At 73.0% G+C, this 55,059-nt stretch carries 57 protein-coding genes (1 of these 57 running past the window's edge); 26 read left to right on the forward strand and 31 right to left on the reverse strand.

What is annotated here, in order from left to right:
- Together lysS and Dvina_RS33710 are read right to left on the reverse strand one after the other, a co-directional pair.
- On the reverse strand, positions 1-685 hold the 5' portion of the coding sequence (gene lysS / locus Dvina_RS33705; protein WP_223093321.1) for a lysine--tRNA ligase. 971 nt of this gene lie to the left of the window's left edge; only the first 685 of its 1,656 coding nucleotides appear in the window; its start codon is at positions 683-685; the stop codon falls past the left edge of the window.
- A gap of 33 nt (positions 686-718) precedes the next feature.
- On the reverse strand, positions 719-1,096 hold the full coding sequence (locus Dvina_RS33710) for a response regulator transcription factor (RefSeq protein WP_223093322.1): 378 nt from the start codon (positions 1,094-1,096) through the stop codon (positions 719-721).
- A gap of 93 nt (positions 1,097-1,189) precedes the next feature.
- Here Dvina_RS33710 and Dvina_RS33715 point away from each other — a divergent pair, with 93 nt between their 5' ends.
- Positions 1,190-3,298: a sensor histidine kinase gene (locus Dvina_RS33715; RefSeq protein ID WP_223093323.1), complete on the forward strand. Its 2,109-nt coding sequence runs from the start codon at positions 1,190-1,192 to the stop codon at positions 3,296-3,298.
- Between the two features lie 89 nt (positions 3,299-3,387).
- Entirely contained in the window at positions 3,388-4,731 is a 1,344-nt protein-coding gene (locus Dvina_RS55360) for a chitosanase (protein WP_281428132.1), read from the forward strand.
- A gap of 72 nt (positions 4,732-4,803) precedes the next feature.
- Here the strand turns inward: Dvina_RS55360 and Dvina_RS33725 are convergent, their stop codons facing one another.
- From Dvina_RS33725 to Dvina_RS33735, 3 genes are all read right to left on the reverse strand, one after another.
- Complete coding sequence (locus Dvina_RS33725; RefSeq protein ID WP_223093324.1) at positions 4,804-5,148, reverse strand: hypothetical protein; 345 nt, start codon at positions 5,146-5,148, stop codon at positions 4,804-4,806.
- A gap of 117 nt (positions 5,149-5,265) precedes the next feature.
- A complete protein-coding gene (locus Dvina_RS33730) occupies positions 5,266-5,826 on the reverse strand; it encodes a DUF4760 domain-containing protein (RefSeq protein ID WP_223093325.1) in 561 nt (186 codons plus the stop codon).
- Positions 5,827-6,182: 356 nt separating this feature from the next.
- Positions 6,183-7,343 carry a hypothetical protein gene (locus Dvina_RS33735; protein ID WP_223093326.1) on the reverse strand — a complete coding sequence of 387 codons (1,161 nt, stop codon included), beginning with the start codon at positions 7,341-7,343 and terminating at the stop codon, positions 6,183-6,185.
- 129 nt (positions 7,344-7,472) lie between these two features.
- On the opposite strand from Dvina_RS33735, the gene Dvina_RS33740 reads away from it, so the two are divergent.
- Both Dvina_RS33740 and Dvina_RS33745 read left to right on the forward strand, forming a co-directional pair.
- Entirely contained in the window at positions 7,473-8,504 is a 1,032-nt protein-coding gene (locus Dvina_RS33740) for a hypothetical protein (protein WP_223093327.1), read from the forward strand.
- A gap of 144 nt (positions 8,505-8,648) precedes the next feature.
- Positions 8,649-10,115, forward strand: a complete 1,467-nt coding sequence (locus Dvina_RS33745; protein ID WP_246655491.1) for a protein adenylyltransferase SelO — start codon at positions 8,649-8,651, stop codon at positions 10,113-10,115.
- 23 nt (positions 10,116-10,138) lie between these two features.
- Here Dvina_RS33745 and Dvina_RS33750 read toward each other — a convergent pair whose 3' ends face one another.
- Both Dvina_RS33750 and Dvina_RS33755 read right to left on the reverse strand, forming a co-directional pair.
- Entirely contained in the window at positions 10,139-10,774 is a 636-nt protein-coding gene (locus Dvina_RS33750; RefSeq protein ID WP_223093329.1) for a DUF998 domain-containing protein, read from the reverse strand.
- A 209-nt stretch (positions 10,775-10,983) separates the two neighbouring features.
- Positions 10,984-11,526 (reverse strand): DUF6882 domain-containing protein, encoded by a 543-nt coding sequence (locus tag Dvina_RS33755; protein ID WP_223093330.1) that lies wholly within the window; start codon positions 11,524-11,526, stop codon positions 10,984-10,986.
- Between the two features lie 197 nt (positions 11,527-11,723).
- Between Dvina_RS33755 and Dvina_RS33760 the strand changes: the two genes are divergently transcribed.
- A complete protein-coding gene (locus Dvina_RS33760) occupies positions 11,724-12,347 on the forward strand; it encodes a hypothetical protein (protein WP_223093331.1) in 624 nt (207 codons plus the stop codon).
- Between the two features lie 59 nt (positions 12,348-12,406).
- On the opposite strand, the gene Dvina_RS33765 is transcribed toward Dvina_RS33760, so the two are convergent.
- From Dvina_RS33765 to Dvina_RS33775, 3 genes are all read right to left on the reverse strand, one after another.
- Complete coding sequence (locus tag Dvina_RS33765; RefSeq protein WP_223093332.1) at positions 12,407-13,339, reverse strand: TolB family protein; 933 nt, start codon at positions 13,337-13,339, stop codon at positions 12,407-12,409.
- A gap of 165 nt (positions 13,340-13,504) precedes the next feature.
- Positions 13,505-14,068 carry a dihydrofolate reductase family protein gene (locus Dvina_RS33770; RefSeq protein ID WP_223093333.1) on the reverse strand — a complete coding sequence of 188 codons (564 nt, stop codon included), beginning with the start codon at positions 14,066-14,068 and terminating at the stop codon, positions 13,505-13,507.
- Between the two features lie 134 nt (positions 14,069-14,202).
- Positions 14,203-15,078 (reverse strand): ornithine cyclodeaminase family protein, encoded by an 876-nt coding sequence (locus Dvina_RS33775; protein ID WP_223093334.1) that lies wholly within the window; start codon positions 15,076-15,078, stop codon positions 14,203-14,205.
- 48 nt (positions 15,079-15,126) lie between these two features.
- Between Dvina_RS33775 and Dvina_RS33780 the strand changes: the two genes are divergently transcribed.
- Entirely contained in the window at positions 15,127-16,029 is a 903-nt protein-coding gene (locus Dvina_RS33780) for a UbiA prenyltransferase family protein (protein WP_223093335.1), read from the forward strand.
- Positions 16,030-16,081: 52 nt separating this feature from the next.
- On the opposite strand, the gene Dvina_RS33785 is transcribed toward Dvina_RS33780, so the two are convergent.
- The 3 genes from Dvina_RS33785 to Dvina_RS33795 form a co-directional block, all read right to left on the reverse strand.
- Entirely contained in the window at positions 16,082-17,296 is a 1,215-nt protein-coding gene (locus Dvina_RS33785) for a glycoside hydrolase family 16 protein (protein ID WP_223093336.1), read from the reverse strand.
- 141 nt (positions 17,297-17,437) lie between these two features.
- Positions 17,438-18,286: a DMT family transporter gene (locus Dvina_RS33790; protein WP_223093337.1), complete on the reverse strand. Its 849-nt coding sequence runs from the start codon at positions 18,284-18,286 to the stop codon at positions 17,438-17,440.
- Complete coding sequence (locus Dvina_RS33795) at positions 18,271-18,963, reverse strand: TetR family transcriptional regulator (RefSeq protein WP_223093338.1); 693 nt, start codon at positions 18,961-18,963, stop codon at positions 18,271-18,273. Before Dvina_RS33795 ends, Dvina_RS33790 begins: the two co-directional genes overlap by 16 nt.
- A 57-nt stretch (positions 18,964-19,020) precedes the next feature.
- Between Dvina_RS33795 and Dvina_RS33800 the strand changes: the two genes are divergently transcribed.
- Entirely contained in the window at positions 19,021-19,872 is an 852-nt protein-coding gene (locus Dvina_RS33800) for an NAD(P)H-binding protein (RefSeq protein WP_246655492.1), read from the forward strand.
- On the opposite strand, the gene Dvina_RS33805 is transcribed toward Dvina_RS33800, so the two are convergent.
- Positions 19,817-21,004 (reverse strand): trans-sulfuration enzyme family protein, encoded by a 1,188-nt coding sequence (locus Dvina_RS33805; RefSeq protein ID WP_223093339.1) that lies wholly within the window; start codon positions 21,002-21,004, stop codon positions 19,817-19,819. The genes Dvina_RS33800 and Dvina_RS33805 overlap by 56 nt on opposite strands.
- Before the next feature lie 71 nt (positions 21,005-21,075).
- Between Dvina_RS33805 and Dvina_RS33810 the strand changes: the two genes are divergently transcribed.
- Entirely contained in the window at positions 21,076-21,684 is a 609-nt protein-coding gene (locus Dvina_RS33810) for a C40 family peptidase (RefSeq protein ID WP_223093340.1), read from the forward strand.
- A gap of 243 nt (positions 21,685-21,927) precedes the next feature.
- Here Dvina_RS33810 and Dvina_RS33815 read toward each other — a convergent pair whose 3' ends face one another.
- Positions 21,928-23,043 carry an ROK family transcriptional regulator gene (locus Dvina_RS33815; protein ID WP_223093341.1) on the reverse strand — a complete coding sequence of 372 codons (1,116 nt, stop codon included), beginning with the start codon at positions 23,041-23,043 and terminating at the stop codon, positions 21,928-21,930.
- 43 nt (positions 23,044-23,086) lie between these two features.
- Between Dvina_RS33815 and Dvina_RS33820 the strand changes: the two genes are divergently transcribed.
- Complete coding sequence (locus Dvina_RS33820; RefSeq protein ID WP_223093342.1) at positions 23,087-23,704, forward strand: HAD family hydrolase; 618 nt, start codon at positions 23,087-23,089, stop codon at positions 23,702-23,704.
- 78 nt (positions 23,705-23,782) lie between these two features.
- Here Dvina_RS33820 and Dvina_RS33825 read toward each other — a convergent pair whose 3' ends face one another.
- On the reverse strand, positions 23,783-24,673 hold the full coding sequence (locus tag Dvina_RS33825; protein ID WP_246655493.1) for a carbon-nitrogen hydrolase family protein: 891 nt from the start codon (positions 24,671-24,673) through the stop codon (positions 23,783-23,785).
- Positions 24,674-25,074: 401 nt separating this feature from the next.
- Between Dvina_RS33825 and Dvina_RS33830 the strand changes: the two genes are divergently transcribed.
- Positions 25,075-25,437, forward strand: coding sequence for a hypothetical protein (locus Dvina_RS33830; protein WP_223093344.1), 363 nt, complete (start codon positions 25,075-25,077; stop codon positions 25,435-25,437).
- 36 nt (positions 25,438-25,473) lie between these two features.
- On the opposite strand, the gene Dvina_RS33835 is transcribed toward Dvina_RS33830, so the two are convergent.
- Positions 25,474-25,689 carry a DNA-directed RNA polymerase subunit alpha C-terminal domain-containing protein gene (locus tag Dvina_RS33835; protein ID WP_223093345.1) on the reverse strand — a complete coding sequence of 72 codons (216 nt, stop codon included), beginning with the start codon at positions 25,687-25,689 and terminating at the stop codon, positions 25,474-25,476.
- Positions 25,690-25,975: 286 nt separating this feature from the next.
- Between Dvina_RS33835 and Dvina_RS33840 the strand changes: the two genes are divergently transcribed.
- The gene (locus Dvina_RS33840; RefSeq protein WP_223093346.1) at positions 25,976-26,884 is read left to right on the forward strand and encodes a class I SAM-dependent methyltransferase; all 909 of its coding nucleotides are present in this window, start codon (positions 25,976-25,978) and stop codon (positions 26,882-26,884) included.
- A gap of 121 nt (positions 26,885-27,005) precedes the next feature.
- Here the strand turns inward: Dvina_RS33840 and Dvina_RS33845 are convergent, their stop codons facing one another.
- Complete coding sequence (locus tag Dvina_RS33845) at positions 27,006-27,590, reverse strand: hypothetical protein (RefSeq protein ID WP_223093347.1); 585 nt, start codon at positions 27,588-27,590, stop codon at positions 27,006-27,008.
- Between the two features lie 99 nt (positions 27,591-27,689).
- A complete protein-coding gene (locus tag Dvina_RS33850; protein ID WP_246655494.1) occupies positions 27,690-28,022 on the reverse strand; it encodes a winged helix-turn-helix transcriptional regulator in 333 nt (110 codons plus the stop codon).
- Between the two features lie 75 nt (positions 28,023-28,097).
- On the opposite strand from Dvina_RS33850, the gene Dvina_RS33855 reads away from it, so the two are divergent.
- Positions 28,098-28,568, forward strand: a complete 471-nt coding sequence (locus Dvina_RS33855; RefSeq protein WP_223093348.1) for a group II truncated hemoglobin — start codon at positions 28,098-28,100, stop codon at positions 28,566-28,568.
- An 11-nt stretch (positions 28,569-28,579) separates the two neighbouring features.
- On the forward strand, positions 28,580-29,002 hold the full coding sequence (locus Dvina_RS33860; RefSeq protein WP_223093349.1) for an HIT family protein: 423 nt from the start codon (positions 28,580-28,582) through the stop codon (positions 29,000-29,002).
- On the opposite strand, the gene Dvina_RS33865 is transcribed toward Dvina_RS33860, so the two are convergent.
- On the reverse strand, positions 28,999-29,733 hold the full coding sequence (locus Dvina_RS33865; protein WP_223093350.1) for a hypothetical protein: 735 nt from the start codon (positions 29,731-29,733) through the stop codon (positions 28,999-29,001). The two genes, Dvina_RS33860 and Dvina_RS33865, sit on opposite strands and share 4 nt — an antisense overlap.
- A 110-nt stretch (positions 29,734-29,843) precedes the next feature.
- Here Dvina_RS33865 and Dvina_RS33870 point away from each other — a divergent pair, with 110 nt between their 5' ends.
- From Dvina_RS33870 to Dvina_RS33880, 3 genes are all read left to right on the forward strand, one after another.
- Positions 29,844-31,292 (forward strand): sensor histidine kinase, encoded by a 1,449-nt coding sequence (locus Dvina_RS33870; protein WP_223093351.1) that lies wholly within the window; start codon positions 29,844-29,846, stop codon positions 31,290-31,292.
- Complete coding sequence (locus tag Dvina_RS33875) at positions 31,289-31,942, forward strand: response regulator (RefSeq protein WP_223093352.1); 654 nt, start codon at positions 31,289-31,291, stop codon at positions 31,940-31,942. Before Dvina_RS33870 ends, Dvina_RS33875 begins: the two co-directional genes overlap by 4 nt.
- A gap of 302 nt (positions 31,943-32,244) precedes the next feature.
- Positions 32,245-32,526 (forward strand): hypothetical protein, encoded by a 282-nt coding sequence (locus Dvina_RS33880; protein WP_223093353.1) that lies wholly within the window; start codon positions 32,245-32,247, stop codon positions 32,524-32,526.
- Here the strand turns inward: Dvina_RS33880 and Dvina_RS33885 are convergent.
- Positions 32,488-33,450, reverse strand: a complete 963-nt coding sequence (locus Dvina_RS33885) for a helix-turn-helix transcriptional regulator (protein WP_223105859.1) — start codon at positions 33,448-33,450, stop codon at positions 32,488-32,490. The two genes, Dvina_RS33880 and Dvina_RS33885, sit on opposite strands and share 39 nt — an antisense overlap.
- A 45-nt stretch (positions 33,451-33,495) precedes the next feature.
- Here Dvina_RS33885 and Dvina_RS33890 point away from each other — a divergent pair, with 45 nt between their 5' ends.
- The 4 genes from Dvina_RS33890 (at position 33,496) to Dvina_RS33905 (ending at position 36,524) form a co-directional block, all read left to right on the forward strand.
- Positions 33,496-34,026, forward strand: coding sequence for a mycothiol transferase (locus Dvina_RS33890; protein ID WP_223093354.1), 531 nt, complete (start codon positions 33,496-33,498; stop codon positions 34,024-34,026).
- 86 nt (positions 34,027-34,112) lie between these two features.
- Positions 34,113-34,436 (forward strand): hypothetical protein, encoded by a 324-nt coding sequence (locus Dvina_RS33895; RefSeq protein WP_223093355.1) that lies wholly within the window; start codon positions 34,113-34,115, stop codon positions 34,434-34,436.
- A 117-nt stretch (positions 34,437-34,553) separates the two neighbouring features.
- Positions 34,554-35,462, forward strand: a complete 909-nt coding sequence (locus Dvina_RS33900) for a GNAT family N-acetyltransferase (RefSeq protein WP_223093356.1) — start codon at positions 34,554-34,556, stop codon at positions 35,460-35,462.
- A 69-nt stretch (positions 35,463-35,531) separates the two neighbouring features.
- A complete protein-coding gene (locus Dvina_RS33905; RefSeq protein WP_223093357.1) occupies positions 35,532-36,524 on the forward strand; it encodes a S66 peptidase family protein in 993 nt (330 codons plus the stop codon).
- Between the two features lie 9 nt (positions 36,525-36,533).
- On the opposite strand, the gene Dvina_RS33910 is transcribed toward Dvina_RS33905, so the two are convergent.
- Positions 36,534-37,010 (reverse strand): hypothetical protein, encoded by a 477-nt coding sequence (locus tag Dvina_RS33910; RefSeq protein ID WP_223093358.1) that lies wholly within the window; start codon positions 37,008-37,010, stop codon positions 36,534-36,536.
- Between the two features lie 170 nt (positions 37,011-37,180).
- Between Dvina_RS33910 and Dvina_RS33915 the strand changes: the two genes are divergently transcribed.
- Positions 37,181-37,927, forward strand: coding sequence for a hypothetical protein (locus Dvina_RS33915; RefSeq protein ID WP_223093359.1), 747 nt, complete (start codon positions 37,181-37,183; stop codon positions 37,925-37,927).
- Here the strand turns inward: Dvina_RS33915 and Dvina_RS33920 are convergent.
- The gene (locus Dvina_RS33920; protein WP_223093360.1) at positions 37,924-38,214 is read right to left on the reverse strand and encodes a peptidoglycan-binding protein; all 291 of its coding nucleotides are present in this window, start codon (positions 38,212-38,214) and stop codon (positions 37,924-37,926) included. The genes Dvina_RS33915 and Dvina_RS33920 overlap by 4 nt on opposite strands.
- A gap of 65 nt (positions 38,215-38,279) precedes the next feature.
- Entirely contained in the window at positions 38,280-40,910 is a 2,631-nt protein-coding gene (locus tag Dvina_RS33925; RefSeq protein ID WP_223093361.1) for a DEAD/DEAH box helicase, read from the reverse strand.
- Positions 40,911-41,024: 114 nt separating this feature from the next.
- Here Dvina_RS33925 and Dvina_RS33930 point away from each other — a divergent pair, with 114 nt between their 5' ends.
- A complete protein-coding gene (locus Dvina_RS33930) occupies positions 41,025-41,384 on the forward strand; it encodes a hypothetical protein (RefSeq protein ID WP_343217039.1) in 360 nt (119 codons plus the stop codon).
- 14 nt (positions 41,385-41,398) lie between these two features.
- On the opposite strand, the gene Dvina_RS33935 is transcribed toward Dvina_RS33930, so the two are convergent.
- A complete protein-coding gene (locus tag Dvina_RS33935; RefSeq protein ID WP_223093362.1) occupies positions 41,399-42,577 on the reverse strand; it encodes an ROK family transcriptional regulator in 1,179 nt (392 codons plus the stop codon).
- Between the two features lie 97 nt (positions 42,578-42,674).
- Between Dvina_RS33935 and Dvina_RS33940 the strand changes: the two genes are divergently transcribed.
- Complete coding sequence (locus tag Dvina_RS33940) at positions 42,675-43,448, forward strand: class I SAM-dependent methyltransferase (RefSeq protein ID WP_223093363.1); 774 nt, start codon at positions 42,675-42,677, stop codon at positions 43,446-43,448.
- Here the strand turns inward: Dvina_RS33940 and yidD are convergent.
- The 5 genes from yidD to sthA all read right to left on the reverse strand — a co-directional run bounded on the left by yidD (position 43,445) and on the right by sthA (position 51,495).
- A complete protein-coding gene (yidD, locus tag Dvina_RS55790; protein WP_380030897.1) occupies positions 43,445-43,870 on the reverse strand; it encodes a membrane protein insertion efficiency factor YidD in 426 nt (141 codons plus the stop codon). The genes Dvina_RS33940 and yidD overlap by 4 nt on opposite strands.
- Positions 43,871-43,923: 53 nt before the next feature.
- The gene (locus Dvina_RS33950; RefSeq protein WP_246655495.1) at positions 43,924-45,177 is read right to left on the reverse strand and encodes an aminotransferase class I/II-fold pyridoxal phosphate-dependent enzyme; all 1,254 of its coding nucleotides are present in this window, start codon (positions 45,175-45,177) and stop codon (positions 43,924-43,926) included.
- Positions 45,178-45,193: 16 nt separating this feature from the next.
- Positions 45,194-48,190 carry a putative bifunctional diguanylate cyclase/phosphodiesterase gene (locus tag Dvina_RS33955; protein ID WP_223093365.1) on the reverse strand — a complete coding sequence of 999 codons (2,997 nt, stop codon included), beginning with the start codon at positions 48,188-48,190 and terminating at the stop codon, positions 45,194-45,196.
- A gap of 319 nt (positions 48,191-48,509) precedes the next feature.
- The gene (locus tag Dvina_RS33960; RefSeq protein ID WP_223093366.1) at positions 48,510-50,015 is read right to left on the reverse strand and encodes an NTF2-like N-terminal transpeptidase domain-containing protein; all 1,506 of its coding nucleotides are present in this window, start codon (positions 50,013-50,015) and stop codon (positions 48,510-48,512) included.
- Between the two features lie 76 nt (positions 50,016-50,091).
- Positions 50,092-51,495, reverse strand: a complete 1,404-nt coding sequence (sthA, locus tag Dvina_RS33965; RefSeq protein ID WP_223093367.1) for a Si-specific NAD(P)(+) transhydrogenase — start codon at positions 51,493-51,495, stop codon at positions 50,092-50,094.
- A gap of 60 nt (positions 51,496-51,555) precedes the next feature.
- Between sthA and Dvina_RS33970 the strand changes: the two genes are divergently transcribed.
- Positions 51,556-52,098, forward strand: coding sequence for a type II toxin-antitoxin system PemK/MazF family toxin (locus tag Dvina_RS33970; RefSeq protein WP_246655496.1), 543 nt, complete (start codon positions 51,556-51,558; stop codon positions 52,096-52,098).
- Between the two features lie 214 nt (positions 52,099-52,312).
- A complete protein-coding gene (locus tag Dvina_RS33975; RefSeq protein WP_223093369.1) occupies positions 52,313-53,710 on the forward strand; it encodes a cutinase family protein in 1,398 nt (465 codons plus the stop codon).
- A gap of 4 nt (positions 53,711-53,714) precedes the next feature.
- On the opposite strand, the gene Dvina_RS33980 is transcribed toward Dvina_RS33975, so the two are convergent.
- Positions 53,715-54,341, reverse strand: a complete 627-nt coding sequence (locus Dvina_RS33980) for a hypothetical protein (protein WP_223093370.1) — start codon at positions 54,339-54,341, stop codon at positions 53,715-53,717.
- Positions 54,342-54,660: 319 nt separating this feature from the next.
- Between Dvina_RS33980 and Dvina_RS33985 the strand changes: the two genes are divergently transcribed.
- On the forward strand, positions 54,661-55,011 hold the full coding sequence (locus tag Dvina_RS33985) for an STAS domain-containing protein (RefSeq protein ID WP_223093371.1): 351 nt from the start codon (positions 54,661-54,663) through the stop codon (positions 55,009-55,011).
- Positions 55,012-55,059 lie beyond the last annotated feature (48 nt).

Below are 55,059 nucleotides of genomic sequence, written 5' to 3' on the forward strand. Positions count from 1 at the left end.
GCAGGACGGTGGCGCCGTGTCCGTAGGAGCAGGTGTAGGTCAGCTCGGTGGTCTCGTCGTCATAGGCGGTGACGGTCGTGGTGTCGCGGTTGCACACCGAGCAGTACGGCCGGTACGGGTAATAGCCGGTCGCGCCCTCGCCGTCCTCGTCGTTCTCCTCCGGGGCGATCTTGGTGCGGTACTTGCCGAGGACGCCGTCGATGTGGTTCCGCTCGCGCATGGCCAGGAGGACCTGCTCGACGTACGCGCCGGAGGTGTACATCTCGGTCTGGCTGATCCCGCGGTACTGCACCCCGAGCTCCTCGAGGGAGGCCGCCATGGCCGCCTTGAAGTGCTCGCCCCAGCTGCCGTAGGGGCTGCCGGGCGGCGGCGGGACGCTCGTCAGCGGGCGGCCGATGTGCTCGGCCCAGGAGTCGTCGACGCCCTCGATGCCGGCCGGGACCTTGCGGAACCGGTCGAAGTCGTCCCACGACAGGATGTGCACGACGTCGTGGCCCCGCCGGCGGATCTCGTCGGCGACCAGGTGCGGGGTCATGACCTCGCGGAGGTTGCCGAGGTGGATGGGGCCGGAGGGGCTCAGGCCGGACGCGCAGACGATGGGCTTGCCCTCTTCGCGGTCCTTCGCGGCCTCGATGACCTCGTCGGCGAAGCGGGCTACCCAGTCCTCAGCAATACTGTGCGTCACCCGCCCATTCTCGCCGACCCGCTCCAGCGATTTTCAGTCGGCCCCCGACTGTTCCAGGAGCGTGGCGATGCGCGCCATGAGCTCGCTCGGCTCGAACGGCTTCACCAGGTAGTCGTCGGCGCCCGCATCGAAGCCGGTGCTCACGTCGAGCCACTGGCCGTGCGAGGTGAGCATCAGCACCGGCATCTGCTCCGTGTCCGCGGCCCCGCGCAGCGCCCGGCACACCTCGATGCCGTTGATCCCGGGCATGCTCACGTCGAGGATGGCCAGGTCCGGGTGCTCGCGGTGGGCGGCGTCCAGGGCGCTGCCGCCGTCGGCGCAGGCGAGGACCTGGTATCCGGACGTGTCGAGCAGGAACGTCAGCAGATCGCGGATGGCCAGGTCGTCCTCGGCCACCAGCACCGTCGACATCGCACGCTCCCCCGGGTGGCCGATCTCCGCAACCCGAGTATATGGAGAAATCGGTTCAAATACTGTTGAGCGGTGCATTCGGGGCGGCGGTACGTGCCGATCGCGCTGGCCGCGGTCGTGCTGCTGCTCGGCCTGCTCGCGACCGCGGGCGTCAGCGCCGTACTGACCCAGAAGGAGCGCCGCTCGGCCGCCCAGGCGATGGACCGGCAGGTCGACCTGGCCCGGGCCGCGGTGAGCGGGGAGGTCCAGCGCTACCTCGACACGATCGACAACCTGGCCGCCGCCCTGGGCTCGCACGACCAGCTCACCCGGGCGGCGTTCGAGCGGGCCACGGCCCACGTGCCGGGCGAGAACCTGGCCGGTGCCACCGCCGTGGTCTACGTGGTGCCGCAGCAGGGCCACTACCTCGCCGTCTACGGCCGCCGGCTGGACGGACGGGACCCGGCCGTGGCCCAGCCGGACCTCTCGGCCGTACCGGAGATCGCCGACGTGCTGCGCCAGTCCGCGAGCCTCGGCGGGGCGGCGGTGTCCACGGCCGCCGTCGACCCGGACGGCAGCCGCACCCTCAACCTGGCCACCCCGGTGCTGAGCCCGGACGGGTCGCTGCGCGGGCTCGTGCTGCTGGGGCTGCGGGGGCCGGAGTTCTTCGGCGGGGCCATCGGTACTGTCGTGCACCCCCGGGTCACCGCGACGCTCTCCGCGACCCAGGAGGGCGGCGGGCTCCTGCCGCTCGCGACGGTGCACCCGACGGCCCCGGGCACCGACGCGCTCGTGCGCACCGCCGATGTCGGCATCGCCCAGCGGCGGTGGCGCCTCGACCTGGCCGCCGACCCGCGGGAGCTGCCCGGCGCGTACACCGACCGCCCGCTGGTCTCCGGGGCGGCCGGGGTGCTGCTGAGCGTCCTCGTCGCGATCCTCGTCCACGTCCTCGGCTCGCGCCGGGCCAAGGCCATGGAGCTGGTCGAGGAGGCGACCCGGGACCTGCGGCAGGCCGGGGCCGCGGCGCACGACCTGGCGGCCCGCCAGCGGGCGATCCTGCACAGCGTCAGCGAGGGCGTCACGGTCGTCGGCGCGGACGGCCGGATCCTGCTGCAGAACCCGGCCGCGCGCGAGCTGCTCGGCACGGCCGACGACGCCGTGAGCCTGGCCGAGTGGCCCGCGCACTACGGCGCCTACCTGCCCGACCGGGTCACGCCGTTCCCGGCGGCCGACCTGCCGATGCTGCGGGCGATCCGCGGTGAGCCGGTGGACGGGGTCGAGCTGGTCATCCGCAACCCGGCCCACCCCGACGGCATCCTGGTCAGCGTCAGCGCCCGCCCCCTGCACCGCCCCGGCGCCGGCCCGGTGGGTGCCGTCGCGGTCCTGCACGACATCACGGCCCTGCGCCGGTACGAGACCGAGCTCGCCCAGTTCGCGGCGGTCGTCGCACACGACCTGAAGAGCCCGCTCACCGCCGTGCACGGGTTCGCGGCGGTCGCGGCCGACGCGGTGTCGGCGACGCCGCCGCGGGTGGAGACGGCCGGGGCGGCGCTGCAGCGGGTCCGGCAGGGCGCGGTGCGGATGCGCGAGATCATCGACGTCCTCCTCGCGTACACGACGGCCCGCGACGCCCCGCTCGACGTGGCCGACGTCGACCTGCAGGCCCTCGTCGCGGCGGTGGTGGCCGAGCGGACCGCGCCGCGCCCGGTCGCGTTCCTCTCGCCCGCGGTCCTGGACGTGACCCCACCGGCGCCGTCGGTATGGGTGGGGCCGCTGCCGCCCGTGCGGGCCGACCCGGGGCTGCTGCGCCTGGTCGTGGACAACCTCGTCGGCAACGCCATCAAGTACACCCCGGCCGGCGTGGCGGCCCAGGTGGAGATCTCGGCCGGCCCGGCCACCGGCGGCGTGCGGCTCGTGGTGGCCGACCGCGGCATCGGCATCCCCGACGACGAGAAAGGCCGCGTGTTCGAGTCGTTCCACCGGGGCCGGCCGCTCGACTACGGCGGCACCGGCCTCGGCCTGGCCATCTGCCGGCGGATCGTGGAGCGCCACGGCGGCACCATCGCCGTGCAGGACAACCCCGGCGGGGGTACCCGCTTCTGCGTGACGCTGCCCGCGGCGCCGGACGGCTGGCAGCGCCTCCAGCGCCCGTCCACGCCGGCGGTGAGCGCCCCGGCGGCGGTGCCCGCGGCGGTGTCCGCGCTCAACCATAAAGTGAAATGAACTCTCCTTTAAGAAGATTGACATCGAGGTTCTCCGATCGAAAGATCTGGCAGGCAAGTTGCCTGTTAGATCTCGTCTGGAGGCCCTTCGTGAACCACCCCCTCAGGCTGGCCGGCCTGGGCGCCGCGGCGCTGCTGACCGTCGGCACCGTGACGACGGTCATCGTCATGCAGGGCGCCGACGCGGCCACCGAGACCCTGCTGTCCCAGGGCAGGCCCGCGACCTCCTCGTCGGTGGAGCTGCCGACACTCGGCCCGGCCCTCGCGTTCGACGGCGACACCGGCACCCGCTGGGCCAGCCTGGAAGGCTCCGACCCGCAGTGGATAAGCGTCGACCTGGGCGCGACGCGCACCGTCACGCACGTGAACCTGCGCTGGGAGGCGGCGTACGCCAAGGCGTACCGGATCGAGACCTCGGCCGACGGCGTGAGCTGGAGCCCCGTCTACAGCACCGCCTCCGGCGACGGCGGCACCGACGACCTGACCGGGCTGCACGGCACCGGGCGATACGTCCGGCTGTTCGGCACGGCCCGGGGCACGCAGTACGGCTACTCGCTGTACGAGTTCAAGGTGTACGGCAGCGGCGTCACCGAGGGCACGCCCTCCGCGTCCGGGTCGGCCTCTCGCAGTACCACACCCAGTGCTTCTGCTTCGGCAACGCCCTCCCGCAGCGCCTCCGCGAGCGGGTCGACCACGAAGAGCCCGACAGCGGCTCCCGCCGGCAAGGACCTGTTCGACCCGCGCAAGAAGGACATCGCCATGCAGCTGGTGTCCTCGGCCGAGAACTCGTCGCTGGACTGGAAGGCGCAGTACAAGTACATCGAGGACATCGGCGACGGCCGCGGCTACACGGCCGGAATCATCGGCTTCTGCTCCGGCACCGGCGACATGCTGGAGCTGGTGGAGCTCTACACCCAGCGCGTGCCCGGCAACGTCCTGGCGAAGTACCTCCCGGCGCTGCGCAGCGTCGACGGCTCCGACTCGCACGCGGGCCTGGACCCGAACTTCCCGAAGGACTGGCGCACGGCCGCCGCCGACACCGCGTTCCAGCAGGCCCAGAACGACGAGCGCGACCGGGTGTACTTCAACCCCTCCGTCAACCAGGCCAAGTCCGACGGCCTGCGCGCACTTGGCCAGTTCATCTACTACGACGCCATCGTCATGCACGGCCCGGGCAACAGCGCGGTGAGCTTCGGCGGCATCCGCAAGGCCGCGATGGCCAAGGCGAAGACCCCCGCCCAGGGCGGCGACGAGGCCACGTACCTCAACGCCTTCCTGGACGCCCGGGTAGCCGCCATGAAGACCGAAGAGGCCCACAGCGACACGAGCCGCGTCGACACCGCCCAGCGGGTCTTCCTGAACAACCGCAACTTCGACCTCAACCCGCCACTGTCCTGGAAGGTCTACGGCGAGCCGTTCTCCATCGCCAGCTAGACCCTCTCCCCTGTGTCGGCGGGCACCGCTGCTCCACGGTGCCCCCCGGCCGCCCCGGCGGCACCGGAAGGTTCAAACGGTCCCCTGCCCCGTTCGAGTCGCTGGAGTTCGGCGTAGAGGTGCCGTACCCCAAGGTTGCTCGGCATCAGCGAGATCGCCTGACCCGAGGCGGTCGTGAAGGTTCTTGTCGAGTACCGTGTCGTCCCCGATCACCGCCGCCTCCGGCCGCCGCTCCAAGAGCAGTCCCGCGCTGTGCCGGGCATCGGCAACCGTGCCCTGGCTGAGCTTCGCGGTCTCGGCGAGTATCCGGTCGTACTGCGCACGCCTGTTGTTCGAGGCATTTACCACGAGGCCGACGACCGCGACCGCGGTGCCGAGGACCGCCGAGCTTGCACCGATCGCCGCCGCGAAGTCCATGGCCCGAGTATGACGACGGGCGGCAAAGCCCCCTCCGCACCGAATGCGTCAAGCGTGCCGTCGCCAGCACGCCGACATCGGCCCGGCTGTCACGCTGAGCGATTCCGCGCTCGAGCCCTACCCGACTGAAGGCGTCGCAGCGGAAGACCGATTGAGGTGATCACTTCGAAGCAATTTGAGTCTATTCACAAGGTCCTCGAAGTGCTCATAGACACTGGGGCTCTTCAGTTCGCCGCGGATCCGGCCGATGTAACCAGCGAATCCCTCCCCCGCCGCAATGAGCCGATCGCCAGACAACATGTACACCGTGTCCAGGTCATACACTTCCGCCTTGACACCTACAGCCATGTCCTCGAGATGATTGAGATAGGCACGTACGAGAGCCATCTTCTCGCGGTCTCCCCAGGCCTCCTCCAGGAATTCAGCCACCTGTCGGCGATCGCGGTCATTCCAGGGAAGCTTCGCCTTCATGGCCTCCCGGTATCGCTCGGTGTTGGCGGACATCTCGATCGTGGCTTGCCTGCGCAGCCTCAGCCGCTCTTTTTCCTGACCTTCGGCAGACTCGTTCAAGGCGCGCCGAGCGAGACGCACCTGTGAACCGACGAAGAACAGCGCGCCAATATTGATCATCAATGTCACCACGTTGATGATCGTCGCCATGACTTCGGAAGCCTTCACGATATGTCCTCCGACACCTCGGGCGGGCTCCTCGATGGTTACGTACGGTGTCAAGTCGATGGGACGGCCACGGCAACGGCCGGTCCCCGCTCAAGTCGAATTACAACGTCGGGATCCTCCCGGCGAGGAAATAGCCGTACGTCGCAGATCTGGTGCGCGGGCACCTCGACAACCGGGCTGATATCGACGTATCTCGGAGGGTCACCTCGGTCGATGCGGCGATGTTCCTGCCGATGCAGGCGGGCGCCTGATCGCTCATGGAATTCCGGTGCACGAGCGGTGCATACTCGCCGGCCCGGGCCTGGCCGGCATCGTTCGAAGCGTCGCCGATGCGGTGGTGGCGAGGCTGGACGTTGTCAGTGGTTGAGCGTCGCCGCCTCGGCGCGGGCGGCTTCGGCGTCGGTCTGCAGGCCGATGGCGGTGGCGTAGTCGGCGAAGCGGCGCAGGTGCCGGCGGAGGGCTGCGGTGCCGTGCGTGGGGTCGGCCGCGGCCCAGCGGCGGGCGGCGGCCAACGCGGTGCGCTGCGCCTGGAGGGCGTCGCTGCGGCGACCGCCGGACTGCCAGCGGGCCTTGGCGAGGGCGCCCCAGGCCCGGGTCAGGCGGCGGGGGTCGTCGACGCCGGCCAGGCGGCGGATGCCGGCCTCGGCGCCGGCGGCTCGGGCCTTCGCGATGACACGGCCGACGATGAGGGCATCGGGGAGGTAGTCCGCCGGGAGGAGGCGGCCCAGGGCCGCCAACGCGGCGACGCCGTTGAACAGTGCGCGGCGGACGGCGACGCGACGGCGCAGGACGCGCCGCTGGCGGGCGAGGCGCGCGGCGGGCGGGCGGCGGCCGGTTTCGATGCCGTGGCGGTCGAGCACCTCGAGCACTGCGATGTACATGATCCGCCACTGCGGGTCGGCGGCGGCCGCGATGCGCAGGTGGGTCAGGTCGCCGGGCGGTCTGCGGCGCAGCGAGTCGGTGCGGCCGGTGTCGCCGAGGGCCGCGTACAGCAGGGTGGTGGCCTTCAGCTGCCAGGTGTTCCATGGCCCGTCGGCGGCCTCGATCAGCAGCTCGACGGCCTCCTCGTCGCGGCCCGCGTCGCGCAGGCGCAGGGCCTTGGCGACGGCGGGTCCGGCCGGGCGGCGAGGGAGGGCCCGGCCGAGTTCGAGGCATCTGTCGATAAGTGCCGCCGCCTGCTCGTCCCGGCCCGCGACCGGCAGGTGGACCGCGGCGTCGGCGAGGTCGTCGAGTTGATCGAGGCCCGCGCTGCCGCGGGAGAGGGCCTCGGTGGCGTACCGGCCGCAGGCGTCGGCGTCGCGGGCGGCGTCCTCGCGACGACCGCGGACGTGCAGGCAGGCGGCCCGGACGGCGAGCGCGCGGGCCAGGGCGGCGGGATGCCGATCGGCGGTCGGGGTGAGCAGCTCGACGGCGTCCTTGGCGGCGTCGATCGCCCACGCGTGCTCCCCCGCGGCGGACATGCGCAGGGCCTCGCCGAGCCGCCGCCGGGCCCGATACTCCACGTATGCGCGTGCCACCGATGACCACCCCCGGTGCGCTCATCGTAGGCGGCGCGAGCAACGGCGTTCGGGTACCGGCCTGCCGAGGCCGGTCGGTCCCGGCAGGGCGACCTCGCGGCCCGTGCGGTGCCGGGAGTAGGGTCGGGCATGCCATTCAGGTCGATTCATAGCCCCGAGTTCGCGGTCGACACCCAGGCCGACGTCGCGGCCCTCGTCGATATGCTCGGCCCGGCCGCCACCAACCAGCGGCTGCGCGACGCTCTGTGCGACGTGTTCGCCTATGTCGCGGGCGTACACCTCGACTGGTTCCTCCCGCATCAGGAGCGCGTGGTCCTGGAGCTGCTCGACGGGTTCGGGGTCACGTTCGACACGCGGTGCACGCTGCTGCACGGGGCGCCGGACACCTGCGTGGAGCATCTGGCTCGGCGGGTGCGGGACCGGTGGTCGGAGGACCACCTGGAGTCCCTGGCCGCGATCGGGACGGCGCCGGCGCTCGCCGCGGTCGCCGACCTCGTGCGTGGGCACGACGGCAAGCACGACCTGGAGGACGCCGGATTCTGGGTGCCGCCGGACGGCCCGGCGCAGCAACGGTTCTCCTCGCACCTGCTGGCCGTCGAGCGGCGGCCGGTCGCCGACCTGGCGGAGCTGCTCGCGGCGGACCACCCGGTCGGCCTCCCGCTGGACCGGGTCCTCCGCGAGCCTGCGGGCACCGCTGTCGAGTGGCATTTCCTGTCCCTGCGCGCCGCCGCACTGCCCGGCGTCCCCGAGTGGCCGGCCGAGCGCATACACCTGCTCGGGGCCGGCGGGTGGGAGGTCGCGGGCTCCGTCGGCGAGGACGGCCGCTGGTACGACGTCATCAGCGAGCACCGTGCACCCGCCGAAGAGCCCTGGAACGGCAACGACGACCCGGACAGCTGGGGCGCCGTCGTGCTGCGGCCTTACGACGACACGCTGGTGTACTGCAACAGTCACATCCACTCGACGCCTGACGTCTTCGGCACGGTGGGCGGCCCGCCGATCGGCGTGTACTCGAACCCGTCATGCCGATCCTGCGGCCGGCTGATGTTCCACGTCGCGACCCTGACCAACCAGATCCGCGAGTACGCCGACGGCTTCTGCAGCCTCTACATCTGCGAGGACTGTCACGTGACGGCCTGCACGGCCCCGAACTGGAACTGACGTCCTGCGGGTCCCGGCCCGCGTCGGCGCCCGGCACGGTCCGCGCGCCGACCTGCGCAACGCGGTGGTCGGGGCCGGACCGCGACTCGACCGGAAGAAACCGGTCCTTTGTTGCGCGGCGGCAAGCGTGCCTACGCTGCAGGGGTGAGTATCGCATCGCAGATCGTGCCGGACCGGGACATCCGCCTCGACAACCGCTTCGCCAGTGAGCTTCCCGAGCTCGGGGTGGCGTGGAAGGCGCAGGAGCCCGTCGAGGCCCGGCTGCTCGTGCTCGACGAGGACGTCGCCGCCGAGGTCGGGCTCGACCCGGCCTGGCTGCGCACCGGCGACGGGGTGCGGCTGCTGCTCGGTGTGGACGTGCCCGCCGGTGCCACCCCGGTCGCCCAGGCGTACTCCGGCCACCAGTTCGGCCGCTATTCGCCGCGGCTCGGCGACGGCCGCGCGCTGCTGCTCGGCGAGCTCACCGGCACTGACGGCCGGCTCCTCGACCTGCACCTGAAAGGGTCCGGGCGCACGCCGTTCGCACGCGGCGGTGACGGGCTCGCAGCCGTCGGGCCGATGCTGCGCGAGTACGTCGTCAGCCGCGCCATGGCGGCCCTGGGCATCCCCACGACCAGGGCCCTCGCCGTGGTCGCGACCGGCCGGGCCGTGCGGCGCGAGACGCTCCTGCCCGGTGCGGTACTCGCCCGTGTGGCCGCCAGCCACCTGCGGGTCGGCAGCTTCCAGTACGCCCGCTCGATCGACGACACCGAACTGCTGCGACGGCTCGCCGACCATGCCATCGCCCGGCACCACCCCACCGCGGCCGGGGAGTCCGAGCCGTATGCGGCGCTGCTGCGCGGCGTCGTCGAGGCGCAGGCGTCACTCATCGCCAAATGGATGCTCGTCGGATTCGTGCACGGCGTCATGAACACCGACAACATGACCATCTCCGGCGAGACGATCGACTACGGTCCGTGCGCGTTCCTCGACGTCTACGACCCGGCGACCGTCTACAGCTCGATCGACGAGGGCGGGCGGTACGCGTTCGGCAACCAGCCGATCGTCGCACAGTGGAACCTGGCCCGGCTCGCCGAGGCGATGCTGCCGCTGCTGCACGAGGACGAACAGCAGGCGGTGACCGTCGCGCAGGACCTCCTCGACGGGTTCCGGGTGGCGTTCGCGGCGGCCTGGTCGGCCGGTCTGCGCGCGAAGCTCGGCCGGGCCGGCGACGAGCAGGCCGACCCTCTCGGCGACGAGCTGCTCACACTCCTGCAAACCGGGCGGGTCGACCTCACCTCGGGTTTCCGCGCCCTGGCCGACGCGGCCCGGGGCGACACGGCACCGGCTCGCCGGCTGTTCAGTGGCGCCGACGGATTCGAGGCGTGGCTGACCCGGTGGCTCGCCCTCGCCCCGGACGCCGACGCGATGGACCGGATCAACCCGCTGTACATCCCCCGCAACCACCTCGTCGAGGAGGCCCTGGCCGCGGCGACCGGCGGCGACCTGGAGCCGCTGCACGAGCTCGTGGCCGCGGTGAGCGCACCCTACGAGCCGCGGCCCGGCCGGGAACGCTACGCGGCCCCGGCCCCGGAGGACTTCGGCACCTACCGCACGTTCTGCGGCACCTGAGCCCAGCCGCTCCCGCCCGGGCATCAGACAGTGCCGGCATCCTGCGCGTCGGCCCGGCCGAGCAGCACCGCGAGACCGGCGGCGGCCATCCACACCGGCACGGCGAAGGCGGCAACCCGCTCGGTGCCGCCCATGCCCAGCCCGAGGTACGTGCCGGACAGGTGCAGCCCCGCCCCGGCCAGCCCAAGCACGCCGGTCAATACTGTGAACCGGCGCATTGGAGCGGGCCAGCCACTGCGTCCGGCCAGGAGCAAGCCGACGTTGCCGGCGAAGAAGATCAGCACCGCGCCGAGCAGATGCCACTCCAGGCGCACGTCGGCCGGCACGAACCCGACAAGCACCCAGGCCCCGGATGCTGCGAGCAGCAGCGTCGGCGCGGGACGGGCCCGCCAATACCGCCGCAGCAGCAGCACCCCGGCCGTGAGCAGCAGCCCGGACACCACGAGGGCGGCGTTCATCCAGGCATGCCGGGGCGAGCACACGTACCGCCGGTCGTCACCCCAGGGCCCGCAGCTCACGTTGCCGAGGTCGCTGATGTTGTGGTGGACCCAGCTGTACGGCTGGACCCACGCCGCCTGCACCACCAGGTGCGCGGCGAGGAACACGACCGCGGCGAGTACCCAGCACACCGCCCCGAACCGAGCCGCTCCCGATCTCATGGCGGTCAGCCTGGCATCGGGGGCCGGCCGCCCACATCTACCGAACGGCAGATCCGGCCACGCATCGCCCGACGGCGTTCGATCACGTCGGACCCGTCCTCATGTGCCGCATCAGATGCACTGATCTGCTGCGAGTCGTGCGCAGCGGCCGGACAGAGCCTCTCGGCGATTACGACTGGTCCATGGTGGGCGGTCAGACTGAGCTGACGCTATTCGATCGCGACCTTGAAGGACGAGACCTTCCCGTCGTTGGTGGCGAGCGTGACGTCGCCAAAGGTGATGATCGGGATCGAGGCGGTTCCTGCGCCGCGATAGAAGCCGGTCGCGCGGGTGATCCTGACGGCCAGAGCGGACAGGCTTGCGGCCACGTCGTCATCGGCCTCGACCTTCGGGCGGGCGAGACCGGCTTGGCCGTGCTCCTCCGCCCAGTCCCGAACAGTGCGCGAATCCTGGCTCATCGCCGGAAGGACCGACTCGTTGGCCCACGCCCAGAGCCAGGATGTCGCTGACGGGTTGTAGCTGCCGATGAGCTGGGCCGCAGCTGTCGCTGTCTTGTCCGGGAACGTCCACGTAATGATGCCGGTGCGCTGGTCGAGCCCCCAGTGGTCCGCCGTGCCCAGTCCCCACGACATGTGCGCCTCAGCAAGCCGGCCGATCATCTCCTCGCCTTGCAGCAGCAGCGTGGCCAGGTCTGCGGAACCGGGCGTCGACGCACTGCCGGCCGCTGCCTTGCCACGTCCGAAGATCCCCATACCGGGCAGTCTCACATACAGTCGCGCCTCAAGTCGGCGATCCGACAGGCGGTGCACCACACACTCCATCTGATCTCGGCGGAGCCGGCAGGTTCCCCGGGCCGTGGGAGCGTCGATGGATCACGTCGCCGAAGAGCCGTGCGGTTCGTAAGCGGTTGGAAAGAGTCGCGCGCCGGAACCGGGCCTACGATCCGTGGGTGCGCCGATCGCCAACCCTGGGCAAGCTGGTCGCTGTCACCGTCGTCCCGGCGCTGCTCGCCGTCGTCGGCCTGTTCCATCCGACCGGGCTCGATCCGTCCACTGCCCACATGTGGGCGATGATGCATATCTGGCTGCTGCCGGTGTTCCCGCTGCTCACGCTGGGGCTGATCGTGCCGTTGTGGGGGCGGCCGGTGCGCGGGGCCGCCGGTGTGGCGACGGTTGTGGCCTGGCTCGGCGCGGCGGTGTTCGCGGCGCTGTACACCGGGCTCGACGCGGTTGCGGGTATCGCGGCCGGCACCGTGCAGTCCAACGCGGTCGAGGGGCAGGATGTGCGCCAGTCGATCGCCGCGCTGTTCGAGACCGCGGACGCGATGGGGCACGCCGGTGTGCAGGCGCTCGCGGTCGCCGTGGTCGCCGCGTCCGCGGTCCTTGCGGGCCGGCACGGCTGGCGGGTGCTGCCGGGCACGGCCGTCCTGCTCGTGTGCACGTACCAGTTCTACGACAGCCACATCTTCTACCCGCGCGGGGTGCTCACCATGGTCGGCTTCGCGGTCGGCTTCGCCTTGCTCAACTGGCCGGCGGTGCACCACCCGGCGGCGGCACCGGCGCCGGGTGAGTAGTCCGGGCCATCCGTAGGGCTGGCCCGGAGACGATGGGCCGGCCCGGGTGCCGGCCCGGCTCAGATCGGGCGCCAGTCGGGGACCTCGTCCGTCGTGGCGCCCGCGGTGACCTGGACCCGCCCGGTGCCGTCGGGGTTGATCGTGTAGATGTGCCCCCAGGCCTCGTCGTCATCCAGGTCGCAGTACGCGATGCGGGTGCCGTCGGGCGACCAGGCCGGCATGGTGTGGTGGGTGTCGCTGCCCGGTCGCGGCCTTGTCACAAGCGTCACCCGCCCGCCTCCCGATGCGGGGGTGCGGTAGATCCCGCCGCCGGTGCCGCTGCCCACGACGAAGCGGCTGAACGCGAGCTGGGAGCCGTCCGGGGACCAGTCCGGACGGGAGTCGTAGACCCCGGCGACGGGCCGGGTGACCGCCGTCGCCGACAGGGTCGCCGGGTCGAGCGTGACCAGGTTGCTGCCGCCCGCGGGCAGGTCGCTGGAGTAGGCGATCCGCGTGCCGTCCGGCGACCATACCGGCGCGTGCTCGTCGATGCCGGCGGTGACGGTCAGGTACATGAGATTGCTGCCGTCGGCGTCGATGACGCAGATGTCGCTGCCGGCGCCGGACCGGCACTCGTAGACCAGCCGGGTGCCGTCCGGCGACCAGGCCGGGGCCGCCGCGGCGCCGCTGTAGGGCAGCACGTGCAGCCCGGAGCCGTCGGCGTCCATCACCCACAGCTCGTCCGCGCCGGCCCCGAAGCGGCGCAGCGCGATGTGCGCGCCGTCGGCGGACCAGGCCGGGTCGCGGTCCTCGATCTTCGGCGTGCCGGTGACGTTGGTGAGGCCCTTGCCGGCCGCGGTGACCGTGTAGATGTCGCCCAACACGTTCGCCGCGTCGAAGCGCTGGAACACCAGGCGGCCGTTGACACCGGGGAAGGCCGCGGCGGCGGGGGCGGCCGGGAGCACCGCCACCAGCGCGACAGCGGCCAGGCTCATCGTCAGGAGTCGCTTCATGCGCGGCACCGTAGCGCCCCCGGACCCGCCCAACAGCTGACAAGTCGGATCGGTGCCGAAACCCGACAGCAGTGCCCGGACAGCGGGTACCGCACCGATCGGGTCGGACCGGGCCCGCCGCACGCGCGTCATGGAAGCGGCGGCGGACGCGGGCGCGGGTGGGGCTCAGCGGTCGGCCGTGCGGTAGTGCAGGTGCAGGACGCCGTTGGCGAAGCGGCGCTCGTCGAGGAGTTCGAGGTCGGTGCGGGTGCCGGTCGGGAGGCCCGGTTTGCCGCCGCCGAGGGCCACCGGCCAGAGGAACAGGCGGCACTCGTCGACCAGGCCGGCCCGGAACGCCTGCGCCGCGAGGTCGGCCCCTCCGATGGTGAGCTCGCCGCCGGTCGCGGTCTTCAGCTCCCGCACCGCGGCGGGGTCGAAGCGGCGTTCGAGGCGGGTGCCGGCCGTCGTCACCGCGGGCAGCGTCGTGGAGTACACGACCTTGCTCGCCGCCTGCCAGACGTTCGCGAACCCGGCCATGGGCTCGGACCGCGCGGCAAGCGTGGGGTCGGTCTCCCAGGTGGCCATCCCCTCGTACATCCGCCGCCCGTAGAGCATCGTGCCCACGGGCCGCAGGAGGTCGGTGTAGAACGCGAACAACTCGTCGTCCATCGGCAGCCAGGCGAAGACGCCCTCCGGGTCTTCGATGTAGCCGTCGAGCGACAGGTTCGTCACGTAGATGAGCTTGCCCATGCGGTACCTCTCGGTGGTCGATCGAACCGGATCAAGTATCAGGCCGCCGCAGTCCCCGGCCGGCCGGAACCGGCTGTCCTCACCTGTTCTACGAACGGCCCGCGGCGGATCGGACACCGGCGCCGCAACCCGTCCTACCGGGAAGCGCGGGCCAGGATCGCCTCGGCGGTGACGAGGTCCTGCCAGGCCATGCCGGAGCCCTTGAACAGGACCTGGCCCGGGCCGGCCGGCGGCGGGCGGTGCATCGGGGCCAGGCGGTCCTCCGGGACGGCGGCCAGGATGAGGTCGCCGCACTCGCGCAGGGCGGTGGCCACGTCCTCGACGATGACGGTGGCGCGGTGGCACAGGGCGGCGTCGACCTCGCGGGCGTCCGGCTCGTGGGAGCCGACGGCGATGACGATCGCGTCGGCGCGCAGGATCGCCGAGTCGAACAGTGGTTCGCGGGCCGTTGTCGCGCACACCACGACGTCGGCGTCGGCGAGGGACGGCGGGATGCCTGTCGTGCGGTTCGCGAAGTCCACGTGGGACAGTTCGGCGACGGCGGCCAGGGCGTCGCGGTGGCCGCGGCCCTGGGGGCCGGTGCCGAAGATGACGACCCGCAGCGGGCGCGGGGGCAGATACCGGCGGACGGCGGCCACCGAGACCGCCGGTGTGCGCACGGCGGTGAGCGCGGCGCCGTCGAAGAGAGCGGCCGGCTGCAGTGTCGCGCCGTCGAAGAGGACGTAGACGGCGTTGACCGTCGGCAGGCCGCGGCCCGCGTTGGCCGGGGCCACGGTCGCCAGCTTCACGCCGACGCCGGCGGCTGACGTGGCCGGCATGAGCAGCAGCTGACCGGCCGGGACCGGCACGGGCACTCGCGGTACACCGGCCGCCGGGTCCAGGCCTTGCCGGAGGGCCCGCTCGATGGCGGCGACCGCGGCGGCGGGCGGCAGGAGGCGGCTGACGGCGGCCGCGTCGTAGTAGGGAAGGGCCGGCACGGCACGGTCCCGGCCAACCGGGCGAATCTCCATGGCCACCATTCTCAGCCCGGCCACAGCGCGCGGCGCGACGATGAGGGCATGACGGGGGTCATCGATCGACAGGCGTTCCTGCTCGTGGCCGTGTCCCGGCCGTGGTTCTGGCCGGTGTCGTGGGTGCCGGCGTACCTCGGGACCGTGCTCGCGTCGCACCGCTGGGAACCTTCCCAGTCCGACCTGGCGCGCTCGCTGCTGGCCCTGCTGGTGCTCGGCCCGCTCGTCTGGGGCGCCGTGCTCGCCCAGAACGACCTGCACGACCTGCCCAGCGACCGGGCCAATCCGCGCAAGGCCAACGCGCCACTGGTGACCGGGCGTCTCAGCGCCAGAAGCCTCCGGATGTGGTACTTCCTGTGCGCCCTCGCCGCCCTGTGCGCCGCCTGGTTCGTCCGCCCGCTGTTCGTCCTCGGCGTCGCCGGCGTCCTCGCGCTCGGCTGGGCGTACAGCGTCCCGCCGCTGCGCCTGAAGACGCGGCCGGGCTGGGACGTCGCCGTGAACGCGGTGGTCGTCGGCGTCGTGTCACCGGCCGCGGGCTGGGCCGTCACCCGCCCGCCCTGGGACTTCCCGTGGCCGTTCGCCCTGATCGGCCTGCTGTTCGCGGCCGCGCTGTACATCCCGACCACCGTCACGGACCTGCCCGCCGACGCCCACGCCGGGTACACGACGTTCGCCGTGCGCTACGGCCGTGCGCACGCCTTCTGCACCGGCACGGTGCTCTGGACCGCGGCCCTGCTCACATCCCTGGTGTGCGCGGCGCTCGACGTGCTCGTGCCGCGCTCGACGCTCGTGGCCCAGCTGTGGATGGCCCCGGTGCTCGTCGCCGCCTACGCCGCCCTGACGTGGCGCCCGTCGATCATGCGCCTGGCCCTGCTGTCGGTGCTGTTCGGGGTCCCGACAGCAGGGTTCGCCCTGGCCTACATCGGCGGCGGGCCACCGACCCCCGTCTGACCGATGGAGAGCCTCCTCCCGGCTGCTACCCGCGCGGGTAGCGACGGCGCTGCTAGGCGCGGGTCCACTTCTGGTTGCCGGCGCCTGTGCAGTCCCACAGCTGCAGTTGCGAGCCGTTGGCCGTGCCGTGGCCGGCGACGTCGACGCAGCGGTTCGCGGCGATGTTGACCAGGTCGCCCGCGGCCGAGAGCGTGAACTTCTGCGCGTTCGTGCCGTTGCACGAGTACAGCTGAATCGCTGTACCGTTGGCAGTTGCGGCGCCGGCCGCGTCCATGCACTTGCCGAGCGCCCGCACCGTGCCGTCGGAGCCGATCGTCCACTGCTGGGCGGCCGTGCCGTTGCAGTCGTAGACCTGCAGGCGTACGCCGTCGGCGGGGTTGGCGGCGGGGATGTCGATGCAGCGTCCGCTCTCCGTCCCGCGCAGGGCGCTGCCGCCCGGGGGCGGCGTGGTGCTCGACGTGCTCACGTGCACGTAGTCGACGAGCATCCGGTTGAGCGACGGGGTGCTGCCGTCGGGGCTGCCGGGGAACGAGCCGCCGACCGCCAGGTTGAGGATGATGAAGAACGGGTGGTCGTAGACCCACGGGTTGCCGCGGGTGCTGGCCGGCGTGGCCCGGAAGTACTCGGAGCCGTCGATCGTCCAGACGATGAGGTTCGGCGACCAGTCGACGGCGAACGTGTGGTACGCGTTGCCGAGCGGCTGGCCGATGTTGCGGGTGCCGCCGACCGCGTTGCCGCCGGAGTACCCCGGGCCGTGGATGGTCCCGTAGACGGTGTTCGGGTCCCGGCCGACGTTCTCCATGATGTCGATCTCGCCGTCGCCGGGCCAGTTGCCGCCGCCGAGCATCCAGAACGCGGGCCAGAGCCCGTTGCCCTTCGGCACCTGGATGCGGGCCTCGATGTGGCCGTACTGCTGCGTGAACTTCCCGGCCGTCTGGATGCGCCCGGACGTCCACTGGCAGGTGCCGTACCAGCAGGTGCGCCCGCCGCTCTCGCGCCGGGCCTCGATGACCAGGTGGCCCTGGCCGTCCTGGTACACGTTGCTGGTGCCGCTGTTGTAGTACTCGAGTTCGGAGTTGCCGAAGCCGCCGCCCCCGGTGTCGAAGTTCCACTTCGCGGCGTCGACGCCCTGCCCGCCGGCGCCGCTGAAGTCCTCGTTCCAGACGACTGCGGCCTGCGCGGCGGTGGGTGCCGCCGCGACGACCAGGCCGGTCGCCGCGATCGTCGCCATCAGCGCGGCGGACGCCAATGACCTGAGTCTGCGCATCTGCTTACCTCCCCAGGCGGATTTGTGAGGTTACTTAACAGATCCATCGGAGGCTATGACTAACAGTCCCGTACGTCAATACGCGTCTTGAATTAAGACACATCAATGCGCGCGTCGACCTATGTTCACACCGGCCGCAGCTCAGAGGCTCAGCAGCACGATCCCGACCGTGACGACGGCGGCCGCGACGGCCCGGCGCCGTCCGAGCGCCTCACCCAGGAACGCGGCTCCGATCAGCGCGCCGATGACGATGCTCGTCTCGCGCAGCGCCGCGATCGCCGCCGTCGCCCCGCTCGTCTGGGCCACGAGCACGAGCCCGTAGGCGGCGACGGACACCAGCCCGCCGCCGATTCCGGCCGCCCACAGCCCGCGCGCCTGCTCGACGACCTTCCGCCGCCGGCGCACGAGCGCGACGACCGGGAGCACGGGCCCCTGCAACAGGAACAGCCACGCCGCATAGACGGGCACCGGCGTGACCGCGACCGCCGCCGCATCGATGACGGTGTACCCCGCGATGGCCACCCCGGTCGCGAGGGCCGCTCCGATCACCGCCCGGTTGCGCCGTTCCCGGCCGACGGCGGCGAGACTGAGCAGCCCCGCCGTGATGACCACGATCCCGGCCGCCTGCACGATCGGCAGCCGCCGCCCGAGCACCACCTCGATGACGGCGACGAGCCACGGTGCGCTGCCGCGGGCGATCGGGTACGCCTGGCTGAAGTCCCCGAGCTCGTAGCTGGCCCACAGCAGCAGCACGTAGACGACGTGCATCGCCGCCGACGCGAGCAGATACGGCCAGGCGGCGGCCGGCGGCGCGCCGAGCACCAGCACGCCGGCCGCACCCGCGCCGGTGCAGCCGAGCCCGATCAGCGCGAAGCCGATGAGCCGGTCCCGGACCCCGTGGGCGAGGGCGTTCCAGGCCGCGTGCAGGACGGCGGCGGCGAGGGTGAGCGCGATGACGCCGGCGCTGAGGCCGGCTACCGGGTCAGCCACTCGCCGAGGAGGGAGCGTTCGGCCGGGGTCAGGGTGGGCAGCGTCGGGACGACGGCCCGGAAGGCGACGGCGAGCGCCGTCGCGTCGTCCGGGGGTACCGCCGGCGCGTCGTTCAGCAGCACGCCGAGCACTGCGGTCAGCATGTCGTCGGCGAGCGTGGGATCACGGTCCTCGGGAGGCGTCGCGAGGATCGTCAGGACCGCACCGTTCCCGGCCGCCCGGAGCAGCGCGATGGCCCGGTCCTCGGGCACGCGCAGCCGGCCGGCCGCGGCGATGCGGTGGACGCGGGCGCGCAGGACCTCGTACCCGGCCTCGGCGGCCGGGGACGGGCGCGTGCGGGTGAGGTCGCTCATGAGCGTGAAGAGGGCGCCGTTGGCGAGACCGAACTCGATCTGGGTCCGCCAGCCGGCCCGCAGGTCCTCGACCGGGTCGGCGAGCGAGGCGGTCCGGGCCTTGTCCGCCACGTACGTCGCCAGGACGTGCTCGGCGACGGCGTCGAGCAGGGCGTCCTTGTCCTCGAAGAACCGGTAGATCGTCGGGGCCTGCAGGCCGGCCTCCTGCGCGACCGCGCGGACCGTCACCGCGGCCGCACCCTGCTCCCGCAGGAGGCGGGCGGCGACCTCCACGATCCGTGCCCTGGTCCGCTCCCGGCTCGTGCTCACCGCCCCAGTCTCCATGTAACGACGATAACAGTCTCTTGCTAACGACGTTGCTAACGGTGATAGCATCCTGGCATGAACAATGATCTGATCATCGTGACCGGCGCGACCGGGCAGCTCGGACGCCAGATCGTGGAGCGGCTGCTGGCTCGGGTGCCGGCCGGACGGGTCGGCGTCTCCGTGCGCGATCCCCAGAAGGCGGCCTTCCCCAACGCCCGGCGGGGCGACTTCACCGACCCCGCGACCCTCAAGGAGGCGTTCGAGGGCGCCGGCCAGGTGCTCATCGTCTCCACCAACACCGCCGGGGAGGCCGCCCTCGCCCAGCACCGCGCCGCGATCGACGCCGCCCGCGACGCCGGGGCCGGCCGCATCCTCTACACCAGCCACCAGGGCGCAGCCGTGGACTCGCGGTTCGAGCCGATGCCCGACCACGCGGCGACCGAGGCCTACCTGGCGGCGAGCGGCACGCCGTGGACCGCGCTGCGCAACGGCTTCTACGTCAGCACCATCGCCCACCTGCTGGGCCGGGCGGTCGAGACCGGCGAGCTCGTGGCGCCCGCCGACGGGCCGGTGTCGTGGACGGCGCACGCCGACCTGGCCGAGGCGGCCGCGGTCATCCTGGCCGACGGCGGCTTCGACGGCCCGACGCCGCCGCTGACCGCCCCGGACGCCGTGGACCTGGAGGGCGTGGCGGCGATCGTCGGCGACCTCACCGGCCGGACCGTGCGCCGCGTGGTCGCCGACGATCAGGAGTGGGTCGCCGGCCTGGTGTCCCACGGGGTGCCGCAGGCGCAGGCGACGATGCTGCTCGGCATGTTCGAGGCGTCCCGCCGGGGCGAGTTCGCCCCGACCGGACCACTGCTCGAGCAGCTCATCGGCCGTCCGGCGACGCCGGTCCGCGCCTACCTGGAGACGCTGCTGCGCTGAGCGCGGCCACGAGATCGGCGATGATGTCCTCCGGCTCCTCCAGCCCGACGGAGAGCCGCAGCAGCGCCGGATCGATGCCGGTCGCCGTGTCGCCGTGCGTGAACAGCAGGCTTACCGGGTGTGTGATCAGGGTTTCGGTACCGCCCAGACTCACCGCGTTGCGCGCCAGTCGCGTGCCGCGCAGGACGGCCGTCGCGGCCTCGGCGGACGCGACGGTGAACGAGAGCATGCCGCCGAACCCGGCCATCTGACGCCGGGCGAGTTCGTGCTGCGGATGGCCGGGCAGGCCGGGATAGTGCACGGCGGTCACGGCCGGGTGGGCGGCCAGGGCCTCGGCGACGGCCTGGCCGTTCGCGTTGTGCCGGGCCATCCGCAGCGGGAACGTTCTCAGCCCCCGGGCCAGCAGCCACGCCTCGAACGGGTGGCAGGTCGGGCCGAGCACGCGGGCCGTGTCCCAGGCGCGGTCGATGAGCTCGGCCCGGCCGGTGAGGACGCCCGCCGTCACGTCGCTGTGCCCGTTGAGGTACTTCGTCGCCGACTGCACCACCAGGTCCACGCCCAGGTCGAGCGGGCGGGTGTTGTACGGGGAGGCGAACGTGTTGTCGACGACGAACAGTGCCCGCGGCGCGGCGGCCCGCACGGCCGCGAGGTCGGTCAGCACCATCGCCGGGTTGCTCGGCGTCTCGGCGTAGACCAGGTCGGTGGTGTCGTCGACGGCGTCCTGGAGGGACTCCTGCGCCACCAGGTTCACCTCGACGCCGAACGAGGGCAGCACGTCGCGCAGCAGCGTGAGCGCCGCCGTGTAGTGGTCGGCCTGGGCGACGACCCGGGTGCCGGCCCGGACGTTCGACAGCAGCGCCGCGCTCACCGCGGCCATCCCGCTGCCCACCAGCAGCGCCCGCTCGGCGCCGTCGAGGTCGGCCAGGATCGCCTCGGCCTCGGCGGCGTTCGGTGAGCCGTACCGCGTGTAGTAGCCGACGGGCGCCACGGCCTCCGCGATCTGCGCGGCCTCGGCCGTCCGCGGCAGCTCGTACGTGCTCGTCTGATAGACGGGTGTCGTCACCGGCACCCCGCCCGGCCGGGCGGGGACGTCGGGGTGCAGCAGCCGGGTCATGCTCGGGCGGATCTCCATGTACCCGAGTATCGCCTCCGGGGAATGCCCGATTTGCCACGTACGAGAGGTTTCTTCGCTATGTTGCCTGCATGCGACATAGACGGATGACCGCAATGCTCGCCGCGCTGGCTTCACTGCCCATTGTGCTTGTACCGCAGGCCGCCCACGCCACCGAAAGCCCGCAAACGGTCGTGGTACAGCCCGGCGACACCCTCTGGAACCTGTCGAGGCGCAACGGCACCACCGTCGAGGACCTGCAGCGCCTCAACAACCTCGGCACGTCGACATTGATCCGGATCGGCCAGACGCTGATCCTGCACGACGACGCGGCCGCCGTCCGGGCCCGCAAGACGGCGACGGCCATCGCCTACGCCAAGGCCCAGGTCGGCAAGCCGTACCGGTTCGCCACCGCCGGCCCCGACACCTTCGACTGCTCGGGCCTGGTCATGAAGGCGTGGGAGGCCGCCGGCTACCAGCTCCCCCGCGTCACCTACGACCAGATCAAGGTCGGCGAGCGCGTGACCCGCGACCAGCTCATCCCCGGCGACCTGGTCTTCACGAACAACGGCGGCCACGTGGAGCTCTACATCGGCGACGACACGGTCGTGAACGCCGGCCACACGGGCGTCTCGGTCCACCTCCAGGACCTGCCGCGCGAGGAGCAGATCGTCGCCTACGTCCACCTCACCGACGTCTGACTCCGGCCCCGCACCCTCCTCCACCCAGCCGCAACGATATGTCGGGCGCTCCGCGCCGCGACATATCGGACTTTTCGCCTGACAGGGTATTCGCGCGCAATATCCGGATGCGCACGATACGCACCATACGGTGCCGACGGTCGAGGCACGTTGCGGCGCCGGCGTGGCGACGGACGGGCCTGGCGGCAGGGCGGAACTGGCGGTGCGGTGGCCGAACCTGGCCGCCGGCGGGGTGGTGGCGGTCTAGCGGCGGGTGGCGAGGGTCGGCAGGACGGCGGCGAGGGCGGACTCGGCGGCACCGATGGACGGGCCGCGGGCGCCGAGCTCGGCCGGCACGATCGGCGGCAGGGCGGTGCGGCGCCAGACCATGGCGGCCTGCAGTACCGACGCCGAAAAATGCTCGGAGGCCAGCAGGTCGGGGCCCAGCCCGCCGAGCGTCACCACCGACGGGTCGAGCGCGTTGAGCAGCGCCCCGACCCCGCGGCCAAGTGCGCTCGCGGCCTGCGCGACGGCGGCCCGGGCGGCCCGGTCACCGGACCGCGCGGCGGCCAGGACCTCGCCGGCGAACGCCCGCGGGTCGGCGGGGGCGGGGCGGCCCAGCGACCGGGCCATCGCACGGCCGTCGACCGTGACGTCCCAGCAGCCCCGGGCGCCGCACGGGCAGTGCAGGGCCGGATCGCCGAACGGTACGTGCCCGAACTCGCCGCCGGCGCCGGTCGCGCCCAGGGCCGGCACGCCGCCGACGAGCAGCACACCACCCACGCCCACCTCGACGGTCAGGTGCAGGGCAACCGGGTGGCCGCGGGCCGCGCCGCGCAGGGCCTCGGCGACGCCGGCCAGGGAGGCGTCGTTGCCGACCGTGAGCGGCCGGCCGGGAGCGAGCACGGCCAGGTCGACATCGCGCCATTCGAGGGTGGCGGCCTGCACGACGGTGGTGCCGCGCACGGTCCCGGGAACGCTCACACCCACCGCGACGACCCGGTCGCCGTGCTGTGCACAGAGCGCGTCGAGGGCGGCACGGATCCGGGCCAGCACCGCCCGCGGTGGGCCGCCACTGTGCCGGTGCACGGCGGCGGGCGCGAGCTCGCCGCCGATCGCCGCGGTGGTGACCCGCCAGGTCGCGTGGGTCAGCTCGGCGACGGCGACAAGCGGGCCCTGCGGATGCGCCACGAGCATGGTGGTCGGGCGGCCCCGGCCGGTGCTCGGCGCGGCGACCTCACCGAGCAGCCGGGCCGCGCGCAGGCGACCCATGATCTCCGTGGCCGAGCCGCTGCTGAGCCCGAGCGCGGCGGCCGCCTCGGCCCGGGTGACGCCGGGATTGGCGTGCGCGTGACGCAGCAGGTCTAGAGCTCCGGCCATGGCGGCAATATACTCGACTCACGAGTTTATTAGTGGAGGCGGCATGGGACGGTTTGCGGCGGTACTGCTGGACATGGACGGCACCCTCGTCGACTCCGACGCGGCCGTCGAACGCGCGTGGGAGCGCTGGGCGGCCGAGGCGGGCGTGCCGATCGCCGACCTGCGCCCGCGCATGCACGGCAACCCGGCCCCGACGACGATCCGCGCGGTCCGGCCCGGCTACGACGAGGCCGCCGTCCACGCCGCCGCGGCCCGGCAACTGCAGCTGCAGTACACCGACCTCGACGACGTCGTGCCGACCCCCGGCACCGCCCGCCTGCTCGTCGCGCTCAAGGAACTCGAACTCCCCTGGGCCGTCGTCACCAGCGCCGACCGCCCCCTCGCGCAGGCCCGCCTCGGCGCGGCCGGCATCAACCCACCGCTGCTGGTGACGGTCGAGGAGACCGAGCGGGGCAAGCCGCACCCGGAGCCGTACCTGACCGCCGCCGCCCGGCTCGGCGTCGACCCGGCCCGCTGCCTGGTCGTCGAGGACTCACAGCCGGGCATCGACGCCGGCCGCGCCGCCGGCTGCACTGTCGCCGCCCTGCGCGGCCTGGCCGCCGACATCCGCCTGACCGACCTCGGCGACCTGGCCGACCTGCTGCTGCCGCCCGGCCCCTGAGCGGACCGCATCACCAGCGTTGTTGTGTACCGGGCTGTTGAGGGATGCCCGCGGCCGGGAAGTCCGCCTGCTGCCCGGTCAGCACTGGGCCCGGTTGGCGCTTCGGGGATCGTCGGGAGCCTGATACCGGGCATACAGGCCGCTTCGGGCCACGCGGCGCCATGGGCGGCCCTGGTTCTCGGCGGTGAGATCCAGGTCGGCGGTGGTGATGGCCGACACCGGCTGCGGCGGGCACCGGGTCAGCCAGTCGCCGTCGGGCGAGATGATGCCGGAGGGGGCGTTCGGGGCGTCCTGGGCGGTGCCGGCGTAGCTGACCCAGTAGCTGTTGGCGGCGGCGAGTGCCTGGGCCTGCAGCGCGAACGGGCCGTTGTTGACAGGTGTTCCCGGGCCGTGCGTGGAGAACAGCACGCAGTCGACGTCGAGGCGCTCGTACTCCAGGAACACCTCCGGGAAGGTCGCCTCCATGCCCATCGCGCAGCCGAACCGTACGCCGTCGACGCTGAAGGTGACAGGCGCCGAGCCCGGTGTGTACATGTGGCTGACCTTCGTGTTCGACAGCATCCGTTCGTCGTATCGGGTGACCAGGGCGCCGTCGCCGCCGATGACGTACAGGCTCAGGTGCGGCCGGCGCGGCGGAGTCAGCGGATGGAGTGAGCCGACGACGGTCCACAGCCGCAGTTCACCGGCGAGGTCGGCGATCGCCCGCAGCCCTTCCGCGAGCGTCGTCCAGTCGGCCCGGTCCCAGTCGGCCGGGCCGACGGTCGCCGGGCCGGCCTTCGACATGATCCTCTTGCTCGGGCAGCTCAGGGCTCCCTCGGGCAGGTGCAGCAGCCGCGCCCCGGCCTCGTGGGCCTCGCGCATGAGCGCCCGGATCCGCTCACAGCTTTCCCGCAGCGCTGCGGTGTCGCCGGGATCGGGCTGGACGGTGAGCTGGGCGACGGACAGCCGCACGGATGTACTGCTCGGCATCGATTCTCCTCGCGAAGCCGTGCGGAGGTGCCGCAGCGCAGCGGTGTAGGACTCGCCGGTCTTGGCGGCGCGAGCACGCACCCGGCGTTTGAGGTTCCTGTTGGCTGTCATCGGCCCTCCGCTGTCCCGTGCGTCGATCCCCCGCGCGACCAAGACGTCCGGAACCAGCGAACAACGACAGCGACCCGAGACGGAAGTCCCTTTGCCTCCAGGAAAGACCGCGCGTCGGGGACGGTCGAGGAGGTTGGGCGTGGGCCACGCCGGCACCGACGCTATCAGCAGTGTGCTCAGGGCGCCATGAGCCGCAACCGGGTCCCGTCATACTGGGCGGGTGGACGCGAGCCTGGAGTGGTGGGCCAACCGTTCGACGCTGCTGGGCCGCTTCCCGGTCGTTGTCGAGGATGTGCGAACCGGCCGGTTGCGCGACCGATGACGGGCGCTTCGAGCTCAGCTCACCGCAGGGCGACGACACCACGGCGTTCACCGAACCGGAAGACGTCGCGCTCACCGCGGCCTGGTTGACCGCGAACGGCTTCGTGAACAGCTGGTCCACGTCGAGCACCGGCGGCAACGGGTCCCGGCTGTTCGAGCGCGACGACGGTTGGGCGGTCCGCTACCAGTGCGTCCTCGGCACCTGGACCCTGGAGCTGCAGCCACCGCACGGCACGTTCGTCAGCTTCTCCCGTCTCCGCGACCGGGCCGCCACCTCGAGCTGGCACCGGGAACTGCCCGCCCTCATCGCCATGCTGACGCCGCGTCATTAGCATCGGCAGACGAACGGGAGCGGGCACGGTCCGGGTTCAATCCGCTGCCGGCGTCAGCCCGAACGCGGCCAGCTTCAGGACCACTTCGTCCGCGGCCGTTCGGCCGACGAGTTCGAGCAGTTGCCCTTCGGTCCGTCGCAACAGGTCGTCGAACGTCTCCAACCCGGCCTGCCGCACCGCTTCGGAAGCCCGGGCGCTCAGCCCCAGCTCCTCGATCGGCAGCAACAACCGCGGCGGGTCCACCTTCGACACGTGAGGACTCCTTTCGCACGCCGGCGAACCCGTGTCAGGCCGGCGCAAGCGCTGGACCGTACATCGCGACTGGGCGGTCCGAGTCGGTCTTCCAACACATCATGCAGGTTCTGTGAGCCGAGTGGTTCATTTAGTGTCCTGCCCGTGTTCTGAACAGTCGACACCGAGGATGAGAACGTTGACCAGCGCTCTTCCGTATGTCTGTCCCGTTTGCCGGACCGGCTTCGCAACGCAGGACGGGTTCTACTGCACGGGTTGCAACGCGCGGTATCCCGTCCTGCGTGGCATGCCGGTGCTGTGCCCGGCCCCGTATCGCCATCTCGGGGAGGAGGCGCTGCGCATCGTCGAGTATCGCCAGAGCAGCCCGGCTCACGGGGCAGCGGTCGACGACATCTGCGACAGGATGACGGATGCGATAAGCCCGTTGCTGACCGTGCGGTCGGTCCTGGCCACCGCGGCCGCCCGATCGGCGGGAAAGACTCGCAACCCGTACTCGGCGGTGCAGTCCCTGCACTACCTGCGGCGAGACTGGAGCGGCACACCCGAGTGCGAGGAGGAGGTCCAGGACGTCACCCAGGCGGCCCTCAAGGCGCTGGACAGCACCGGCGGTGAGCGTTCGAGGATCCTACTCCTGGGTGCGGGCGCCGGGCGGTTCGCGAGTGTCCTGTCGCCGCACTTCACATCGACCCACGCCATGGAACTGTCGGTACCCATGGGCCTGCTCAGGGACTTCCTGCGCGACGGACCGCTGCACTTCACCGTGCTCGACCGGCGCAACCGGCGATCCGAGGCCGACCTTCGCCAACAGCACACCGCGTCGAACCTCGGCGTCGACCTGGACTCGGTGGCCTGGACGATTGCGGATGCCTTGCACTGCCCGTACCCCGACGGCTACTTCTCGGCGGTCGCGTCGCTGTACTTCTCCGACGTCGTACCGCCCAGCCGGCTCCTGCCCGAGGTCAATCGCATCCTCGCCCCCGGAGGATCCTTCGTGCACGTCGGACCGCTGGGCTACCAGTTCGACCGGCCCGCCGACGACCACTGGCCCGCCGAACGATGGCCCGTCGAGGTCGAGAAGTACGGCCTGCGCGCGGTGTACACCGACTGGGCCCGATCGACCCACCACGTCGACGGGTCGTCGATGTTCACCTCGCTGGTCGACAACTTCGTGCTCGCCTGCGAGAAGCCCGTCTGAGCACCCACGCCCGCGGGGGTTCCTGGATGCAACCCGGCCGGCGCACGGGTTCGAATGCCGGAGCCGGCGAACGGGTCCTGCGCGGTCGTGACGCCCATCGCCGGCGGAGCGGCGGCGCTTGTCACAGCTGGTTGAGCAGTGCCACCCACACGATGACGGCCGCCGTGGAGAGCAGGACGATGGTCAGGGGTAGGGCCAGCGGGTAGCGCAGCAGCAGGGGCAGGCCGGCGCGCGGGTACCGCTGCGTGAAGAAGCGCACGTTCTCGTCCTCGGCGTAGTCGATCGGCACGTGGATCGCTGTGGTCAAGGCGTCCAGGTCCTCTTTGCGCCACCATTGCGGTACCAGGACGATGGGTTCTGCGACATCCCGGGCGGTGATCACCAGAAGGTTGCTGCTGTCTCGGATGGTGTGGAGCCTGACCGTGTCGGGCCGCTGGACCGTCGTGCGGCGGCCGGACCACGAGACCGACTCGACGCTGCCGTCCGCGTGGCGGTACAGGGCGACGTTGCGCACGTTGCAAGCGGCGAGCACCGCGGCCGCCAGGATCGGCAGTGCCGCCAGGATCAGGGCGGGCACCAGCACGGCGGGCCGGACCGGGGTTCGGGTGGACGCGCCGGTGCACAGCAGCAGTACCGCCGACACGACCCCGATCACCACCAGCGGCCGCCGGTGCCGGCGCCGGTCGGGGCGCAGCGACAGCGTCATGCGGCGACGGTAGCGGCGCCCCGCGGAGCCGGACCGTGTTCCTTCCGATAGGCGACACGCCGCCGCACGACGGGGCGGCCGCACGACCGGGCCGCCGTGCTACGTGGCCTCGATGGGGGTGCCGGTGCGGTCCGCGCGGGCGGTGCCCCAGTCGTAGAGGGCCTGCAGCACCGGGGCCAGGGAGCGGCCCTCGGCAGTCAGGGCGTACTCGACGTGCGGCGGGTTCGTGCCCAGGTCGCGGCGGGTGACGAGGCCGTCCGCCTCCAGTTCGCGCAGGCGCTGGGTCAGCATCTTCTCGCTGACCTCGGGCATCCGGCGGCGCAGCTCACCGTAGCGGTGGACGCCCTCCTTCAGATGGGCCAGGATGACCGGGCGCCACTTGCCGCCGATGATGTCCACGGCCAGCTCGACCGGGCAGTGGTACCGCTTCAATCCGCACAACCCCTCTCCGGCGCACCAAAAGGTGCGTACTTGTCGCAACCACCCATCGCATGATCGGCTCGACGCGTGGCTGACGACAACGGTATTCCGACCCTGTACGAATGGGCCGGCGGCAGTGCGGCGTTCGAGAAGCTGTGCGAGGCGTTCTACCGCCAGGTCCGCGTCGACGACGTGCTCGCGCCCGTGTTCGCGCACATGGACGCCGAGCACCCGCGGTTCGTGGCGATGTGGCTGGCCGAGGTGTTCGGCGGGCCGGCGGACTACTCGCAGCAGCGGGGCGGGTACCCCCACATGCTCGGCAAGCATCTCGGCCGGGCGCTCACCGAGCAGCAGCGGCGCCGCTGGCTGAGCCTGATCATGGACGCCGCCGACGAGGTAGGGCTGCCGGACGACCCGGAGTTCCGGGCCGCGTTCGTCGGCTACCTGGAGTGGGGCACGCGCCTCGCGGTCGCCAACTCCCAGCCGGGCGCCGCGCCGGTCGGGCAGGCGCCGGTGCCGAAGTGGGGCTGGGGCGTCGCACCGCCGTACGTCCCCTAACATCGGAGTCCATGGTTGCGTGCGTATTCTGCGAGATCGCGGCCGGGCGGGCCGAGGCCAGCGTCGTGCACGCGGACGACGCGGTTGTCGCGTTCATGGACCTGCGCCCGGTGACGCCCGGGCACCTGCTCGTCGTACCGCGCGGGCACGCGGCGGGGCTCGGCGATCTCGCGGCGGACGCCGGGGCGCACGTGTGGACGGTGGCGCAGTGGCTGGCCGGCGCGCTGCGGCGGTCCGGGCTGCACTGCGACGGCGTCAACCTGTTCCTGGCCGACGGGGAAGCGGCCGGTCAGGAGGTCTTCCACGTCCACCTCCACGTGATCCCCCGCTTCGGCGGTGACGGGTTTCGCATCGGCGCGGACTTCGGGCGCCCGGACCGCGCCGAGCTCGACCGGACCGCGGCGGCCGTCCGCGCCGGCCTCCCCCGTGCCTAGCGGGCCCACGGCGTGCGGCCGCCCGGCTTGAACACGGACAGCGCGGTCGCGGTCCACAGCGTCACGTCGTACGCCACGAAGCACACGAGCAGCCGCACCCCCAGCTCGCCCGGCGCCGCCGCGGCCCGCTCGATCAGCGCGGAGATCCAGAGGTGCTGAAACCCCGCGACCGCCGGGATGGCCAGCGACAACACGAACTTCGTCAGCACCCACCAGTGCCGGACCAGGCCCCACGGCGTGCACAGCGCCAGCACCACGCCGGTGAGCAGGGCCAGCACCACCGACGGCACGACGACGACCAGGTCGAAGACGTGCATCATCCGGTACACCGGCGGCCGCAACGAGGGGTCGGACGTCACAAGCGCCGTCGCCGCCAGCACGGTCATGGCCGTCGCCAGCCCCAGCCAGCCGACGGACAGGCCGACGTGCGCGGTCACCACGAGCTTGCGGATGCGCGGGCGCAGGCGTGGGAACGCGGGGCGGGCGGCCACCACGATCGCCGCCGACAGCGCCAGCCCCACCAGCGGCACATTGGACGGAATGCTGAACACGAACTGGGCCGGGATCATCGCGGCGTGCACCGCAATGGTCGTGCGGCGCCCAGCCCAGAAGCAACAGGCCGCGGCGGCAGTACCGCATGTGCCCGCCACGGCAACCACACCGCCCACGTGCAGGAGCAGCAACGCCGCGGCGGCCGCGTACACGCCGTAGGCCATCAGCAGAATCCGCATGGGCGGCGACCCTACGAGCGGCCACCGGCCCGCGCGTCCGGGAAAGGTCGCGGCGGCGTACAACTTTCGGCCGACGTGCCCGGTGGCCGGGCTCCCTAAAATCGGCAGGCATGAGGCGGCGGGCGATCGACTGGCTGATCGCCCTCCTCTGCGCCGTCACCACGGCCGGGCCCGCCATGGACTCGACGTTGTTCGGCGGCTCGCCCTACGGCGGCTGGCGCTGCGGCCCGGCCATCCTGGTGCCGCTGGCCGCACTGACCGGGGTGGCCGCCCTGATGCGCCGCCGCCGGCCGTTGCTGTTCGCCGCCGCGGCCGGGCTCGCCTGGGTCGTCGCGGCCGCGTACCCCGCTGTCGTCGCGGCCACCTTCACGCTCGGCGCGCACGGACGCCCGCGACGGTCGGCCGGGGTGGCCGTCGCGGTGGTGACGGCGGCGGTCGCGATACCGTTCCGGCGGGAGGGTATGGATGCCGTCATCCCGCTCAGCGTGGCCGTCTGCGTGGCCCCGGCACTGCTCGGCCTGTGGCTGGCCGGCCGCCGCGACGTCCTGACCGGCCTGCGTGAGCGGGCCGAACGGGCCGAGCGGGAAGCGGTGCTGCTGGCCGACCAGGCCCGGGCCGAGGAGCGCGCCCGCATCGCCCACGACATGCACGACGTCGTCACCCACCGGATCGGCCTCATGGTCCTGCACGCGACCGCACTCGAGGTCGCCGCCCCCGCCGACCGGCCCCCGATCGCCAGGCGTATCGGCGCCATCGGCCGCGAGGCCCTGGGCGAGCTGCGCGCGCTGGTGGGCGTCCTGCACAACGACCGCAGCCCACCTCTGGCCCCGTCCCCGACCCTGGCCGACCTGGCCCGCCTGGCCGCCGAGTCCCGCGCGGCCGGCACCGCGGTCCGGCTGAGCACCGCCGGTCCGCAGCGACCGCTGCCGGCACTTGTCGAGCAGGCCGCGTACCGCGTGGTCCAGGAGGCCCTGACCAACGTCCGTACCCATGCCCCGGCCACATCCGCCGGCGTCCACCTGCGCTACAGCCGCGACCACCTCACGATCATGGTCACCAACACCAGCCCGGATCCGGGCGCCGCCGAGCCGGCCGCCAGGCCCACCCGGCCCCGCGAGTCGGCAGACGGCGGCTCCGGACCGGCCGCGGACGACCAGGCCGGCCGCGGCCCGGGAGCGGCGGGCGCCGGCCGGGACGGCGGGTTCGGGCTCATCGGCCTGCGGGAACGAGTGCGGCTCCTCGGCGGGACGCTCACGGCCGGCCCGGCACGCGACGGGCGCTTCGTCCTGACCGCGACAATTCCCGTCCCGCCCGCCGGCCCCGGAGCACCGGCCACGAGCGAGCCCGTCGCCGAGGGCCTACCGGTCGGCCGAGAGCCCTCGGCCGCGAGCGGGTCGTCAGCCGCGGGCCGGCCACTACCCAGGAGCGAGCCGCCCGAGAACGAGCCGCCGAGTGGAGGCGAGCCGCCGGACAGCAGCGAGGCGCCCGCCCGGGAAGGCCCGCCTCCCGAGCGGGGGCCGGCCGCCACGGACGACGCGCCGGCCGGGAGCGGGGCGTGATCCGGGTGCTGGTGGCCGACGACGAGTGGATGGTGCGGGCCATGCTGCGCACCATCCTCGAGGCGGACGGGGACATCGCCGTCGTGGCCGAGGCGGCGGACGGGGCCGAGGTGGTCGCGCTGGCCAAGCGGCATCGGCCGGACGTGACGGTCGTGGACATCCGGATGCCGGGGACGGACGGGCTGACCGCCACCCGGGCGCTGCGCCGGCTGCCGCACCCGCCCGCGGTCGTGGTGCTCACGACGTTCGACATTGACGAGTACGTGCGCGCGGCCCTGCGGTACGGGGCCGTCGGCTTCCTGCTCAAGGATGCCACGGCCGCGGAGATGACGGCCGCGGTCCGGGCGGCCGCCGGCGGGGATGCGATGCTGGCGCCGCGGGTGACCCGGCGGCTGCTGGAGACGCTCGCCGGGCGCGACACGCCGGAGCGCATCCGGGCCGAGCGCCGCCTCGAACGGCTCACGGCCAAGGAGCGCGAGGTCCTGACCGCCGTCGCCGAGGGTCTGCCGAACGCCGACATCGCGGCCCGCCTGCGCCTGAGCGAGGCGACGGTCAAGACGCACGTGAGCCGCATCCTCACGAAGCTGGAGCTCGGCAACCGGGTCCAGGCCGCCATCCTCGCCCACCGGGCCGGGCTCGGCGGCGGCTGAACGTCGGGCCGCCGGAGCGATCGGCGCGGCGGCCCTGAGCGTTACGAGTGGGCTCGGGCCGCCGCGGGACGGCTCCGGCCGGGTGGCCGGTACCGGGCGGCGGCACGGCTCCGGGCGGGGCACCCGTGCCGGCCACGGATTGCCATGCCGGCGGCCGAGGACGAGGCCGTGGTCACCCTGCGGCCCGGACCGGTCGAGCCCCGCGCAGTGGACGAGCCGTATCGGGCGCAGCGGAAGAACGATCCGGAGCCGCCGGAGTGTCAAATATGACTTGACGGGTGTCGATGCGGTAAGACATACACATGCGTGACTGGATCGGGCTCGGCCTGAGCCTGGCGGGGCTGGGGATCATGGCGGTGGCCCTGGTCCTGTGGGTGCGCAGCCGGGCGTGGCGACCGGCCCGGCAGAGCGGGGTCGCGTGGCGGCGCTCGTCGGTGGCGACGTTCGGGGCGCTGGTGCTGCTCGAGGCCGGCCTGCTGACCCGGCCGCACGCCTGGCCGCTCACGATCCTGTACCTGGCCGTGACCGCGATCGCCGCGGCCGGGCTACTGATGTGGTATCTCGACCGCCGCCGCCTGCGATAGCCGCTGCCCGATCGCCGCGACGGCCGCGCGCAGCTCGGGACCGCCAAGCACCCGGATCGGCACGGGGAAGGCGGCGAGCTGCTGGGCGTACCAGTGCGGGTCTCCGGTCGTGGCGACCAGCCGGCACCGCGACTCCCCCGCGGGCGACAGGCGGCCGAGGGAGCGGGGGACGCGCGGGAGCGCCGCGGCGTACGGGGCCTCGACGAGCACCTCCACGTCGTACTCCCAGCCGACCGCCAGCTGCTCCTCCAGCGCCGCCATCGGGTCCAGGTCGGGCGGCGGCTCGAACCGCACGCTCGAGGCGTCGATTGCGGCGATTGCGGCGATCCGGTCGATGCGATACGCGCGGCGGGCGCCGGCGCGGTGGGAGAAGCACAGCAGGTACCACCGGCCGAAGCGCACCACGACCGACCACGGGTCGGCGTCGGTCTCGAACTGCGGGCCCGACCCGGGCCGGTAGCGCATCCGGACCCGCCGGTGCTCCGAGCACGCCTGCACCAGCGCCGCGGTCGTCAGCGGGTCGGGCCGCGCGGCCGGCGGGCCGGCGGTGGCGGCCGAGCGGCGCACCGCCTCGGCCTGCGCGGCGACCGGCTCCGGCAGCACCCGGATGAGCTTGGCCAGGGCGCCGTCGGTGGTGACGTCGGGCCGGCTGTCGAGGACGGCCATGACCAGCCCGAGCGCCTCCGTCGCGGTGAACATCATGGGCGGCGGGCGCAGCCCCCGGCCGATCCGGTAGCCGCCGTAGGGCCCCCGCGTCGACTCGATCGGGATGCCGGCCTCCCGCAGGATCGCCACGTATCGCCGGGCCGCCCGCTCCGACACGCCGAGCCGCTCCCCCAGCCGCTCGGCGGTGATGCCGGGCTGCGCCTGCACCAGCTCCAGCGCGACGAGCGCCCGCGCGACGGGGGATTCCACGGGGTTCATCATTCCGGAAGCCTCCCGTCCGGAATACCCCCTAGGCTGCGGCTCATGCAGGAACCCAAACCCGACGCGGGCGAGACCGAGCTGCTCCTCTTCGCCCTCGAACGCTCCCGTGCCCAGTTCGCCTGGAAGACCGGCGGCCTCGACGCGGCCGCCCTCGCCCGCCCGCTCCCGCCGTCCACCATGACCCTGGGCGGGCTGCTCAAGCACCTGGCCGCGGTCGAGGAGCGCTACGCTGTCGACTTCACCGGCCGCCCACCCGGCCCGCCGCTCGACAACCCCGAGGCCCTCGCCGACACCGGCTGGGTGTGGCGAAGTGCCACAAACGACGAGCCGGCGCAGCTGTACTCCCTGTGGCACTCGGCCGTCGCCCGCTCGCGCGCGGCCATGCAGACGGTGCTGGCCGCCGAGGGCGCCCTGGACCGTCCCGCCGAGTACACCCGCTACGACAGCGGCGAGTACCCCAACCTGCGCCGGATCCTCGTCGACCTGCACGACGAATACGCCCGCCACGTCGGCCACGCCGACCTGCTCCGCGAGGCGATCGACGGCCTGGTCGGCGACGACCCGCCCGCCTGACGGGCCGGACTCCGGGCGCCGGGCGATGACCCGCCCCCGCTGCGCACGGCGGGGCGGATTGCCGCCCGCCGGTAGACTCGATCCGTATGACGACTCTGACCAGTAGGTTCGCCGCGGTCACCGCCGCCGTGGTGCTCGGATTCGGCGGCCTGACCGCCTGCAGCACCGACAACGTCGACTGCACCACCAGCGCGTGCACCGTCACGTTCGACCGGGGCGTGGAGGCCGAGTCGTCAGTGCTCGGCGTGGACGTCAAGCTCGTCGGGGTCGAGAACGGGCAGGTGAAGCTCGACGTCGGCGGGACCGTCGTCAGCGTGCCCGTCGACGGCAGCAGCCAGGCCAACGGCTTCGACATCTCGGTGCAGAAGGTCACCGACGCCGAGGTCGTCGTGCGCATCCAGACCAGCTGAGAAATTCCGTTGCGACAGACCGGCGGCGGCCGGTAAGAACGTCACGGCGACAGGGGTTCGCTGGAAGGGAGGGGTCTGCCATGTTCGCTCGAGCACCTCACATGGGAGCTGCCGCACATGCACGTCACCTTCCGCCCGCTCGCCGGGCCTGAGGAACTACCGCGCTTCCTGCACTTCCTGTATGACCTCAACTCCGAGGTCGCCGACGACCTGACCGCCGGCCGCCGCCGGCCCGCGTGGCTGTGGATCGCCACGCGGGGCGACGAGGTCCTCGCCCGGGCCGGCTGGTGGTCGCGCCCCGGCGCCCCGGCGCCGTACCTCATGGACTTCCTCGACTTCGCGCCGGGTGAGGACGGTACGGCCGAAACGCTTGTCAAGCATGCGCTGAGCGCACTCGTGCCGGCCGGGCAGACGCCACCGGAGTTCATCCGGTTCGTCCCGCCCGGCTGGGCCCGGGATCCGCAGGGGGTACCGCGCACAGTGGCCGTCCTGCAACGCCTGGGCGCGCACCTGCTCGTCGAACGGCTCCGGCTCGAATGGCGGCCCGGGACCCCGATCGCCGCCCCGGCGCGGCTGCGGTTCCGGCCGTTCGCGAGCACCGCGGAGGCCCTCGACCTCATGACCCGCGCCGTCGCGGGCACCCTGGACGCCCACGACCGCGCGGACCTGGCCACGATGACCCCGCGCGCCGTTGCCGAGGAGCACTTCCACGGCGAACTGGAGCGCTGGCCGAGCCCGCAGTCCTGGTGGCGCGTGGCCACCCTCGACGACGGTGCGCCGGTCGGCTTCGTGTTCCCGGCCCGCAACGACTACGGCCCGATCATCGCGTACATCGCCGTCCTGCCCGAACACCGCGGCCACGGCTACATCGACGACCTCCTGGCCGAGGGCACCCGTGTCCTCGCCGAGAGCGGCGACATCCCCCGCATCCGGGCCAGCACCGACGTGGGCAACACCCCGATGGCCGCCGCCTTCGCCCGCGCCGGCTACGTCAACTACCAGAACGAGCTCAACATGACCTGGTAGCCACCACCACGAGCGGCGCCGGCCGGCCCGGCCGGCGCCGCCCATCCGATGACGCCCGAGGAGGCGACGGTGATCGATGATGCGGTGCCGCGGGTGCTGCGGCCGCGGGCGTTGCGGCCCGCCGACCTGGTGGTCGTGGCGGCGCTGTCCGGGCCGCTGCACGCCGAGTACGAGCCCGACCTCGAGCGGGCCGAGGCCGTGCTGCGGGGGATGGGGTTCCGCGTGCGCCGGGCCCCGCTGCTGCGGGCCGGGCGGCACCGCTGGTGGAGCGTGGCCCGGCCGGACGAGATCGCCGACGAGCTCAACGGGCTGCTGCGCGACCCCGAGGTGCGGGCGATCGTCGGGCACGACGGCGGGCAGACGGTGCTCGGCTACCTCGACCGCATCGACACGGCGGCGGTCGTCGCCGACCCCAAGCCGATCCTCGGCTACAGCGACATCTCCCTGCTGCACCTGGCGCTGTACGGCCGCACCGGGCTCGTCGGGTTCCACGCCGACCTGGCGACCCCCGGGCTCGGTGCGGCCTGGGCGGCCGCGCCGGCCGGGCGGCGGGCCGAGCTCGAGCGGCTCTACCGGAAGCTCCTCACCGATCCGGCGCCGATCGGCGCGCTGCCGGCGAGCCCTGCGTGGGAGTGCTGGCGGCCCGGGCGAGCGGAGGGGCCGCTCGTCGGCGGGGTGATCAACCGGATCGCCCTGAACCAGGCGACCGCCTACGCCCTGCCCCTGGAGCGCTTCGACGGCGCGGTGCTGTTCTGGGAGGAGATCGGCGGGCGGGCCGCGTACCTGTGGAGCTACCTGCACGTCCTGCGCCACGCCGGCATCCTCGACCGCATCGCCGGCATGGTCGTCGGCATCCCGCTGGCCATCGACGGCCTCGGCGCGCCCGGCGGCCCGGCGCTGTCCGAGATCGTCCTGGACGTCCTCGGTGACCGGGACATCCCGGTCCTCGGCAACGTCGAGTTCGGCCACGCCGGCCCGAACCTGCCCATGCCGGTGGGCGTCCGCGCCGCCCTCGACGCCGGCCGGCGCACCCTGGAGCTGCTCGAATCCGCCGTCACCTGAGCGCCGCGCTCACACCGGCTCCGGCTGGGCCCGCAGCACCGAGCCCAGGTGGTCGGCGGCGCCGCACAGCGCCCGGACCGCATCCGACACCACCGGGCCGGCGGCCGGCGGGGCGGTCAGCAGGGCGACGAGCACGCCGAGCGTGGTGGCGACGGCGTCCGCGACCGGGTCGGGCCGGCGCCCCCGCTGCCGCGTCACGCTCTGCTGGACCCAGGCCAGGCGCGCGGCCTGCAGCCGGTCCAGGCCGGACCCGCCCGCCGCGGCCCGGTCGGCGGCGAAGTGCAGATCGGCCCGGTCGTCGACGGACAGACCGGCGCGGGACTCCAGGGACTCCTGCCGCTCGACGAGCGCGGCCCCGATGTGCGCGAGCAGGTGCGCGCGCCGCCGGTCGGCGTCCAGGTCCTGCATGATGGACAGCGGATCGCCGGGGATGGCCAGGACGGTCATCGCCCGCAGCAGGTCGTCGGTGCTCGGCAGCGGCTCCATGCGCGCCACCATAATCCCGCCCACGCACGTCGTCGCTGTGACAAATGCGGCAGGCCGGACGTCGTAATCCCCGCGTCGGAGCCGCCCGCGGTTGCCCTTAGGCTGTGTCGAGTTGGCGGCGGCGGGGGGCCCGGCGACCGGATACATTCCCGCCCATAGGAGGTGGCACGGTGTCACAGGGTGCGAACGGGGACGACAACTTAGGCCGGCGCAACGCCTGGCTCTACTACGTCCTCGTCGGTGGTGCGGGGATCGTGCTGTGGCCGCTGAACATCGTGCTGCACAACGAGGTTTGGCCCCAGGCGGTGACCCTGGTGCTGTGTCTTGGCAACGCCGTCGCCTATATCGCCGCGACCCTGCGCACCCGCAGGCCGCGCACGCTGTCCGTGCGGCCGGGCGCGTTCGAGGCGCCGCCGTCGTACCTTCGCCTCGCCCTGCAGGCGGCCGGGATGCCGCTGGCCGTCGCGCTGCTCTTCAGCGTCGTGTACGACGATGACGACTGGGGCGTCTACACCTGGATGCTGTTCGCGGCGGCGGTCGCGGCGATCTACCTCACCGGGCACAGCCTGGCGATGCTCATCCGCGGCACCGGCCGGTTGACGCTGCGGCCCGACGGGCTCACCGTCGTCGACGCCACCGTCACGCACGACGTGCCGTGGGAGGCCATCCTGTCCGGTCCCCTGCCGACCGTGTTCGGGATGGGCCGGGTCGGCATCCTGTGGCCGGAGCTGGTCACCAGCCGCGGCCTGGGCCGCAAGAAGAACCTCCAGCGCATCGCCCTGCAGCTGCAGCCGAGCGCCGTCGACCGCGAGTTCCTGCACAGCGCGATCAACCACTACCTCAACCAGCCCGAGGAGCGCGCCGCCATCGGCACGGCGGAAGGGCTGCGGCAGCTCCAGGCGGCCGAGGCGGTCTAGGCGGCCATCCCCAGCGAGCGCAGGTGCCGGGCCTCGCGGGCCGAGCGGGCCAGGGCCTGCACGGTGCGCGGGCCGGCGATCCCGTCGACGACGAGGCCGGCGCGGGCCTGGAAGCGGCGCAGCGCCTGCGGCACCTCGGCGTCGAACGCGGCGACCCGGATGAGCCCGACGTCGGTGAGCAGCGCCCGCACCTCGCGCGGGTCGGCCGGCGGCACGGCGTCGTCGGTGGCGTTGACGGTGCCGGCCAGCGCGGCGCCGACGACGGTGAAGATGCGGCGAACGGTCATGGTTCGAGTGTGCGACCCCGGGCCGGGCCCGTCGTCAGGGAAAACCCTGCGAACCGACCCTGAAATCACATGTCGAGCGCGGCCCGCACGGCGTCGCCCGCCCAGCGGCTCGGGAACGCCTCACGCAGCGTCCACCCGGCCCGCAGCAGCGCCCGCTGCCGCTCCAGGTGGGCCCGGTTGCCGTCCGGGTGCGGCGCGCAGAGGTACCCGACACCGTCCACGACCAGGTCCACGATCCAGTCGCCGACCTGGTAGCCGGCGTGGACGTCACGCCCGGCCGCGGTCAGCTCGGCGGCCAGCCGGGCCGCCCACGGCACCGGGGCCGCCGCGGGAGACGCCGGCGACGCCGGGGCGTCGGCGTGGGCCAGGAAATCGGCGATCAACCCGGTCCCGCCGCCGCTGAGGGAGGTGACCACCACCAGGTGCCGGCGGGCCCGGGTCGTCATCACGTTGAACAGGTTCGGCTCGGCCACGAACCGCTGCCGGGCCCGGGTGTCGCCGTCGACCAGGCCGAGCGAGACGATGACCGTGTCGGCCTCGCCGCCCTGGAACGCGTGGACGGTCCCGGAGCGCAGCCGCAGCCGCTCGATCTCGTCCGCCGGCAGCGCGGCCAGCAGCGCCGCCTCGATCGCGTCGGCCTGCGGGCGAAACGGCGTGACGATCCCGATCCCGGTCCGCCCGGCGGCGGCCAGCCGGCGCACGGTGTCGAGCACGGCGTCGACCTCGGCCCGGTTGACACCGTCCGCGACCACCGCCCCGCTGACCCGCACGACGTCGATGGCGTCGGCCCGCTCGGCGGCCGGGGTGCGGGTCATCAGCGTGAGGCGGCCGTCGTAGAAGCGGCGGGCGGCGAACGCGATGAGGTGCGGCGGGCACCGGTAGTGCTCGCCGAGCCAGGTGACCGGGGCGGCGCCGACGGCCACGTCGTACGCGCTGGAGCGGCGCACGTCGATGCGGTCCGGCAGCCCGTGCCGGGCCAGGGTCGCGGCCACGTCGACGTCGGCGACGAACGACACGAAGCGCAGCTGGCTCGGGTCGCCCGCGACGAGCGCCCGCTTCGCCCGGGCCAGGACCGGCGCCGCCCGGATCTGGTCGATGTGCGCGGCCTCGTCCAGGATCACCAGGTCGAACAGGCCGGGCGTGGGCGGCAGCAGGTCCTCGACGTCGGCGACGGTCCCGACCCACAGCGGCAGCGCCCGGACGAGTGCGGGCCCGTCGAGCGCGGCGAGGGCCTCGCGGCGGCGGTTGCGCCCGGCCCGCAGCGCGGCGCCGAGCTCGGCGGCGCTGCCCCGGGCGGCCCGGCCCCAGCGGTCGGCGGCGGCCGCGGCGTCGTGCATGGCCGCCCCGGCCGCCTCCCGCAGCCGGGCGTCGGCGTCGAGCAGCGCGGGCCACACCGTCGCGAGGTCGGTCCCCCCGCCGACGGCCAGTGTCGCCGCGGCCCGGTCGGCGGCCAGGGCGTCGAGCAGCGCCGGCAGCCGCGCCGACCCGACGCCGGCCAGCCGCCGGATGCGCCACTCGCGCAGGAACCGCGAATGCAGAAGCCGCTCCGCCCTGCGTACCGCGAAGTCGTCGCGGAACACCAGCGGCGCCTCGGCCCGCAGCCCGGCCAGCAGCGGCTCCCACACCGCCATCCTCGCCGCGGTCCGCTCGAGGTCCAGCGCCGCCCCGATTGACGCCTCGAGCTGCTCGACGGCGGCCGCCGCGGCCCGCACCGCCGAGCGGCGCTCGTCGAGGCGCCGGCCGGCGACACCCTCTCCCCGGCCCGACGTGAGCTCGAGCGCGAAGCGGTCCCGGCGCTCGGCGTCGCCGAACAGCACCGGCTCGGCCCCCGGAAACCGGCGCAGCAACCCGGCCAGGACCTCGGCGGCGTGCGCGGCCTGGGTGGCGACGAGGACCGACCCGCCGCGGTCCACGGTGTCGAGGGCGGCTGCGACGACCGCGTGGCTCTTGCCGTTGCCCGGCGGCCCGGACACGACGACGACCGGTTCGCGCCGCACCCGCCGGACGACGTCGCGCTGGGCCGGGTTGAGCGGCAGCGGCGAGTGCACGGGCTCGTCGTCACCAGCGGACTCGGCGGCGGACTCCCCGTACACCCGGGCGAGCGCCGTCGCCTCGAGGCCGGTGCGGGCCGACCAGGCGCGCAGGGTGTCGCGCAGGCCCGGGCTGGCGACGTCGCGGGCCACGTACAGGGCGGCGACGGCCTCGGCGAGCAGGTCCTCGCCCGGCTTGAACCCGGCCGCCCCGGCCGCGGTCTCGATCCAGGCCGTCGTGCCGATCGCGGTCAGCCAGGGCGGGGTGGCGACGCCGGGGGCCGCCTCCAGGGCGGCGGCGAGCTCGCGGTCCGTGATGAGCGGCGTGACCTCCAGGTCGCCGGCGGGCGTGACCCGGTACCCCCGCAGCCTCGATCCTGAACCCTCCAGCCGGACCGGCTCGTAGAGCAGCGGCAGGCGCACGGTGCGGGCGGCCCCGTCGACCTCGGCCGTCCCGGTCAGCCAGGCCCACCCGCGGCGCAGGATCCGCTCCTCCCGGTGCAGGGAGTCGAGGGCGGCCAGGCGCTGGGCGGCCTTGCCCGCGGGCACCCGCTCCGGGTCGCTCAGGCGCAGCGGCGCGGGCGCCCCCTTGGCCACGTCGAGCACGCGGTCCCGGCCGGCCGGCGCGAGGTCGGCGAGCGCGGCGAGTACGCGGCTGGGCTCCATAGGTGCCCGGAAGTCTAGACGCTGCGGTCACGCCTCGACCTGGGCACGGACCGCGGCCGACGATCGTGTACCTTGCCGTTCGACAGCCGTCGACGCCTGGGGAGTGCGGGACCGATGCACATCAACGACTTCTGGGTCGCCATCCCGGTGGGCCTGCTCATCGGCGTGCTCGGGCGGCTGGTCCTGCCCGGCCGCCAGTCGATCGGCGTGTTCATCACGTTCCTGATCGGCGTCGGGGCGGCGCTGCTGGGCACGCTCGTCGCCGGGCTGTTCGGCCTCGACGACAAGGCCGTGGTGAAGGTCTGGAAGATCCAGTGGAGCTGGTGGGAGCTGGCGATCCAGGTCGTCTTCGCCGCCGTCGGCATCGGGCTGGCCAACGTGCTCACCTACACGAAGCTCGCCTCCGGCAACGCCAAGCCCCGCAAGCGGGCCGCGCGCAAGCGGACCACGAGGAAGAAGACCGACGACGACTGAGGCCCGCCCGGGATCTAGGGGCGGCTGAGCTCGGCCAGCAGCGCGTCGCGGACCGCCGCCCGGCCGGCCTCCTGCGCGCCCAGGAGGGCGGCGTCGTCGTGGACCCGGCTGGTCGCGATGGCGGTGTCCAGCAGCGGGGTCGCCGCGGCCAGGGCGGCGGCGACCGCGTCACCCAGGACCTCCCCGCCGGCCTGCCCGACCTCGCCCCCGATGACGACGAGCGGCGGGTCGAGCACCGCGACGACCGCCGACAGCCCCAGCGCGATCCGCCCGGCGAGCGTCGTCACGAACTCGAGCGCCGCCGGGTCCTTCTGCGCCGCCCGCGCCGCGGCCGCGGCCATGGTGGCGGCGGCGGTCGGGGCGGCGAGCCCGTGGGCGCCCGCCAGATCGAGGACCGCGGCCCCGTTGACGAGCTGGGTGAACGTGGCCCCGCCGCTGACCGGCATGTAGCCGATCTCACCGGCCCCGCCCCGGGCCCCGCGCAGCAGCGCCCCGCCCAGGTCGATGGCGAGGCCGAGGCCGCCCTCGCCGAGCCACAGCAGCGCGAAACTTTCCGCGTCCCGCCCGGCGCCCCCGGCCCGCTCGGCCACCGCGGCCAGGTTCACGTCGTTGTCGACGCCGACGGTCACCCCCAGCTGCCGGCGCAGGTCCTCGACCAGGCCCGGCCGCTCCCAGCCCGGCACCTCCATGTGGTGCAGGACGTCGCTGCGCTGGTCGTACGAGCCGGCCACGGCGATCTGCACGTGCGCGACCGGGTCGCGGGAGATCCCGGCCTCCTTGCAGACCTCGTCGACGGTGTCGGCGACCGCGGCGACGGTGTCGGTGCTGGCGAAGTCGATGCTCGACTCGAGCCGCCCGCGGACCGCCCCGGCCAGGTCGGTGACGGCGGCGGTGACGCTCGGCGTGCCCCGGTCCCGCTGGTCGCGGATCGACAGGGCCACCGCGTAGGCGGCGTCGGGGTTGACCGCGTAGACCTCGGCGTTGGGGCCCGGACCGGCGCTGACGTAGCCGACGACGCTCACCAGCCGCGCCTCCGTGAGCCGCCGCAGCGCCTCGGAGATGGTGGGCTTGGACAGGCCGGTGAGGTCGCGCAGTTCTCCGCGGGTCAGGGGCCCGCGTTCCAGCACATGACTCAGGGCGGCCGCGTCGTTCATGGCCCTGAGCAGCTTCGATGATCCGCCGAGGTGCGTCATGGTGAGCGAACCGTATGGTCGGCCCCGGCGCCTGTCAATCGCAGAGCCGACATAAACCCACAAAATGCGACGTAGGCCACCGTCTATGCTGCTCGCCATGGTGCAGCTCGGGGCGATTCAGGAAACCATGTTACTGACGCTGCACGCCCGGGCCGCCAACGGCGACGGGGCCGCACAGCGGCTGGTCAGCGCCATCGACTACGACTTCACCGCCTTCGAGCGGCACAAGGGCCTGACCGCGCTGTTCCACGTCCTGCGCTGCGGGTGGTACGACGAGTGGACGCGGCAGTTCCTGGCCGAGTGCCCCGGCGGCACGGTGGTGGAGCTGGGGGCCGGCCTGACCACCCGGGCCGACCGCCTGGACAACGGCGCCGCGACCTGGGTCTTCGCGGACCTCCCGGACGCCACGGCGCTGCGCCGCACGCTCCTGCCCGACACCGCACGCCGCCGCACCGTGACCGCGTCGGTGCTGGACCCGGCCTGGCCCTCGGCGGTGGCGGCCGAGGGGCCCTGCCTCTTCCTGGCCGAGGGGCTGCTGGTGTACCTCGAGCCGGCCGCGGTCCGCACCGTGCTGGCCACGGTCGCGGCCCGGTTCCCCGGCAGCCGGATCGCTCTCGACACCTACGGCTCGTGGATCGTGGCGCGCCCCCGCGGGCCGCTGCGGCACATGGCGGCGGACCTGGTCTGGGCCTGCGACGACCCGCAGGAGGTGCAGCGCTGGGGCATCGGCCTGACACTGCGCGAGTCGCACCGGCTGACCCGGCCGGTGCGGCGGACCCTCCCCCGCCGCACCCGCCTCGCTCTGCACGCCGTCAACGCCCTCGCCCCGGCGAGGATGACCGACCTGCGGGTCAGCCTCTACAGCGCCTAGACCGGCACCGGGTCATAGCCGCGGGCGCCACCGGGGCGGCAGCGGGCCAGCCGCCGCGAGGCCAGCCAGATCCCGCGCACCGCGCCGTGCCGGGTGATGGCCTCGGCCGCGTAGTGCGAGCAGCTGGGTGAGAAGCGGCAGCACGGGCGCTCCCGCTTCGCGGAGACCTCGGTCTGGTACCTGCGGATCGCCCCGAGCATCGGCCCCTCGGGCGAGGCCGCCCGCTTCGGGGCCCGGGCCATCGCGAACAGCATGCCCGGCAGCGACAGCAGCCCCACCATCAGGCAGGAGCCGTCGATCGCCTCGCCGATGCAGCAGCCCGTCTCGAGCAGGCAGGCGTCACGCAGGCAGGTGTTGCCGCCGCGGTTGTACCGGTAGTCGGGCTGCCGCCGGTACCGCCGGCTGGACCATGGATCGCGCATACGAACCGTGATACCCCTCCGGTGCCACCACTAAGGATTTTCCCGGAGCGGCGTCAGCTGGCGCTCGACTCGCGGGCCTCCTGGAACACCCCGTCCGCGGCGAGCTCGGAGATGACGGCGTTGAGGTGGTCGATCTCGGCGTCGGTGTTGGCCGCGGTGACCTGCACCCGGAAGCCGACCTGGTCGCGAGGCACGCCGGGGTAGGGGGCGAGGGTCACGAACAGGCCCCGCTGCCACAGCCGCTCCGACACCTCGACCAGGTCGCGGTCCAGCGCGATCGGCAGCTCGATGATCGGGGTGTCGTCGGTGTTGGGGGTGAACACGCCGAGGCCGCGGACGTGCTGCAGGACCCGCATCGTCATCCGGTACAGCTCCGAGCGCAGCTTGTCACCCCGCTCCGCGTTCACGTCGAACCCGGCCAGCACGGTGGCCAGGGACGCGGTCGGCGACGGGCCCGAGTACAGGTACGGCGCGGCCGCGGACTTGAGGCGGTTCTTGAGGACCGTGGGCACCGCCAGGAACGCCAGCAGCGACGAGTACGCCTTCGAGAAGCCGCCCACCAGCACGACGTTGTCGTAGGACTCCCCGCAGTACCGGATGATGCTGTTGCCGGAGATGCCGTAGGGACTCGTCTCGTCGTCGGCCCGGGCGCCGATGACCCCGAACCCGTGGGCGTCGTCGATGTAGAGCACGGCGCCGTGGGCCCGGCACAGGTCGAGGTACGCGCGCACGTCCGGGATGTTGCCGGTCATGCTGTTGACGCCGTCCATGCAGACCAGGACGGGGCCCGGGTTGCCGGCCGCGAGCAGCGCGGCGAGCTCGTCGAGCGAGCGGAACCGCGACAGCGTGGCGCCCTGGGCGCGGGCGAAGACGCAGCCGTCCCAGATCGTCTTGTGGGCCCGCGAGTCGACGAGGATGGTGCCCTGCTGGGCCAGCACCGGGATGACCGACAGGTGGATCTGGGTGATCGTGGGCAGGACCAGGGTGTCCTCGGCGCCGAGCAGGGCGGCCAGGCGCTGCTCGATCTGCGGGTAGAGGGCCGGGTTGCCCAGCATCCGCGACCACGACGGGTGCGTGCCCCAGCGCCGCAGCTGCTCGTCGACCGCGCCGATGATGTCGGGCTCCAGGTCGAAGCCGAGGTAGTTGCAGGAGGCCCAGTCGGTAAGCCAGTGCTCGCCGACCCGGATGCGGCGGCCGTCGACCTGGTCGATGACGGCGTCGTAGAAGCGGGTCTCGGCGCGCAGACGGGCGATGCCGCTGTATCGGGGGTCCCTGTCGACTTCGGTCGCGAGGTGTGAGGCGTGCACAGGTCCTCCGGGTGGTTCAGGCCGCGGTGCGACCTCCCCGTTGAGGCCCCGACGCATCTTGCGACAACCATTGACTCGCGTCACCGTAGCTCAACGGTTTGGAGAACAAGTAACCCTGACCGTTGTCGCAACCCATCGTGACCAGCAGTTCGCGCTCCGCGGCGGTCTCGATGCCCTCGGCGACGACCTGCAGCTTGAGGATCCGGGCCAGCTGGACGATCATGTCGACCACCGCGTGCTGCTCGGTCGAGGAGACCACGGTGTCGATGAAGCTCTTGTCGAGTTTGAGCACGTCGACGGGGAGCCGGCGCAGGTACGACAGCGACGAGAAGCCGGTGCCGAAGTCGTCGATGGCGATGCGGACCCCGGCCTGGCGCAGGGCCGCGAGCTCGCTCGTGACCTCGCCGTCGTCGTGCAGCAGCAGGCTCTCGGTCATCTCCAGCAGCAGCCCGCCCGGCGGCAGGCCCATCCGGTCGATCTCGGCGAGCACCCACTGGGCGAAGTCCGGCGAGCGGAACTGCCGGGCCGAGACGTTCACCGAGACGTATATCTCCTCGCCGGGGTACGCGATGCGCCACTGGGCCGCGGCGGTGATGGCGTTGCTGAGCACCCAGGCGCCGAGCGGCACGATCAGGCCGCTCTCCTCGGCGACGGAGATGAACTCGTCGGGCGGGACCATGCCGCGGGTCGGGTGGTCCCAGCGGACCAGTGCCTCGAAGCCGCGGGTGCGGTCGTCGGCGAGGGTGACGATCGGCTGGAAGTGCAGCAGGAACGCCCGGTCGGCGATGGCCCGGTCGAGGTCGGCCCGCAGCTTGTGGCGCTCGACGACGGCGCTGTGCAGCGACGACTCGAAGCGCCGCCAGCGGTCGCGGCCGGCGTCCTTGGCGACGTAGACCGCGAGGTCGGCGTGGCGCAGCAGCTCCTGCGCGGTGGCGGCCTCCGCGGTGGTGGAGACCCCGATCGAAGCGGTGGCGGTGACGGTACCGTGGGCCAGCTCGAACGGCGCCGCGAAGCTCTGCAGCACCCGCTCGGCCACCCGCTCGACGTCGGCCGACGTGCCGGCCCGCCGGACCAGGGCGGCGAACTCGTCCCCGCCGAGCCGGGCCACCGTGCCGGCCGCGCCGTACGAGCCGTCGACCGCCCGCAGCGCCTCGGTCAGCCGCTGCCCCACCGCCACGAGCAGGGCGTCGCCGGCGCCGTGGCCGAAGGTGTCGTTGACCACCTTGAAGTCGTCGAGCTCGACGATGAGCACGCCGACCGTGGCGCCGGTCTCGGCCCCGGACGCGACCGCCTCCTGGACCCGGGTCAGGAACACCTCGCGGTTGGGCAGGCCGGTAAGCGCGTCGAACGTCGCCCGCTGATACAGCTCCGCCTGCAGCCGGCTGCGCTCGGTCACGTCCCGCAGCGTCACCACGACCCCGCGCACGGTCGGCTCGTCGCGCAGGTCGCGGAACGTCGCCTCGACGAGCGCGGGCCGCTCGTCGGGCCCGGTGACCTGCAGGTCCTTGCCGGGCCGGCCGCTGTCGCCGGCGCGCACCTCGACCAGGCGGCGGCCGACCTCGGCCGCGCTGTCGTCGGCGAACGCCGAGGGCAGCGGCCGGTCGACGAGGTCGGAGCCGAACAGCGCCTGCGCGGACGGGCTGGCGTAGCGCACGAGGTCGTCGTCGCCGACGATGAGGATGACGTCGGCGGTGTTGAGCACCAGGGTCCGGAAGTACGCCTCGCTGTTGCGCCGGCCGACCTCCTCGCCGAGCGCGATGCGCTCCAGGGCCATCGCGGCCTGCGTGGCCAGGATCTGCGCGGCCTCCTGCAGCCCGACCAGCACCACCTCGTCGGAGGCCACGTAGAGGGCCCGCTCGGCGGCCCGCCCGTCGGCCAGGGCGAGCGGGCAGCACAGCGAGACCTCGAACTCGCCGAGCTTCGCGGCGACGGCCGGGTCCAATGTGGACGTGTAGGCCATCGACACTCCGGTGTCGATGGCGGGGCCGAGCGCGATGGCGTAGGAGCGCCCCGGCGGCAGCAGCTCGGCGACGGCGGCGTGCAGGGTCCGGGCGACGGCCTCCTCGTCGTTGGCCAGCAGCAGCGCGGCCCCGGCGCTGCGCAGGCGGCGCTCGCGCTGCACGGTGAGCCGCTGCGCGCGGACGGCCCGGCCCAGCCGCAGCAGGACCAGCCCGGACAGCAGCGCGGACACGGCGGCGATCGCGGCGGCGTCGCGCACCCGGCCTCCCCGCATCTCGACGAACAGCACGACCGGAGCGATGAACAGCGACATCCCGAGCAGCAGCAGCCGCCCGAGGCGCTCCTCGAAGCCGCGCTGGACCTGCGGCTCGGTGAGCTGGCGCATCGAGGGGTGCAGCGCGGCGACGCCCCACAGGACGTAGAACGCGGCCCAGCCGATGTCGACCGGCCCGCCGGTCTTCCAGCCGCCGGCCAGCTGGTGCAGCCCGTAGCCGACGTCGGAGCTGAGCAGCCCGATCCCGCCCGCGGCCAGCAGCGCGACGGCGGTGTTGAACCGGACCGAGGCGATCAGGCGGGCCCCGACCAGCAGCACCACGATGTCGGCGAGCGGGTACGCGATCGAGATGGACCGGTCCAATGTGGACAGGTCGGGATTGTCGACATAGGGCCGGATGAGGGCGATGTAGGAGAGCAGGCCGAGCCCGGCGGTCAGCGTGACCGCGTCGAACAGGCCGCCGAGATCGCGCCGCACGACGCCGAGGCGGTAGAGCCAGACCATGGCCGCGGCGATGAGGACGTACACCGTGAGGTAGCAGGCGTCGGCCAGGGACGGGAACCCGGAGCGGTGCAGCAGCCGGGTCAGCACGTCGGCGATGAGGTCGCCGGTGATGAAGCAGGCGACGGCGCCGGCCAGCAGCAGCCAGGGCGCCCGGCGGCGGGGCCGGTGCAGGTGGACGCCGAGCAGGATGGCACCGACGCTCGCGTAGCCGATCGCCGACCACAGCACGATGTGTAACGAGGGCAACGCGAAGTTGGCGATCACGAGGACCGCCATCGCACCGGCGTAACCCGCCAGCACCCCGCGTGCCGACCCGCTCACTCTCAGCTGCCTCTGTCTGCGATCGGTGCCCCGCCCGCGCTTGCTCGCGGCGAGGCAGACGCTACCCAGTTCACTGCCGAATGAGGAATACCTGGCAGGATCGTTCCGAGCGGCCCGCACGACGCCTTTGACGCCTTTTGCGCATTTGACGGCTTTGAGGGTACCGCCAGAGACCCGTGATATCTACACCCTGCGATGGACCAATCGACGCTGGGCTACGGCCGGGCGACATTCATTCATGCGGTCTTTCCCGGTCATTCGCCCTCACTCGCGGCTATCGGACGCCGTTGAGAAACGCGCCGGCGAGGGGGTCGGTCACGTCACGGCCGGCGTCGGTGACGTAGACGCAGTAGGCGATGTCGCCCTGCACGCCGACGGTGAAGTTCGGCGGCGTGAACGTCCCCGACACCGCGGCACCGGGCGCCGGCTTCGCGCCGCGGAGCAGGACCGGCTCCTGCCACTTCCCGCGGGCCAGCGCCGCGGCCACCGCGGCGTACCCGAGCGGCGCGGCGGTGACACCCGGCTGGCCGGCGCGGCCGGTGAACGCCTCCGCGCCAAGGCTCCAGGTGCCGCCGACGCCGACCTTCGCCGGATCGGCTGGCAGCGCCGGGCCGGGGACCTCCCCCAGGAACGCGAGGTTGTACCCGGCCGGGCCCGGACCGTTCGCGGCGGCGAGCACGGCACCGTCGCTGACCCGCACGGCGACGAGCGCCGAGGGCTTTGCGGTGGCGGCGACCGCGGCATCGGCCGCCTGCTGGATCTTCACGTCGATCGTCGTCGCGATCGTGGCCCCGTCCTCGGCGGGCAGGGTCAGCAGGGCCGGGCCGGCGTCGTCGCCCATCGGCACGATCGTGACGCCCGGCTTGCCGCGCAGCTGCGTGTCGTAGCGCCGCTGGAGCCCGGTGAGCCCGGCGACGTCCCCGACCTTCAGCGCACCCTGGCTGGCGTCGATGATCTCCTTCGTCGCCTCCCCGGACGTGCCGAGCAGGGCCCGGGCGAACGTGCGGGTCAGCGGCAGCGACAGGGTGCCGGTGCGGGTGCGCACCCCGGGCGTGCCGTCGAGGTCCTTGGCGATCTCGTCGAAGTCGGTGCGCCGCAGCGTCACCACGTCGACGAACGCGTCGGGCTTGGCCGCCTGCAGCTTCGCCGGCAGGTCCTGCAGGCCGACCTCGACCTGGACGGACTTGAAGACGAGGCCGAGGCGCTGGACGAGGGCGGCCACGTCGGGGACGCGCTGCGGCTCCACGCCGACGTAGACGACAGGCGTGTCGCTCACGATCGGGGTGCCGTCGGCGGCGGTGACGGTGCCGCGCTTGGCCGGGGTCGCGCGCAGGGCCAGGTGCCGGCCGTCCTCCAGCTTCGGGTGGACAGTCGACGGGCCGAAGTACACCTGCCACTTCTGACCCAGCAGGCGCGCGTTGAGCGTCGTGTCGTAGGCCCACTTCCGCCCGTCCGGCAGCGTCCACTCGACGCCGACGGCGAGCGTGGCGTCGGCCGCCTGGATCTTCGCCTTGCCGTGCGGGGTCAGGGCGGGCCGGCGGGCCGACAGGTCGCCCTCGGTGCCCGCGAGCAGCTCCTTGGCCGCCGCGGCGTCGAGGGTGCGGCCCTGCGGGGTGAGCAGGTCGCCGAACCCGGTGAAGTCGGCCTTGCGCCAGTCGGCCAGGAACGCGGTGAACCGGTCGTCGGCCGACGGCCGGTCGTCGCCGTCACAGCCGGCCGTCAGGGGCGCGACAAGGGTCAGCGCGCCGAGCAGCAGCAGGATCCCCCGGAGCCTCGTCACGCGCCGACCATAACGCAGTCGCCCACACCCTGCGCCCCCGGTGACCGGCGCCGCCGCGGGCGCCGGGCCGCGCACGTCAGATGGACAGGCGCGACACCGACCGCATCTTGTTCATCGCGTCAAGCGCGGCAACCTTGTAGGACTCCGCGAGCGTCGGGTAGTTGAAGACCGCGTCGACCAGGTAGTCCACCGTCCCGCCGCACCCCATCACCGTCTGTCCGATGTGGACGAGCTCGGTGGCGCCGGTGCCGAACACGTGCACACCCAGGATCCTGCGGTCCTCGGGCGACACGATGAGCTTCAGCATGCCGTAGGAGTCGCCGATGATCTGGCCGCGGGCCAGCTCGCGGTAGCGGGAGATGCCGACCTCGAACGGGATGCTCGCGTCGGTCAGGTCGTCCTCGGTGCGCCCCACGAAGCTGATCTCCGGGATGGTGTAGATCCCGATCGGCTGGACCTGGTCCATCCCCCGCACCGGCTCGTCGCAGGCGTGGTGGGCGGCGAGGCGCCCCTGCTCCATGGACGTCGAGGCCAGGGCCGGAAACCCGATGATGTCGCCGACCGCGTAGATGTGCGGGACCTCGGTGCGGAACTGCTCGTCGACGGCGATGCGCCCCCGGTTGTCGTACGTGAGCCCGGCCTTGTCCAGCCCCAGCAGGTCCGCCGCACCCTGCCGGCCGGCCGAGTACATGACGGTGTCGGCCGCGATCCGCTTGCCGCTGGCCAGGACCGCGACCGCCGTGCGACCGTGGCGCTCGACGGCGGCGACGGTCTCGCGGAACCGGAAGGAGACCGAAAGATCCCGGAGGTGGTACTTCAACGCCTCGATGATCTCCAGATCGCAGAACTCGAGCATGCGGTCGCGCCGCTCCACGACCGTCACCTTGGTCCCCAGCGCCGCGAACATCGACGCGTACTCGATGCCGATGACGCCCGCCCCGACCACCACCATCGACCCCGGCACCTTGTCGAGGTTCAGGATGCCGTCGGAGTCGATGATCGTGATGTCGTCGAAGTCCACGCTGTCGGGGCGGGCCGGACGGGTACCCGCCGCAATGATGATCTTCTCGGCCGTCGCCCGCGACTCGCGCCCCTGCTCGTCCTCGAGCACGACCGTGTGGGCGTCGGTGAAGCGCCCCGTCCCCTGCAGCAGCCGCACCCGGTTGCGGGCCAGCTGGCTGCGGATGACCTCGATCTCCCGCCCGATGACGTGCTGGGTGCGCGCCCCGAGGTCCCCGACCGTGATGTCCTCCTTGACCCGGTAGCTCTGCCCGTACATCTCGCGCTGGTTCAGGCCGGTCAGGTACAGGACCGCCTCGCGCAGCGTCTTGCTGGGAATGGTCCCGGTGTTGATGCAGACCCCGCCGATCATGTTCCGGCGTTCGACCACGGCAACCCGCCGATCGAGCTTGGCCGCCGCGATCGCAGCCTTCTGCCCACCCGGCCCGGAGCCGAGCACGAGGACATCGAAGTCGTACATGGCCACAGTCTCCCCGGCGCACCCGAGCCGGTAAAGACGCTGCCGGTTATGGTCGTCCGCGTGAAACGACTTCTTCAAGCAGTGGCAACACGACTAGGCCTGCGCCCTTCCCGCTCGACCCTGACCCCCCGCGGCCCGGTCCCCACCGCACCCCCGCACAGCCCGGTCACGACACCCCCACCCCCGCGGGGCGCCGCCCGTCACGTCCCCGGCCCGCCGCCGAGGCCCCACGAGACCGAGAAGCTCCTCGAGTACTCCCCCAACCTGGACGGCGACGCCGACCCGGGCGAGATCGTGTGGACCTGGGTCCCGTACGAGGAGGACGCCACCCAGGGCAAGGACCGCCCAGTCCTCATCATCGGCCGCAAGTCGGGCGACGCCCTGGGCCTGATGCTCTCCAGCCAGTCCGACCGCGACGGCCAGCGCAACTGGTTCGCCCTGGGCGAGGGCTCCTGGGACCGCGAGGGCCGCCCGAGCTGGGTCAGGCTGGACCGCGTCCTGCACATCAACGCCGAGGGCATCCGCCGGGAGGGCTCGATCCTCCCCCGCGACCGCTTCGACACCGTCGCGAAGGAGCTGCGCGCCAACTACGGCTGGAGCTGAGAGTGCGTATGGGCGGGGCAGATGCTGTCCCCGCCCAAACCGGTACAGGTGGGTACCTTCCGCCACGAATTGCCGTGGAACCAGACTTCGGGATCGCGCTCGCTCATCGCTTGGCGGACTGCGCCACCTCAACAGCCGACCCCGTCCGACGGGTTTCGGCCGTGAACGGAGAACCGCGCTCCCATCACCGTCGCCTCAAGGCCATGCTGCCTGGATGAAGCGGATCCTCATCGCGCTCGCCATAGTCGCCGCCAGTGCCGCCGCGCTTTCGACGCCGGCCCGCGCCGCCGGCCCGGCGCAGTGCGGCGATGTGCTGTTCGTGGGCGCCGCGGGGTCGGGCGAATCGGGCATGGGAGCTGAGGTCACCGCCGTCTACAGTGCACTCAAGGCGAACGCGAAGGGCCGGACCGTCACGGCCTACGCACTGCCTTACCGAGCCGCGCCCGTGCTTCCGACGATGATCTATCCCGGCGTCGGGGCATTCATGGAGAGCCTCATCGGCGGCGAGGGCACGCTGAACACGTTCCTGTTCGACCGGGCCCGGCAATGCCCCGGCGAGCGTCTGGTCCTGGCCGGCTTCTCGCAGGGCGCGATGGTGATCCACCGCAGTATGCAGATCCTCGGCAGCCTGGTCACCGATCGGATCGACGGGATCGTGCTGATCGGTGACGGCGACCGGCTTCCCGGCGACGACGGGCAGATGCTGGGCAGCGCGGGCTCCAGGGCCAAGGGCGTCGGTCAGTGGTACCCGCAGTTCTCGCTCGCGAACGGCCAGAAGCTCGGTGCGATCGGCGGCCGGGTATTCAGCCTGTGCAACGCTCTGGACATCGTGTGCGACCACCAGCCGGCCTTGTACAACCCCGCCAGCACGCTCGGCCGCGTCATGATCGGTATCGGGACCGCCGTTCACCTGAGCTACCGGCTCGGGCCGCAGCTCGCCGATCTCGGCGCGAAGGCGGCGGCCAAGTTGCGTAAAGACGCCCTGGTCGCGTACCGGCCGAGCGGCCGGGCCGGATTCGTCTCATACGTCACCGGCTTCACCTGCCCGGTGGTGAGCAGCGGTTATGTGCTCGTCGTGACGCGCGGCGCCGGTCAGGGGCCGTCCGAAGGCTTCACCGACCCGTACAACGGACTATTCAGCAACGGCGCCCGGGTCGCCAGTGCCGAAAACGTCGCACCGGGCACCTATCCCGCCACCGTCAGCTGCGAAGCCTCCACCGATCCGAACGTCCGGACCGGCGGCCGAAGCCTGGCCACATACACCTTCACCCAGACCGTCACCACCACCAAACCACTCCTCGGCGTGAACCCGGCCGCGGCGCGGCCCGGCCAGACGCTGACCGTGACCGACGGCGGAGGCTGCGGCGCCTACCCGACGCCCGCGCAGAGCGTCAGCGTAGCCGTACACGACGCGATCCGCGGCGGCAAGCCCATCGTCGAGGTCAACGCCCCGGTGAACCCGGCCGGGCGCTGGGACGCGGTGCGGCTGACGCTGCCGGCCGAATACGGAGTGGGTGGCTGGCACGTGAGTGCAAGCTGCGGTGCGGCGAGCGGCGACGGCCCCGACCAGTCATATCAGCCTTACCCGAGCGTGACCGTCGCGGCCGGCTGACGGATCAGGAGCTCGGCACCTCGACCGGGATCATCTTCGCGAGCTCGTCGCGCAGGACGGCGGCGGCGGCGTCGAAGTCGTCGGCCTTGGTCTGCGTGCCGTCGCCGGTCACGACGAGCCACTTGCCGTCCGCCGAGGACGAGAGGGTGGCGCGCGGGGGCTGGACGCCGCGCTCGAAGTCGGCGGCCGAGGAGGCGGCGAAGGTGGCGACCGCGGGGCGGTGGCGGTGCAGGAACTTGTCGGCCACGGCCAGGAGGGCGTCGCGGACGTCGGCGCCCTGGGGCAGCGGGGTGATGTCGTAGCAGCGGTACGCCCGCGCCGCCACCAGCATCCGGATGCGCTCGGCGTCCAGGAGGAGGGCACCGTCGGCGTGGTCCTCCGCGGTCAGGCCCAGCTGGACGAAGCCGCGCGGGCGGTGCAGGCCCTGGGCCACCGCGGCCACGGCCGGGGACAGGTCCAGGCGGCTCGTGGCGCCGTCCACGGGGGCGGCCAGGTGGCGCAGCAGGAGGGAGCCCACGCCGGCGCTGAGGACGGCGTCGGTCCGGTCGGCGTCGGTCAGGCCCAGCAGGCGGGGGACCTGGCCCGGGCGGTCGCCACTGGCCAGCAGGAACGACAGTTCGGCGGCGGTCATGCTGAGCTGTTCCGTGGCGGTCCCGTCCATGGTGTCCTATCCCGTCGAGGCAAAGCCGGAGCAAAGGGGTCAGGAAGCTCAACGGTGACGGCGCCAGGGGGTCACGCAAGCAATCGTCCCCAATTCACTCATGGTCAGGGCGGGGTCGACGATCACAGAGAGCGACCACAATGGAGCCGGGTGCAGCAAACGGACACGCGCTGGTTTCAAACGGGCGTGGATGCGTTGGCGGGGGCGGCGGGGGCGGTAGCATGCCGCGAAGCTTGACGGGAGAGGGACCTCGAGTGACGCAGAGCAGCAGGCGGCCGTGGGAGCAGAGATGACCGACGGCATCGCGACCGGAACCGTCGGTGGATGCGTGGTGGTCACGCCCACCGGCGCGCTCGACGTCGCCACCTCACCGGAACTGCACTCGCTGCTCCACCAGACGCTCGACGACGGTGAGACGCGGCTCGTGCTCGACCTGTCACAGGTCGACTTCATCGACTCGACGGCGCTGCGGGTGCTGGTGTCGATCCACAAGCGGCTGCGCGAGGGCGGCGGCTTCGCCGTGGTGTGCCCGCACGCCCGGATCCGGCGGATCTTCGACCTGACCGCCCTGGATCGGGTCCTGACCCTCACCGACACCGTCGACGAGGCGCTGGAGGCTCTGAGCCGGCCCCAGCCCTGAGCGGGCGACCCCCACCCGGACCGGGACGGCCGGCCGTTGAGCACCTGC

Source organism: Dactylosporangium vinaceum (assembly GCF_019904175.1).
In the GTDB taxonomy this organism is placed as follows: Bacteria; Actinomycetota; Actinomycetes; order Mycobacteriales; family Micromonosporaceae; genus Dactylosporangium; species Dactylosporangium vinaceum.

Coding starts and splice junctions, on each gene's coding strand:
- Dvina_RS33975 (WP_223093369.1), top strand. CDS start 52,313: ATGAAGCGGATCCTCATCGCGCTCGCCATAGTCGCCGCCAGTGCCGCC.
- Dvina_RS33795 (WP_223093338.1), bottom strand. CDS start 18,963: ATGGAGACTGGGGCGGTGAGCACGAGCCGGGAGCGGACCAGGGCACGG.
- Dvina_RS33775 (WP_223093334.1), bottom strand. CDS start 15,078: ATGGAGATTCGCCCGGTTGGCCGGGACCGTGCCGTGCCGGCCCTTCCC.
- Dvina_RS33895 (WP_223093355.1), top strand. CDS start 34,113: ATGACGACTCTGACCAGTAGGTTCGCCGCGGTCACCGCCGCCGTGGTG.
- Dvina_RS33955 (WP_223093365.1), bottom strand. CDS start 48,190: ATGGCGGTCCTCGTGATCGCCAACTTCGCGTTGCCCTCGTTACACATC.
- Dvina_RS33755 (WP_223093330.1), bottom strand. CDS start 11,526: ATGGGGATCTTCGGACGTGGCAAGGCAGCGGCCGGCAGTGCGTCGACG.
- Dvina_RS33940 (WP_223093363.1), top strand. CDS start 42,675: ATGGTGCAGCTCGGGGCGATTCAGGAAACCATGTTACTGACGCTGCAC.
- Dvina_RS33980 (WP_223093370.1), bottom strand. CDS start 54,341: ATGACCGCCGCCGAACTGTCGTTCCTGCTGGCCAGTGGCGACCGCCCG.
- Dvina_RS33765 (WP_223093332.1), bottom strand. CDS start 13,339: ATGAAGCGACTCCTGACGATGAGCCTGGCCGCTGTCGCGCTGGTGGCG.
- Dvina_RS33815 (WP_223093341.1), bottom strand. CDS start 23,043: ATGGCCGGAGCTCTAGACCTGCTGCGTCACGCGCACGCCAATCCCGGC.
- Dvina_RS33800 (WP_246655492.1), top strand. CDS start 19,021: ATGAACAATGATCTGATCATCGTGACCGGCGCGACCGGGCAGCTCGGA.
- Dvina_RS33880 (WP_223093353.1), top strand. CDS start 32,245: ATGCGTGACTGGATCGGGCTCGGCCTGAGCCTGGCGGGGCTGGGGATC.
- Dvina_RS33825 (WP_246655493.1), bottom strand. CDS start 24,673: ATGCCGAGCAGTACATCCGTGCGGCTGTCCGTCGCCCAGCTCACCGTC.
- Dvina_RS33830 (WP_223093344.1), top strand. CDS start 25,075: ATGTGCGAACCGGCCGGTTGCGCGACCGATGACGGGCGCTTCGAGCTC.
- Dvina_RS33710 (WP_223093322.1), bottom strand. CDS start 1,096: ATGTCGACGGTGCTGGTGGCCGAGGACGACCTGGCCATCCGCGATCTG.
- Dvina_RS33805 (WP_223093339.1), bottom strand. CDS start 21,004: ATGGAGATCCGCCCGAGCATGACCCGGCTGCTGCACCCCGACGTCCCC.
- Dvina_RS33785 (WP_223093336.1), bottom strand. CDS start 17,296: ATGCGCAGACTCAGGTCATTGGCGTCCGCCGCGCTGATGGCGACGATC.
- Dvina_RS33935 (WP_223093362.1), bottom strand. CDS start 42,577: ATGACGCACCTCGGCGGATCATCGAAGCTGCTCAGGGCCATGAACGAC.
- Dvina_RS33725 (WP_223093324.1), bottom strand. CDS start 5,148: ATGGACTTCGCGGCGGCGATCGGTGCAAGCTCGGCGGTCCTCGGCACC.
- Dvina_RS33900 (WP_223093356.1), top strand. CDS start 34,554: ATGCACGTCACCTTCCGCCCGCTCGCCGGGCCTGAGGAACTACCGCGC.
- Dvina_RS33810 (WP_223093340.1), top strand. CDS start 21,076: ATGCGACATAGACGGATGACCGCAATGCTCGCCGCGCTGGCTTCACTG.
- Dvina_RS33985 (WP_223093371.1), top strand. CDS start 54,661: ATGACCGACGGCATCGCGACCGGAACCGTCGGTGGATGCGTGGTGGTC.
- Dvina_RS33885 (WP_223105859.1), bottom strand. CDS start 33,450: ATGAACCCCGTGGAATCCCCCGTCGCGCGGGCGCTCGTCGCGCTGGAG.
- Dvina_RS33845 (WP_223093347.1), bottom strand. CDS start 27,590: ATGACGCTGTCGCTGCGCCCCGACCGGCGCCGGCACCGGCGGCCGCTG.
- Dvina_RS33750 (WP_223093329.1), bottom strand. CDS start 10,774: ATGAGATCGGGAGCGGCTCGGTTCGGGGCGGTGTGCTGGGTACTCGCC.
- Dvina_RS33920 (WP_223093360.1), bottom strand. CDS start 38,214: ATGACCGTTCGCCGCATCTTCACCGTCGTCGGCGCCGCGCTGGCCGGC.
- Dvina_RS33890 (WP_223093354.1), top strand. CDS start 33,496: ATGCAGGAACCCAAACCCGACGCGGGCGAGACCGAGCTGCTCCTCTTC.
- sthA (WP_223093367.1), bottom strand. CDS start 51,495: ATGTACGACTTCGATGTCCTCGTGCTCGGCTCCGGGCCGGGTGGGCAG.
- Dvina_RS33840 (WP_223093346.1), top strand. CDS start 25,976: ATGCCGGTGCTGTGCCCGGCCCCGTATCGCCATCTCGGGGAGGAGGCG.
- Dvina_RS33860 (WP_223093349.1), top strand. CDS start 28,580: ATGGTTGCGTGCGTATTCTGCGAGATCGCGGCCGGGCGGGCCGAGGCC.
- Dvina_RS33925 (WP_223093361.1), bottom strand. CDS start 40,910: ATGGAGCCCAGCCGCGTACTCGCCGCGCTCGCCGACCTCGCGCCGGCC.
- Dvina_RS33865 (WP_223093350.1), bottom strand. CDS start 29,733: ATGCGGATTCTGCTGATGGCCTACGGCGTGTACGCGGCCGCCGCGGCG.
- Dvina_RS33910 (WP_223093358.1), bottom strand. CDS start 37,010: ATGGAGCCGCTGCCGAGCACCGACGACCTGCTGCGGGCGATGACCGTC.
- yidD (WP_380030897.1), bottom strand. CDS start 43,870: ATGCGCGATCCATGGTCCAGCCGGCGGTACCGGCGGCAGCCCGACTAC.
- Dvina_RS33870 (WP_223093351.1), top strand. CDS start 29,844: ATGAGGCGGCGGGCGATCGACTGGCTGATCGCCCTCCTCTGCGCCGTC.
- Dvina_RS33740 (WP_223093327.1), top strand. CDS start 7,473: ATGCCATTCAGGTCGATTCATAGCCCCGAGTTCGCGGTCGACACCCAG.
- Dvina_RS33780 (WP_223093335.1), top strand. CDS start 15,127: ATGACGGGGGTCATCGATCGACAGGCGTTCCTGCTCGTGGCCGTGTCC.
- Dvina_RS33820 (WP_223093342.1), top strand. CDS start 23,087: ATGGGACGGTTTGCGGCGGTACTGCTGGACATGGACGGCACCCTCGTC.
- Dvina_RS33770 (WP_223093333.1), bottom strand. CDS start 14,068: ATGGGCAAGCTCATCTACGTGACGAACCTGTCGCTCGACGGCTACATC.
- Dvina_RS33930 (WP_343217039.1), top strand. CDS start 41,025: ATGCACATCAACGACTTCTGGGTCGCCATCCCGGTGGGCCTGCTCATC.